This is a genomic window from Rossellomorea sp. RS05, from assembly GCF_039822645.1.
GTDB lineage: Bacteria > Bacillota > Bacilli > Bacillales > Bacillaceae_B > Rossellomorea > Rossellomorea marisflavi_B.
Map to the genome: position 1 here is coordinate 1 of NZ_JBDKWY010000013.1, position 55501 is coordinate 55501.

The following is a 55501-nucleotide window of genomic DNA, read 5'->3' on the forward strand; positions in this document are numbered from 1 at the left end:
AGGCGGGTCGGTCTGACCCGACATGCATAAGACGAGAACCCGGAAAGGCGCTCTTGGCCTTTTTGGGTTCTTGCCTTATGACCTCGAGCCTCAAGCCCCCGGAGCTAGACACCACGAAAACCGCAGGCGGGTCGCTCTGACCCGACAAGCATAAGCCAAGAACCCGGAAAGGCGGTCTTGGCCTTTTTGGGTTCTTGGCTTATGACCTCGAGGGTCAACCCGCCGGAGCTAGACATCACGAAAAGCGGAGGCGGGTCGGTCTGACCCGACATGCATAAGACGAGAACCCGGAAAGGCGCTCTTGGCCTTTTTGGGTTCTTGCCTTATGACCTCGAGCCTCAAGCCCCCGGAGCTAGACATCACGAAAAGCGGAGGGGACTCGCTCTGAGGAGACAAGCAAACGACAAGGAAGGAGATGCTGATCAAAACGAAGGCTCTTCCTCCACAACAAAAAGACCCGATCCCCAGAAGGAGTACGGGTCCCTGCACTATTCCTTTTTATCCGGTGCCTCGGCAAGATAATCCATGATCCCTTCATAAACCGATGCAGCGATCTTTTCCTGGTAGTCCTTCTTGAGAAGATTCGCCCGCTCTCCCGGGTTTGATAGGAAGCCAATTTCCACGAGGGCGCCTGGTTTCTTGGCGTGCTTCAGGATATAGACATTCTGGAGCCCCTTCGCTTCCCTTGTCGTGTTCTCCAGGTTTCGTATCAGTTCTTTTTGGATGGCTTTGGCGAATGCCTCGTTTTCCTTGAACTTCGGGTTGTAGAACGTTTGTGCCCCGCTCCACTGGGCAGACGGAATTGAGTTCAGGTGCACGCTCAGATACAGGTCGGCCTCGGAGTCATTGATACGCCTCAAGCGTTCATGAAGGTCTTCGACTTTCCTCCTGCTGTATCCCTTCGTATCTTCATCTGCCAGATCTACGTCTTCTTCCCTGGTCATGATCACAAGGGCTCCCTGCTCCTGGAGATAGTCCCTGATCATGATGGAGACATCAAGGGCGATATCCTTCTCAAGGGCGTTCTTGTCCCCTGCACCACCGTCAGGACCACCGTGACCGGGATCGATATAGATCACCTTACCGGATAAGGGGAGATTCCAAGACCCCCACGTGTCCTTATCCAGGATCTTGTATTGAATAACAAACAGCACCGCTGCCAGCGCAGCGATCATCCCGATGACTTTGAGCTTTTGACGCATGATCGTCCTCCTGTCCCATTTGCCTTATTAAAAAATATGGGACAAGAAAGACATTTAGAACCCTTTTAGTGAAGCCGGAGCTTAAGACGCTTCATCCCCTGCCCATATCCTTCCTCCCACCATGTGTCGACAAAATGCTCACAGGAGTGGTAGAAGGACTCATCCACAGGCTGGGTGACACCGACTTCGGCCCAGTAGAGCCAGAAGTTATACAGCGTATCGATGAAGTGCTTGAGTTCTGTATGGCAGCGCTGCTTCACGCGCTCTTCCCCTTCACCTTCATGACCGAACTTGCTGACTTTCCCTCCGAGCAGGTAGGCCTCGATTGCCACATCGAAACAGGCTTCATCAAAGCCCTCCTGCATGAAGGTGCCGCCTTGTATCTTTATATAACCGAAATGTTTTCTGACGCTCTCCTGAAGCATCTTGATGGAGATGCCACGTAGGAGGGTCCGTTCGGATTTGATTTCTCTTTCGCGTTGTTTCGTTGTAAAAGTCGTGATGACGTTCAACACTAATCCACCCCTTTGACCCTATTCTCCTTCTCGGGAGACCGGTTCATTCGAGGAACTGTTACCAAGGGAGATTTTTGAAGGCGGCCCTGTCATAAAGTCGTCTCGCCAGGGCAAAATGAAAAAAGACCCAACCAAAAAGGTCGGGTCTTCCATGAAAAAATTAACGTTTTGAGAATTGTGGCGCGCGACGTGCACCTTTAAGACCGTATTTTTTATGCTCATTCAAAAGTAGAATTAATTATCTTTATCCGGAAATAAATAAACTCCTTTAAATCATCACCTTATCCTGGGACCAATTTCCCCAAAAGGTATTCTTGGTATTATGCATTTTACGGAAATTACATGCCCATGCGCCCTGATGAACTTTGATCGATAACCCTTAAACGTATTTTTAAAACGTTTGAAACCTTTTTGTGATAAATGTGGATTCTTTTATCTCCAAAACGCTCCTCAGATAATTGAAATATACAGCAAGGTCGTTGACCGACTATGGTTTGATTTAATTAGTATGAAGTTTCAATTCCTCCAGATTGCTTATAGTAATTCTTGGCTGTATAGTTTGGCCATTCCCAAAAGTTTGAACCCTGTGACACCACAAACCGATCTAAAAACAATTCCAGATTCGAATGTAAGGGTTCCGGTTTTAGCAATGTCCCAGAAATATACAAATAGTCTGGATCATCTCGTTCAAGAGCTGTTCGACTTATTAATAGATTATTTTCAAACACATACCCTATTGGAATATAATCAGACAATGATTTAAGGGCATCGTGTGTCTTCTTTATTTCCTCTAAAGAGTATATTTGCAATCCACCACCAATATTAATCGAGCCCAGTAACATTTCATACATTTTGGCTCCGTTGTGTTTAGATAGAAATTGTTGAACATCTTCAGGTAAAATCCATCCTTTTTCATCTTGAAAGTCCTTCAGCTCTTTACCTGCAATAGGGGGATTAAATGAACAATGAACTGTGTGAATTTCCCCTTGCTCAGCTACAATCTCCATATTCCCTTTTTCATCAAGTCGTTTCTTTAGAGCTTGCAACGTCTTTTTGAGTATCATTGAAACTCCCCCTATTTTCATTTTAGTAGCTTGCCCACCATGGAGATACCGATTGCTGGTGAATGGTTCGCGGTAATGGATACAGATTAGAGAAACTGTTTCCTCCCCCGTACTCTCTTGGATGACGTGGTGTATGTCTACTCCAGACCAATCCCAGTTCGGATTCCCATACGAATCAATATACGAAGCAATATATTGTCCTCGAAGTGTATTGTTCCAAGGTGCGCGTTTTTCTAATGGAACGACGGCCATATCAGCTCTTGTCGGAGTGGGCATATACTGACCGCTATGGTTATTTTTAATCACAGGATAGAAAGTTGCTTTTTTATTTGCTAATACAGGACCTGCTTTTCCGCTTTCCGTTTTAGGATAAGACCCCAACCAACCTACGGATGTGACACTTTATGTCATCCAGAAATTCGTTGACTTTACGGTGTACGTCTTGGAATATGACTTGCCTATATAAATTTGTGATCCTGTCCATTCTACATCAAAACCGGTTACTTTGCTGTACGCGCCTTCAAGTGTTTTACTTCTAAATAAATCGTATCCGGCAATAACAATGACAGGGGGCTTACCAATGATTTTGGTGATGGTTACTTTTTGGTCATTCAGACGTTCAAACCACGATGGATATTTACACTCATGTGACCGATGAAGCTACGGAGAAAACAACGGAGATGTTCCAGCAATACATGGATTTTTAGCTAAAGGTATTCAAGGGGTATTCAATACCCTATTCAGACACAAAAATACCCTCCTTGCCCAGTAAGAGCAAAGAGGGTACGTGTTGATATACCAAGTATATTAACGTTTTGAGAATTGTGGCGCGCGACGTGCACCTTTAAGACCGTATTTTTTACGTTCTTTCATACGGGAGTCACGAGTCAATAGACCAGCGCGTTTTAGAGAACCACGGTACTCAGGGTCAACTTGAAGCAAAGCACGAGCGATACCGTGACGGATAGCTCCAGCTTGGCCAGTGTAACCTCCACCATGTACGTTTACGAGTACATCGTAGTTACCAAGAGTTTCTGTAGCAACTAGAGGTTGCTTGATTACTTCGCGTAGTGCTGCGAATGGGATGTATACTTCTACTTCACGATCGTTGATGATGATGTTTCCGTTACCTGGTACCAAACGTACGCGAGCTACTGAGCTCTTACGACGACCAGTTCCATAATATTGAACTTGAGCCAAGATAATAACCTCCTCTTTTTAATTATCCACGAAGTTCGTAAACTTCAGGTTGTTGTGCTTGGTGCGGATGCTCCGCTCCAGCGTATACGTGCAATTTCTTGAACATTTGACGACCAAGTGAACCTTTAGGAAGCATTCCTTTGATTGTTAGTTCAAGCATTTTTTCTGAGTAGTTTGTACGCATTTCCAATGCAGTACGTTGTTTCAAACCACCTGGGTGTAGGCTGTGACGGTAGTAGATCTTGTCAGTAAGCTTTTTACCAGTCAATTCGATTTTAGAAGCGTTCAAGATGATCACGTGATCACCAGTGTCAACATGTGGTGTGAATGTTGGTTTGTGTTTACCGCGTAGAATAGAAGCAACTTCACTAGCCAAACGACCAAGAGTTTTGCCTTCTGCATCTACAACGAGCCATTTACGTTCGATTTCAGTGGCTTTAGCCATATACGTTGTACGCATGATTTATCCTCCTATTACTCAATCCGTAGTATTTATTCTTAAATCACAATAAGTTTCCGGGGCTTATCGTGGGGTTAATAACATACCATATGCTATATTATCTTGTTCCCAGAAGAATGTCAAGGGTATGTTACACCAGGATTAGTTGTTTTAGTTTTTTATTTTTGATTTGTGGTGCTTTCCTGATTACAAGGGAATGATCCATTCGTATCATCCCCTGCCATTCCGTCTCCGTAGCACACCTTCCACAGATATAAGCCGTGTGCAGGTGCCGTTTTCCCTGCTGCGTCCCGGTCCTTTGCAGCAAGGGTGTCGGGGATGCTGTCAGGTCTCCGTTTGCCGGATCCGACTTCCAGCAAGGTCCCCGTCAGGATCCTCACCATATTATAAAGGAACCCATTCCCCCTGAAGGACAGGACAAGCTCGTTGCCGGTCTCTTCCAAGGTGATGGCATGGATGGTCCTGATCTTATCTTCCACTTCGGTCTTGGCCGAACAGAAGCTTGTGAAGTCATGCTCACCGAGAAGGTGGGCAGCGGCTTCCTCCATCACCCCGACGTCAAGCGGATAAGGGTAATGCAGGGCGAAGTTCCGATGAAACGGACTTCTCTCTGTCCCTTTATAGATCCTATAGCGGTATTCCTTCTCCTTCACGGAGAAACGCGAGTGGAAGTCACTTGAGACGACCTCTGCCTGCAGAATGGTCATTTCGTCCGGTATCCGCGTATTGAGGACGACCGGCCATTTCTCTTCGGGTATGGAGAGCGGGGTGTCAAAATGAAACACTTGCCCCTGTGCGTGGACCCCGGCATCCGTCCGGCCAGAGGCCGTCACCCGGATCGAAGCCCCCTTATGGATGGCACCGAGGACCCGTTCAAGCTCCCCTTGGACCGTCCGTTGACCGGGCTGTACCTGATATCCGTGAAAACCGGTCCCATCATACGCCAGTAAGCATTTAATCCGTTGCATGAGTCATTCCCCCTGTCATCCCCTGAACACGATCAGGAGTCCCGTGAGGACCAGCAGGACGATGATGACCATCGTATCCCTGCCCTTCCAGGAAAGGAGCCGGTATTTCGTCCGGCCCTCCCCTCCCTGATAGCCCCTTGCTTCCATGGCGGTGGCCAAGTCTTCCGCACGCTTGAAGGCACTTACGAATAGTGGGATCAGCAGCGGGACGATGGCCTGTAGCCTGTCCTTGATCGGTCCTGAGGTAAACTCTGCCCCCCGGGCGATCTGAGCCTTCATGATCTTATCCGTCTCTTCCATCAGGGTCGGGATGAACCTTAGGGAGATGGACATCATGAGGGCCAGCTCGTGTACGGGAAACTTGATCTTACGAAGCGGATTCAACAGCGTCTCGAGTCCGTCCGTAATCGTGATCGGTGATGTCGTCAGCGTGAGCAAGGATGTGATCAAGATAAGGTAAAAGAACCGTAAACTGATGAAGATCCCTTGTCTCAGGCCTTCTTCATGGATAGCGAACCATTTCAGATCCACGAGCACATCTCCTTCTTTGGTAAAGAAGATATGCAGCAAGAAGGTAAACAGGATGATCCATAGGATCGGCTTCAATCCGCCCAGGATGAAACGGATCGGCAATCTCGATAGGAAGAGTGCACCGAGTGTGAAGATACCAAGGATTCCATATGTCAGCGCGTTATTCGCCAGGAAGACGATACAGATGAACCCGAAAATAAACAGGAGTTTAGCCCGGGGATCTGCCCGGTGAAGAACGGATTGACCGGGAACGTAACGTCCGATGATCATCTTTTCCATCATGGCCGTCCACCTCCTGACACAGAAATGGCATCTGCCAGCTCTTCGATGGTCAGGCACGTCCGGCCGAGGGATCTCCCTGAGGCCTTTTCGTATTCGTACTGGAAGCGAACGACGTCCGGCACATCCAAGCCCATTTCAAACAGTTCTTCCGCTTGGGAGAAGATCTTCCTTGGAGCGCCTTGCTTCTTTAACCGGCCTTTTTGCATGATGACGATCTCATCGGCATATCGAGCTGCATCCTCCATGCTGTGGGTGACCAGGATCGTCGTGAGACCCTTTTCTTTGTGAAGCTCATAGAACATGTCCATGATCTCTTTTTGCCCCCGCGGGTCCAGGCCTGCCGTCGGCTCATCCAGGACGATGACTTCAGGGTCCATGGCAAGGACGCCGGCGATGGCGACACGGCGCATTTGACCGCCGGAAAGATCAAACGGTGACTTTTCTAAAACCTCTTCCGTCAAACCGACCTTGACGATCAGTTCCCTTGCACGTGATTCCGCCACTTCCCGGCTGATGCCGAAATTCATCGGGCCATAGCAGATGTCCTTCAAGACCGTTTCTTCAAAGAGCTGATGCTCCGGGAATTGAAAGACGATCCCTACCTTTTGGCGGACGGCTTTAAGGCTTTTTGACTTTTGTTTTGCATGGATTGTATGAGACCCCATGGTCACGGTGCCTTCCGTGGGCTTCAACAACCCGTTCAGGTGTTGCAGGAGCGTGGATTTCCCAGAGCCCGTATGTCCGATGACGGATAGGAATCGTCCGGTCGGGATCTCCAGGTTGATGTCCTCGAGCGCCAACTTTTCGAATGGAGTATTGAATGAATACCGGTACTCTACATGTTTAAATGTGATCTGCATAGTTCATTCACCAACTCTTCTTCTGTTAAGTATGTTTTGGATAATGGAATTCCCCGTTCCTTCAATGCACCGGCAAGCTTGATTGTAAACGGTGAATCTAGACCCAGTCCCGTCAGTTCGTCTTCAAGCTTGAAGATCTCTTCCGGGGTTCCCTCTTTGAACACGGTTCCCTGGTTCAGTACGATGATCCGATCGGCCCTTGATGCTTCTTCAAGATCGTGGGTGATGGAGATGACCGTCAGCTCCTCTTCTTCCTTCAGCTTTCGGACCACCTCTAGTACCTCTTTTCGTCCTTTGGGATCGAGCATGGAAGTGGCTTCGTCCAGGATAATGATGGATGGCTGCAGTGCAATGACACCTGCAATGGCTACCCGTTGCTTCTGTCCACCCGATAGATGGTGCGGCTCTTGAGCAAGAAAATCACCCATATGGACGTTCTTCAGTGCTTCCCTCACTCGTTTCACCATCACATCATGAGGCACACCATGGTTTTCCAACCCAAAAGCCACATCATCCTCAACTGTCGCACCGACAAATTGATTGTCAGGGTTTTGAAATACCATCCCCAGCTTGGCGCGGATCTCCCATATCGTTTCTTCCTGAAGACGTGTGCCGTCCACTGTTACGACTCCTTCATTCGGAAAATGAAGACCGTTCAGCATTTTGGCAAGGGTGGATTTCCCTGATCCATTATGCCCGACGATCGCCAGCCATTCCCCCCGGTTGACAGAGAGGTTGATACCCTTCAGCGCTTCATTCCCTTCATCGGAATATCGGAAGCGGACATTCTCTACGTTGATGATCTTATCCAATCCTACTCTACCTCCTCTACACTACTCTCATCTCAGCTTATCAAAAAATGCCCATATACAAAAAAAAGCCTGCACCCCGTCCAAAGAAAAGAAGTCTTTTCTTGTTCAATCCATTGAACAGCTTCTATGCCTATAGAAGTTGGAAGGGGTGCACGAGCTAGACGAGTCAGCCTGAGCTGCTCATCGTAACGCTCTGCTTTTCATCGACATGCACTTATACAAAAAGGGCAAAGAACAGTTAAGGATTAACTGTCCCGCCCTTAATGTTAGTCGTCACGAATTATTAAACTAATTCGATGATTGCCATTGGAGCACCGTCACCGCGACGAGGACCAACCTTCATGATGCGTGTATATCCACCTTGGCGCTCTGTGTAGCGTGGAGCGATGTCAGCGAACAACTTTTGAAGAGCATCTTGGTTAGTTTCAGCGTTAGCAACTTCTTTACGAATGTATGCACCTGCTTGGCGACGAGCATGAAGATCACCGCGTTTACCTAGAGTGATCATTTTCTCCACAACCGAACGAAGTTCTTTCGCACGAGTTTCAGTTGTTTCGATGCGCTCGTTGATGATTAGGTCTGTAGCTAAATCACGTAGCATTGCTTTACGTTGAGCACTTGTACGTCCTAACTTTCTGTAAGCCATTAAGGGTTCCCTCCTTTGTTGAGTCTATCTATAGAAAGAAGTTGATCAGTCGTCTTTACGCAATCCAAGTCCAAGGTCTTCAAGTTTAACTTTGACCTCTTCAAGGGATTTACGTCCAAGATTCCGTACTTTCATCATATCTTCTTCAGTTTTGTTAGCAAGTTCTTGCACAGTGTTGATTCCAGCACGCTTCAAGCAGTTGTAAGAGCGAACGGAAAGATCCAATTCTTCGATAGTCATCTCAAGAACTTTCTCTTTTTGATCCTCTTCTTTTTCAACCATGATTTCAGCGTTCTGCGCCTCATCTGTAAGGCCAACGAAAATATTAAGATGTTCTGTCAGAATCTTAGCTCCCAAAGAAATAGCTTCCTTAGGTCCAATACTTCCATCAGTCCATACATCAAGGGAAAGTTTATCGTAGTTGGTCATTTGACCGACACGCGTATTCTCCACCTGATAGTTAACGCGAGATACTGGAGTGTAAATAGAATCGATTGGGATCACGCCAATTGGAAGATCTTCACGCTTGTTTTGATCTGCAGGTCGGTAACCACGTCCGCGAGCTGCGCTTAGACGCACACGGAAATGACCACTTTTCGATAATGTCGCGATGTGTAAATCGGGGTTTAACACTTCAACATCACTATCGTGAGTAATATCAGCAGCCGTAACGACGCCTTCACCCTGCACATCAATTTCCAACGTCTTCTCTTCATCAGAGTAGATCTTCAACGCCAGCTTTTTGATATTCAAAATGATGGATGTTACATCCTCTACGACGCCTTCAATTGTTGAAAACTCATGCAGTACTCCATCTATTTGAATAGATGTGACAGCGGCACCTGGGAGTGACGATAGTAGGATACGACGTAAGGAGTTACCCAAAGTTGTACCATATCCACGCTCAAGTGGTTCTACGACGAACTTTCCATATGTGGCATCATCGCTGATCTCAACCGTTTCAATTTTTGGCTTTTCAATTTCGATCATTAATATTTACCCTCCTTCAAAACGTCGAACTCCGGTCTAAAGTCCGAAATTCCCCTTGTTTACGTTCCCTATTGTGCACCAACAACTGGTTACTTTTCTGAACATTTTGTATCATAACCCATTATAGACAACGATACAAAATTTATACAGAGAAATTAAACGCGGCGACGTTTTGGCGGACGGCATCCATTATGAGGAACTGGAGTGACGTCTCTTATTGCAGTAACTTCAAGACCTGCAGCTTGAAGCGCACGGATTGCAGCTTCACGACCAGCACCAGGACCTTTAACTGTTACTTCGAGAGTTTTCAAACCGTGTTCCTGAGAAGCTTTAGCAGCTGTTTCAGCAGCCATTTGTGCTGCGAATGGTGTAGATTTACGAGATCCTCTGAATCCTAGTGAACCTGCACTTGACCATGCAACAGCGTTTCCGTGAACATCAGTAATAGTTACGATTGTGTTATTGAATGTAGAACGGATGTGAGCAATACCAGCTTCGATATTCTTTTTCACACGACGTTTACGAGTGTTTTGTTTACGTGCCATACTAAGAAGTAACCTCCTTTACCTATTATTTTTTCTTGTTAGCTACAGTTTTACGAGGACCTTTACGTGTACGTGCATTGTTCTTCGTATGTTGACCACGAACAGGTAGTCCACGACGGTGACGAAGACCGCGATAAGAACCGATTTCCATCAGACGTTTGATGTTGAGTGAGATTTCACGACGAAGGTCACCCTCAACTTTCAATTTGTCGACGATATCACGGATTTTACCAAGTTCGTCCTCAGTAAGATCGCGAACGCGAGTATCTTCTGATACACCGGCTTCAGCCAAGATTTTAGCAGCAGTGTTTTTACCAATTCCATAGATGTATGTTAATGAAATGACAACACGTTTGTCACGTGGAATGTCTACACCAGCAATACGTGCCATAGTGATTCGCACCTCCTTTAAGTTTAGCCTTGTTTTTGTTTGTGTTTAGGGTTTTCACAGATAACCATGACTTTTCCTTTTCTGCGGATGACTTTGCATTTTTCGCAGATAGGTTTTACAGATGGTCTGACTTTCATCTTATTCTAACCTCCTTGATAGTACGGAGTGCAATAGATTATTTGTAACGATAAGTGATTCTACCTTTAGTCAAGTCATATGGTGAAAGTTCGACAGTCACCTTATCACCAGGCAGGATACGGATGAAGTGCATACGGATCTTCCCTGATACATGAGCATGAATGGTATGACCATTTTCTAATTCTACTTTAAAAGTAGCATTCGGCAAAGTTTCTAGTACTTTACCTTCAACTTCAATTACATCATCTTTTGCCATTGAACGCGTCTCCCTTCTTCTCGCTTATTTCTTCTACAAACTTCGAAACTGCATGGCGCAGTTTACCGTTCGTCACTCTGCCTGTTTCCATCATACTGTTATGAACTTCTGGAGAAACATGGTCACACATTTGAAGATGCCGGATGTTCTTCCGTTTTGGGCGGTCGAACCTTCTTTTATCTCCATCTGCGATGAGTACAAAACGTTCATCCAATTGCTGAACAACGATCGAGTAGCTTCCACGTTCATTTCCAGTAAGGACCTGAACGATTTGGCCGATCCTCGGTATCGTTGATTCTGACTCGATCAATCCAATCACCTTCACTCAGGCTTTCGTCAAAATCTCATAGCCTTCTTCAGTAATTGCAATGGTGTGTTCAAAGTGCGCACACATTTTATCATCAACTGTGACAACAGTCCAGTTATCCGAAAGTGTCTTCACATATCGGCTTCCTGCGTTTACCATCGGTTCAATTGCCAGTACCATGCCAGGCTTCAGACGCGGACCTTTGTTTGGCGGTCCATAATGAGGGATTTGCGGGTCCTCATGTAAGTCTTGACCAACACCGTGTCCCACATACTCACGAACGATTGAAAAGCCATTGGCCTCCACAAAAGTTTGTATACTATGAGAGATATTCGACAAACGTTCGCCTGGCTTCGCCTCTTTCAGTCCCAGAAAAAGTGATTCCTCTGTTACATCGAGAAGCTTTTGAGTTTCATCATCTATTGTCCCAACAGGATAAGTCCAAGCTGAATCCCCATGATAGCCTTGATATTTCGCCCCGATATCGAGACTGATAATATCGCCATTCTTAAGGACGCGATCCCCTGGAATCCCGTGAACAAGTTCATTATTCACTGAGGCACAGATGCTGCCACGAAACCCATTATACCCTTTAAAAGATGGAATTGCATCATGTTTACGAATGAATTTCTCAGCGATTGCATCCAATTCCTTCGTCGATATTCCCGGAGAAATATGCTTTTGCAATTCCGCATGAGTCAAAGCCACGATCTTGCCAGCATGGCGCATGATCTCAATCTCCCTCGGAGTTTTGCAGATGATCATTATGAAAGGCCTCCGAGAAGTTCATCGATGTCAGCAAACACCAGATTGATGTCTTGTTGACCGTTGATATTCTTGAGATACCCTTTATCTTCGTAGTATGAAAGCAGTGGTTGAGTTTGCTTGATGTTGACGTCAAGACGGTTTTGAACCGTTTCTTCGTTATCATCGGCACGTTGGTAGAGTTCGCCTCCACAGCGTGTGCAAACACCTTCTTCTTTCGGTGGATTAAAGACAAGATGATACGTAGCGCCGCACTCTCTGCAGATCCTGCGACCTGTCAAACGCTCCATCAGGATGTCTTTATCTACGTCGATGTTAATGACATAATTCATTTTTTTACCAAGATCAGCTAGGATGTTCTCAAGTGCTTCTGCTTGAGCAACCGTTCTAGGAAACCCGTCCAGTAAGAAGCCCTTATTGCAGTCCTCTTTGCTTAAACGTTCACCGACGATGCCGATCGTTACCTCATCAGGTACCAAATCACCATTGTCCATGAAAGATTTAGCCTTCAAACCTAGCTCTGTGCCTCCCTTGATGGCTGCACGGAACATGTCACCGGTAGAAATATGGGGGATACCATACTTTTCTACGATCTTTTCAGCTTGAGTGCCTTTTCCTGCACCTGGTAAGCCCATTAGAACTATATTCACTCGAACTCCCCCTAATTGTCTATAAAACGGCTTCAGGAACAAAATGTTCCCGAAAACCCTCTTATTTGATGAATCCTTTGTAGTGACGCTTCACAAGCTGAGATTCCAGTTGTTTCATCGTCTCAAGCGCAACACCTACTACGATGAGTAAGCTTGTTCCACCGATTTGAGCCGACTGCGGCAATCCTGCAAAATTAATGAAGAATACCGGTAAAACTGCAATGATGGCAAGGAAGGCGGCACCTACAATTGTTAGACGATACAGAACGCGAGTGAGATATTCCTGTGTGTTCTTCCCTGGTCTGATACCCGGGATGTAACCACCCTGCTTCTTCAAGTTCTCGGACATTTGCTCCGGATTGACTTGAATGAAAGCATAGAAATACGTAAATGCGACGATCAACGCCACATAAATGATCATTCCGACTGGTTTCGTATAATCAAAGATGTATTGAATCGTATCTGTCACATTGTTGTTTCCAAAGAAGGATGAGATCGTCTGTGGAGTGATGATAAAGGAAATCGCGAAGATTACCGGAATAACACCCGCAGCATTCACCTTCAATGGGATATGCGTTGACTGTCCACCAACCGGACTACGCCCCACTAAACGTTTTGCATATTGAATCGGAATTTTACGAAGTGCTTGTTGAATGAACACTACTCCAACTACGATTGCAATGACTGCCAAAACAAGAAGTGCAAGAACCACAATGCGAAGGAAGAGCTGTTCACCAGCACCTTCGATTTGTTGTGCATAGATTTGGTTTACAGTGTTCGGGATGGCTGCGACGATACCTGCAAAGATCAGGATCGAAATACCATTTCCAACACCTTTAGCCGTGATTTGTTCACCCAACCACATAAGAAAAGCCGTACCGGCCGTCAATACTAACGCAATAAGAAGGTACGTACTTGGTCCCGGGCTTTGAATGAGCATCCCACCATAGATTCTATTGAAGCCATAGGACATACCGAAAGCTTGAATAAAACCTAAGATGATGGTGAAATATCGTGTGAACTGGGCTAATTTACGACGACCCACTTCGCCTTGCTTCGACCATTCCGTAAACTTCGGAACAACATCCATTTGCAGGAGCTGTACGATGATGGAAGCCGTGATATACGGCATGATCCCCATCGCGAAGATCGAGAAGTTCTGAAGTGCACCGCCACCAAATGTATTCAGGAATCCTAGAAGCCCCGCCTGGTCTTGCATTTTCAATACTTCAGCGTCTACGTTTGGTACCGGGATAAAGGTACCAAGACGAAAGACAATTAACATTAGAAGGGTGAAGATAATTTTATTTCTTATATCACCCACGCGCATAAAATTGGAGACAGTTCGAAACATTAGATCACCTCGGTTGTACCGCCAGCAGCTTCGATAGCTTCTTTAGCAGTGGTTGAGAATTTAGTTGCTTTAACAGTAAGCTTTTTCTCGATTGAACCTTTACCAAGAATCTTGATTCCTGCTTTTTCGTTACTTACCACACCAGTTTCAACTAGTAGGGCTGGAGTAACTTCTGTACCATCTTCGAAGCGATTTAATGCGTCAAGGTTGACGATTGCATACTCTTTACGATTGATGTTCGTGAATCCACGTTTAGGAAGACGTTGGAATAATGGAGTTTGACCACCTTCGAAGCCAGGACGAGTTCCACCGCCTGAACGGGCGTTTTGTCCTTTATGACCTTTACCAGATGTCTTACCATTACCTGAACCAATACCACGTCCTACACGGTTACGGACTTTACGAGAACCTTCTGCAGATTGTAATTCATGTAATTTCATGTCGGCACCTCCTTCTTTATAAACGTTAGGAATTATTTTTCAGTTACAGTCACAAGGTGAGAAACCTTGTTGATCATGCCGCGGATTGCAGCATTATCTTGTTGCTCGACTGTTTGATGCATTTTGCGAAGTCCCAAAGCTTCAACAGTTTTACGTTGATCTTGAGGACGGCCAATGATGCTGCGAGTGAGGGTAATTTCTAGTTTATTAGCCATCGTTATCCCTCCCTTAACCTAAGATCTCTTCTACTGATTTACCACGTAGTTTTGCTACGTCTTCAGCACGCTTAAGTTGTGTAAGACCTTGGATTGTTGCGCGAACCATGTTGATTGGAGTGTTAGATCCCAATGACTTAGAAAGGATATCTTGAACACCAGCCAACTCCAGTACCGCACGGACAGGTCCACCAGCGATGATTCCAGTACCGGCAGAAGCTGGCTTGATCAGGATTTGTCCTGCGCCAAACTGACCAGTAACTTGGTGAGGTGTAGTTCCACCTACCATAGGAACTTCGATTAGATTTTTCTTCGCATCTTCAATCGCTTTACGGATTGCATCTGGTACCTCTTGCGCTTTACCAGTTCCGAAGCCAACATGGCCGTTTTTGTCACCTACTACTACTAGAGCAGCAAAGCGGAAACGACGTCCACCTTTAACAACTTTCGCAACACGATTGATTGTAACTACGCGTTCTTCAAATTCGAGTTTGCTTGAATCAATACGACTCATCTGGATTGTCCCTCCTTTTTATTAAAATTCTAGGCCGTTTTCACGAGCTGCTTCAGCCAAAGCTTTAACGCGGCCATGGTATAGATATCCACCACGGTCGAATACCACTGATTTAAGGCCTTTTTCTACAGCTTTTTTCGCAACTAGTTCTCCAACTTTCGCTGCTGCTTCAACAGTTGCAGTTGCTTCAGTTCCGAAATCTTTATCTTGAGAAGATGCACTCACTAGAGTTACACCATTAGTATCATCGATAAGTTGAGCGTAGATATTTTTATTAGAACGGAAAACGTTCAGACGAGGACGAGTTTCAGTTCCAGTAATTTTTGAACGGACACGGGCATGTCTTTTCTTACGTGTTTTGTTCTTATCTGGCTTAGTAATCACCTACGGTCACTCCTTTCTTTAGCCTACGCGGCATTATTTACCTGTTTTACCTTCTTTACGACGAACATATTCGCCTTCGTAGCGAATACCTTTTCCTTTGTAAGGCTCAGGAGAACGTACTGCACGGATGTTAGCAGCTAATGCGCCAACGCGTTCTTTGTCGATTCCTTTGATGGAAATCTTAGTGTTTGCTGGTACTTCGATCTCGATGCCTTGTTCTGGTTCGATCTCAACTGGGTGAGAGTAACCAACGTTAAGCACAAGTTTCGTACCTTGTTTTTGAGCACGGTAACCAACACCGACTAGCTCTAGGTTGCGTTGGAATCCTTTAGAGACTCCTTCAACCATGTTCGCGATCAAAGCACGAGTTGTACCGTGAAGCGCGCGGTGTTCTTTAGCATCAGAAGGACGGGTAACTGTAGCAGTTGTCCCTTCTACTTCTACTTTAATATCTGAATTGAATGTACGAGAAAGTTCCCCTTTAGGTCCTTTTACAGTGACGAGATTGTTCTCAGCTACTGTAATTGTAACATCAGATGGAATTTCGATTGGTAGTTTACCTACACGTGACATCCTGTTGCACCTCCATTCGTTTAAAAAATATTACCAAACGTAAGCTAGTACTTCTCCGCCAACTTGTTTAGCGCGGGCTTCTTTGTCAGTCAAGACACCTTGAGAAGTTGATACAAGCGCGATACCCAGTCCGTTAAGAACTTTAGGTACTTCTGTAGATTTTGCATATACACGTAAACCAGGTTTAGAGATACGCTTCAATCCAGTGATTACACGTTCGTTGTTGCTTCCGTATTTCAAGAAGATACGGATAAGACCTTGTTTGTTGTCTTCCACGTATTCTACATCACGTACGAAACCTTCACGTTTAAGGATTTCAGCGATTTCTTTCTTGATGTTAGAAGCAGGAACTTCTAGTCTTTCGTGACGAACCATGTTCGCATTACGGATGCGAGTAAGCAAATCTGCAATTGGATCTGTCATTGTCATAATAATTTACCTCCTTCCCAATATAGGGTTTTACCAACTAGCTTTCTTAACGCCAGGAATCTGACCCTTGTATGCAAGTTCACGGAAACAAATACGGCAAAGCTTGAATTTACGGATGACTGAATGAGGACGTCCGCAACGCTCACAACGTGTGTACGCTTGAACATTATGCTTTGGAGTACGTTTTTGTTTCGCAATCATTGATTTTTTAGCCACGATTTCGCCTCCCTTACTTTTGGAATGGCATTCCGATTTGTGTCAATAATTCACGAGCTTCTTCGTCTGTGTTTGCAGTAGTTACGATAACGATATCCATACCGCGTACTTTAGACACTTTATCATAATCGATCTCAGGGAAAATCAATTGCTCTTTAACTCCAAGAGTGTAGTTACCGCGACCGTCGAATGCTTTTTTAGAAACACCACGGAAGTCACGTACACGTGGAAGTGAAACAGAAATCAATTTGTCTAGGAATTGGTACATGCGCTCGCCGCGAAGAGTTACTTTCGCACCGATTGGCATACCTTCACGAAGACGGAAACCTGCGATTGATTTTTTAGCTTTAGTTACAACTGGTTTTTGACCAGTGATTTGCATCAACTCATCAACTGCTACGTCAAGAGATTTTGAGTTTTGTACAGCATCGCCGACACCCATGTTGACAACGATTTTCTCAACTTTAGGCACTTCCATTACTGATTTGTAATTGAATTTGCTTACTAAAGCCGGGCTGATTTCTTTTTGGAATTTTTCTTTTAGGCGGTTCATACAGAATACCTCCCTTCTTAGTTATCTTTATCGTTGTTAAGTGGAAGAACTTCACCTGATTTTTTTGCAACACGTACTTTTTTGCCGTCTTCTGTTTTGTAGCCTACACGAGTCGGTTCGTTCGTCTTAGGATCCAAGATCATAACGTTCGATACGTGAACAGAAGCTTCCTGACTGATGATTCCACCTTGTGGGTTCATCTGTGAAGGTTTCGCGTGTTTTTTCACAACGTTGATTCCTTCAACCAGTACACGGTCTTTTTTAGGGAATGCAGCAAGAACAACACCTGTTTTGCCTTTGTCTTTCCCGGTAATAACCATTACTTTATCGCCTTTTTTTACATGCATTTCATCGCACCTCCTTGAATGGCCCAATGGTAATCTATTAAAGAACTTCTGGAGCTAGAGAAACAATTTTCATGAAGTTGCTGTCGCGTAGTTCACGGGCAACTGGTCCGAAGATACGAGTACCACGTGGTCCTTTGTCGTCACGGATGATCACACATGCGTTCTCATCGAACTTGATGTATGTTCCATCTTGACGGCGCACACCAGACTTAGTACGTACGACAACTGCTTTAACTACTTCACCTTTTTTAACAACGCCACCTGGTGTTGCTTGTTTTACTGTACACACGATAACATCACCGATGTTAGCCGTTTTGCGTCCAGATCCACCAAGCACTTTAATGGTTAGCACTTCACGTGCACCAGAGTTGTCAGCAACTTTCAAACGTGATTCTTGTTGAATCATGTAGGTAACCTCCCTTCGGAATAAAAACTATCCGAACTGTATTAGATAATAACTGCTTTCTCAACAACTTCTACTAAACGGAAACGTTTTGTAGCAGATAGTGGGCGAGTCTCCATGATGCGTACGATGTCGCCGATTTTTGCTTCGTTGTTCTCATCATGAGTTTTGAACTTCTTAGAGTACTTTACGCGCTTGCCGTATAGAGAATGCTTTTTGTAAGTTTCTACCATAACCGTTACTGTTTTGTCCATTTTATCGGAAACAACACGGCCAGTGTAAACCTTACGTTGGTTGCGGTCACTCATTTAAGCAAACCTCCTCTCAAATTAATTGTTAACCCCGATCTCTCTTTCACGGATGACAGTTTTCATACGAGCGATTCCTTTGCGGACTTGGCTGATACGAGCAGTGTTCTCAAGTTGGCCAGTCGCAAGTTGGAAGCGAAGGTTGAATAGCTCTTCTTTAAGGGTCTTTACTTTTTGTTCAATTTCGGCAGTGGTTAGGTCACGAATTTCATTAGTTTTCATTGGATTCACCACCAATTTCTTCTCGTTTTACAAACTTGCATTTGATTGGAAGCTTGTGTGCTGCAAGACGAAGTGCTTCACGAGCAACCTCTTCAGATACACCAGCAATTTCGAACAAGATTTTCCCAGGTTTCACGACTGCTACCCAGCCTTCAGGAGCACCTTTACCGGAACCCATCCGTACTTCTAGAGGTTTTGCAGTGTAAGGCTTATGAGGGAAGATTTTAATCCAAACTTTACCGCCACGTTTCATGTAACGAGTCATAGCGATACGAGCGGATTCGATTTGGCGGTTTGTGATCCATGAAGCTTCAGTAGCTTGAAGACCGTATTCACCGAATGCTACTTCCTGACCGCCTTTTGCGCGACCACGCATTTTACCACGGTGTTCGCGGCGATGTTTAACGCGTTTAGGTAATAACATAATTATTTGCCTCCTTCCTCAGATTTCTTCTTTGTCGGAAGAACTTCTCCACGGTAGATCCATACTTTGACACCAAGTTTACCGTAAGTTGTGTCAGCTTCTGCATGAGCATAGTCGATGTCAGCACGAAGTGTATGAAGTGGAACAGTACCTTCACTGTAGTGTTCAGCACGAGCGATATCAGCTCCGCCAAGACGGCCAGATACTTGAGTTTTGATTCCTTTAGCGCCAGCACGCATTGCACGTTGGATCGTTTGCTTTTGAGCACGACGGAAAGAAACACGGTTTTCAAGTTGACGAGCGATGTTTTCAGCGACTAGTTTCGCATCAACGTCTGCACGTTTGATTTCAACGATATTGATGTGTACACGTTTAGCAGTAAGCTCGTTAAGTGCTTTACGAAGAGCTTCAACTTCAGTACCACCTTTACCGATAACCATACCTGGTTTAGCCGTATGAATTGTAATGTTGATTCGGTTTGCAGCGCGTTCAATTTCTACTTTAGAAACAGAAGCGTCTACTAAGCGTTTAGCAATATATTCACGGACTTTGATGTCTTCGTGTAATAGATTAGCGTAATCTTTATCTGCGTACCATTTAGATTCCCAATCACGAATTACACCGACACGGAGTCCGACCGGATGTACTTTTTGACCCACAGCTTATCCCTCCTTCTTTTCTGATACTACAAGTGTAATGTGACTTGTACGTTTGTTGATTTGGCTTGCACGACCCATCGCACGAGGACGGAAACGTTTAAGCGTTGGTCCTTCATTTACATAAGCCTCAGTTACTACAAGGCTGTTGATGTCCATGTCATAGTTATGCTCTGCGTTTGCGATAGCAGATTTAAGTACTTTCTCGATTACTGGTGAAGCTGCCTTAGGCGTGTGATTAAGAATCGCAACTGCTTCTCCAACTTGCTTACCTCGGATTAGATCAACGACTAAACGTACTTTACGAGGAGCAATACGTACTGTTCTTGCAACAGCTTTTGCTTGCATTAGGATACCCTCCCCTCAATTTTAGCGTCTTGTTTTCTTATCGTCACTACCGTGACCTTTGTAAGTACGTGATGGCGCGAATTCGCCAAGCTTGTGACCTACCATGTCTTCAGTGACGTATACAGGTACATGTTTACGACCATCGTAAACTGCGATAGTGTGACCGATGAATGCTGGGAAAATCGTTGAACGACGAGACCAAGTTTTAACAACTTGTTTGCCTTCAGTTTCGTTCAATTTTTCGATCTTGTTAATCAAATGATCATCAACAAAAGGTCCTTTTTTTAAGCTACGACCCATGGTTGAACCTCCCTTCGTGATTGGTCTACGGCTCTTTGATCGAACCGTAGTACAATCCCGTTATTTTTTGCGGCTACGCACGATAAATTTATCAGATTTATTGTTTTTCTTACGTGTTTTGTATCCAAGAGTCGGTTTGCCCCAAGGAGACATTGGTGATTTACGTCCGATAGGAGCGCGTCCTTCACCACCACCGTGTGGGTGATCATTAGGGTTCATTACAGAACCACGGACAGTTGGGCGCTTGCCTAACCAGCGTGAACGACCGGCTTTACCGATGTTGATCAATTCGTGTTGTTCATTTCCAACTTGACCTACAGTAGCACGACAAGCAGAAAGGATCATGCGAGTTTCACCAGAGTTCAAACGAACAAGTACGTATTTGCCTTCTTTACCAAGAACTTGTGCAGAAGTACCTGCAGAACGTACAAGCTGACCGCCTTTACCAGGTTTAAGCTCGATGTTGTGTACGATTGTACCAACAGGGATGTTGATTAGTGGAAGTGCGTTACCCACTTTGATATCTGCTTCAGATCCAGACATTACTTCCATACCTACAACCAAAGTTTTAGGAGCCAGGATGTAACGCTTTTCACCATCAGCGTAGTTGATTAGTGCAATGTTTGCAGAGCGGTTTGGATCGTATTCGATCGTAGCAACGCGTCCAGGTATACCATCTTTTTCACGTTTGAAGTCGATGATACGGTATTGACGCTTGTGACCGCCGCCTTGATGACGAACTGTTAACTTACCTTGGTTGTTACGACCACCCTTTTTGTGCAGGGGCGCTAGAAGTGATTTTTCGGGAGAATCAGTAGTGATCTCTGCGAAATCAGAGCTAGTCATGCCGCGACGACCATTAGAGGTAGGTTTATACTTTTTAATCGCCATGTTTTTTCCCTCCTCTTCTTAATTGAATGAATTATACTTCAAAGAATTCGATTTCGTTGCTTTGAGTTGTAAGTTTAACGACAGCTTTACGACGCTTGTTAGTGTAACCAGCGTGTTTACCCATACGCTTGAACTTACCTTTGTAGTTCATGATGTTGACTTTATCTACTTTCACATCGAAGATTTCTTCGACAGCGTATTTTACTTGAGTTTTAGTCGCTCTAGTATCTACTTCGAAAGTATATTTTTTTTCAGACATAAGATCAGTTGAAGCCTCTGTAATTACGGGGCGCTTAATGATATCACGTGCATCCATTATGCGAGCACCTCCTCTACTTTTTCAACAGCTGATTTAGTCATCACTAGTTTGTCATGTCCCAATACGTCTAGAACGCTGATTCCAGAAGCAGTAACAACTGTTACTCCAGGGATGTTACGAGCTGAAAGTGCTACGTTTTCGTCAAGACCATCAGTCACTACCAATGTTTTGGCGTTGATTGAAAGACCTTTCAGTACGTTTGCAAATTCTTTCGTTTTTGGTGCATCGAATGACAATGCTTCCAATACTAGGATGTTTTCTTCTACCACTTTAGTAGAAAGAGCAGATTTAATCGCTAAGCGACGAACCTTCTTAGGAAGTTTGTAGCTGTAGCTGCGTGGAACCGGTCCAAATACGGCACCACCACCGCGCCATTGTGGAGAACGGATTGACCCTTGACGAGCACGACCTGTTCCTTTTTGACGCCAAGGCTTACGACCACCGCCACGTACTTCAGAACGATTTTTAACTTTGTGATTACCTTGACGTAAAGAAGCTCTTTGCATCAAGACTGCTTCAAACAATACTTGTTTGTTTGGTTCGATACCAAATACTGATTCGTTAAGTTCGATATCACCAACTTTAGAACCGCTTTGGTTAAATAATGCTACTTTCGGCATTCTTGTTTCCTCCTTTCTTAGAAAGTTCTATTAGTTTGCTTTTACAGCAGATTTTACTTTGATCAATTGTTTCTTAGGTCCAGGTACATTACCTTTCACTAGAAGCAAGTTGCGCTCAGCATCTACTTTTACGATTTCAAGGTTTTGAATCGTGATTTGTTCTCCACCCATACGTCCTGGTAGCAATTTACCTTTGAATACGCGGTTTGGATCAACTGGACCCATTGAACCTGGGCGACGGTGATAACGGCTACCGTGGGACATTGGTCCACGAGATTGGTTATGACGCTTGATCGCACCTTGGAATCCTTTACCTTTTGAAACTCCTGTTACATCCACTACATCTCCTGCAGCGAAAATATCAACTTTGACTTCCTGACCAACTTCGTACTCTTCTACGTTTACACCGCGGATTTCACGGATGAAGCGCTTAGGAGCAGTTTCAGCTTTAGCAACGTGGCCCTTTTCCGGCTTGTTGGAAAGCTTTTCGCGTTTGTCTTCAAAACCTACTTGGATCGCTTCATAGCCATCAACTTCGATAGATTTTTTTTGAAGAACAACGTTTTGAGCTGCCTCGATTACCGTTACAGGGATAAGATCACCGTTCTCAGCGAAAACTTGAGTCATACCGATCTTTCTTCCTAAGATTCCTTTGGTCATTAGTCACACCTCCTGTGATTATGTGTTTTATGTTTTAAAGTTTGATTTCGATATCTACACCAGACGGTAAGTCCAAACGCATAAGCGCATCAACTGTTTGTGGTGTTGGGTTTACAATGTCGATTAAGCGTTTGTGTGTACGCATTTCGAATTGCTCACGAGAGTCCTTGTATTTATGCACAGCACGAAGAATTGTGTAAATAGACTTCTCTGTTGGAAGTGGGATCGGTCCTGAAACCGCCGCACCAGAACGTTTTGCTGTTTCAACAATCTTCTCAGCTGATTGATCAAGAATCCTGTGATCATAAGCCTTCAAACGGATACGAATCTTTTGTTTTGCCATTATTTTCCCTCCTTTTTCGCCTATTTTTAAATAGACATTCTCCACAGAAATTTCCCACACACTCGCCATGGCAAAGCGGCCGGGTGTGTCAGCAACCTTCTGTTTCATCGCAGTCAAAGACCAACATTGTCTATTATAACTAAAATACCCACGGAATGCAAGGGTTTCTTGCAACTTCTATAGGTTTTGCACACTTTCTCTATTATACAAACGATTCATGATGTTTTCAAGTCCGCACGGTATTTTCACAATATTTAAAGTAGAGATCCATCTTCCTTTTATATAGTTGATCCATCCGCATCTAGATCATCCACACTGTTATATAGAAGAAACTCATATGCTGAATGAGCATTCTGCTTAAAGACAAAATAAAAAGCCAGATGGAGGATATCCATCTGGCTTAAAAGTGAATCAATTATTTTTGGATTGAAGCTACAACGCCAGCTCCAACTGTACGTCCACCCTCACGGATAGAGAACTTAGTACCTTCTTCGATCGCGATTGGCGCGATTAGCTCAACAGTCATTTCGATGTTGTCGCCAGGCATAACCATTTCTACGCCTTCAGGAAGATTACAGATACCAGTTACGTCAGTTGTACGGAAGTAGAACTGTGGGCGGTAGTTAGTGAAGAATGGAGTGTGACGTCCACCTTCTTCTTTTGAAAGAACATAAACTTCAGCTTTGAAGTTAGTGTGTGGAGTGATTGTACCTGGTTTAGCAAGTACTTGACCACGTTGGATGTCTTCACGTGCTACACCACGAAGAAGCGCACCGATGTTGTCACCAGCTTCAGCATAGTCAAGAAGCTTACGGAACATTTCAACACCTGTTACAGTAGTCTTTTTGTTCTCTTCAGCAATACCGATGATTTCAACTTCGTCACCGACTTTAACTTGTCCACGCTCAACACGACCAGTAGCAACTGTACCACGACCAGTGATTGAGAATACGTCCTCAACTGGCATCATGAATGGTTTTTCAGTGTCACGCTCTGGAGTTGGGATGTAAGAATCTACAGCTTCCATAAGTTCGAAGATTTTAGCTTCCCACTCAGCATCTCCTTCAAGAGCTTTAAGTGCAGAACCTTTGATTACTGGAATGTCATCACCAGGGAAGTCATACTCAGAAAGAAGGTCACGAACTTCCATTTCAACTAGTTCAAGAAGTTCTTCGTCATCTACCATGTCACATTTGTTCATGAATACAACAAGGTAAGGTACACCTACTTGACGAGAAAGAAGGATGTGCTCACGAGTTTGTGGCATTGGGCCATCAGCAGCAGATACTACTAGGATCCCACCATCCATTTGAGCAGCACCAGTGATCATGTTTTTAACATAGTCAGCATGTCCTGGGCAGTCAACGTGTGCATAGTGACGAGTATCAGTTTCGTACTCAACGTGTGCTGTAGAGATTGTGATTCCACGTTCTCTTTCTTCTGGAGCACCATCGATTTGGTCATAAGCCATTGCAGTTCCACGACCATACTTCTTGTGAAGAGTAGTTGTGATTGCAGCAGTTAGAGTTGTTTTACCATGGTCAACGTGACCGATTGTACCGATATTCGCATGTTGCTTGGAACGATCAAATTTTTCCTTACCCATTTGAAAATCCTCCTTTAATTTGAAAGAAAATTGGTTTATTCATTTAGTCCAGAAGTGGATGACTCCACTTCCGGGACAAGTAAAGCTTACAATTGTATTTATACTTTATTGAAAAGAATAAATCAATTATTCGCCTTTATTTTTTTTGATGATCTCTTCAGAGATTGACTTAGGTACTTCTTCGTAGTGGTCGAAGTGCATAGAGTATGTTCCGCGCCCTTGTGTATTAGAACGTAGGGACGTTGCATAACCAAACATTTCTGATAGAGGTACGAACGCTTTAACGACTTGAGCGTTACCACGTGCTTCCATACCTTCTACGCGTCCACGACGGGAAGTAACGTCACCCATGATATCTCCAAGGTATTCCTCAGGGATAACAACCTCTACCTTCATCATTGGCTCAAGGATGACTGGCTTACATTTAGAAGCCGCATTCTTAAGGGCCATTGAAGCGGCGATTTTGAACGCCATTTCAGAGGAGTCAACGTCATGGTATGATCCGTCGAATAGTTTCGCTTTAACATCAACCAATGGGAATCCAGCAAGTACTCCGTTATCAAGAGCGTCTTCAAGACCAGCTTGAACAGCAGGGATGTATTCACGTGGAACAACACCACCGACGATTCCGTTCTCGAATTCGAAACCTTTACCTTCTTCGTTAGGTGCAAACTCGATCCAAACGTGTCCGAATTGACCGCGTCCACCAGATTGACGTGCGAACTTACCTTCAACGCGCGCTGTATCGCGGAACGTTTCACGGTAAGATACTTGAGGAGCTCCTACGTTTGCTTCTACTTTGAACTCGCGACGCATACGGTCAACGATGATGTCCAAGTGAAGCTCACCCATACCGGCGATGATTACTTGTCCAGTTTCCTGGTCAGTATGCGCACGGAAGGTCGGATCTTCCTCTTGAAGTTTTTGAAGTGCAGTAGTCATCTTATCCTGGTCAGCCTTTGACTTAGGCTCAACAGATAGTGAGATAACCGGTTCTGGGAATACCATGGATTCGAGGATAACAAGGCTCTTCTCATCACATAGTGTGTCACCAGTACTAGTATCTTTAAGACCAACTGCAGCTGCGATATCTCCAGCATATACTTTTGAAATTTCTTCACGGCTGTTCGCATGCATTTGCAGGATACGTCCTACACGCTCACGCTTGCCTTTAGAAGAGTTTCGTACGTATGAACCTGACTCAAGGACACCAGAGTATACGCGGAAGAAAGTAAGCTTACCAACATAAGGGTCGGTTGCTACTTTGAACGCTAGTGCTGAGAATGGTGCTTCGTCGCTTGATGGACGAGTCACTTCTTCTTCAGTATCTGGAACGAAACCTTTGATGTCAGCAACGTCAGTAGGAGCTGGGAGGTAATCGATAACGGCGTCAATCAACAATTGAACACCTTTGTTTTTGAAGGCAGATCCGCAGACAACCGGATAGAATTCAACAGTTAGCGTAGCGTTACGGATCGCTGTTTTCAATTCTTCGTTTGTCAGTTCTTCACCTTCAAGGTATTTCATCATGAGCTCTTCATCAAGTTCAGATACCGCTTCAATCAACTTGGCACGGTATTCGTCAGCTTGATCTTTGTACTCATCAGGAATTTCACGGTCTTCAGCGCGAGTTCCAAGATCATCTTCGTAGTAGTAAGCTTTCATTTCTACTAAGTCGATGATACCTTCAAAGTCATCTTCAGCTCCGATTGGAAGCTGGATAGGATGAGCATTCGCACCAAGGCGATCATGAAGTGTTCCTACAGAGTAAATGAAGTCAGCACCGATTTTATCCATCTTGTTGACGAATACTACACGAGGAACCCCGTAAGTAGTAGCTTGGCGCCAAACTGTTTCAGTTTGAGGCTCAACACCAGATTGAGCATCAAGTACCGCTACAGCACCATCAAGTACACGAAGTGAACGCTCAACTTCAACAGTGAAGTCTACGTGTCCCGGTGTATCGATGATGTTGATACGATGGCCTTTCCATTGAGCTGTTGTCGCAGCAGAGGTGATCGTGATTCCACGCTCTTGCTCCTGCTCCATCCAGTCCATTTGAGAAGCACCTTCGTGAGTTTCTCCAATCTTATGGATACGACCAGTATAGAATAGGATACGCTCAGTAGCAGTTGTTTTACCGGCATCGATGTGAGCCATGATACCGATATTACGAGTGTTTTCTAAGGAGAACTCTCTTGCCATGTGGTCTTTCTCCTTCCTAATATAAAAATTAATGTGTTGGTCGGATTACCAGCGATAGTGAGCAAACGCTTTGTTCGCTTCAGCCATCTTATGTGTATCTTCACGCTTCTTAACAGAAGCACCAGTGTTGTTCGCTGCATCAAGAATTTCGTTAGCTAGACGCTCTTCCATCGTTTTCTCACCGCGAGAACGGGAATAGTTTACTAACCAGCGAAGTCCTAGAGTCGTACGACGCTCCGGACGAACCTCAACAGGAACTTGGTAGTTTGAACCACCTACACGACGAGCTTTCACTTCCAATACCGGCATGATATTTTTCAAAGCTGCATCGAATACTTCCATTGCATCTTTACCGCTGCGTTCTGCGATTAGATCAAACGCTGCGTATAGTTTCTTTTGTGCTTTACCGCGCTTACCGTCGATCATGATTTTGTTGATCAGACGAGTAACCAATTTAGAATTGTAAATCGGATCAGGTAAAACGTCTCTTTTTGCTACAGGGCCTTTACGTGGCATGGGATTTCCTCCTTTCAACGAGAAATGAATATGGTAGTTTTATTATTTTTTAGCTTTAGGGCGCTTAGTTCCGTATTTAGAACGTCCTTGCATACGACCGTCAACACCAGCTGTATCAAGAGCACCACGTACGATGTGATAACGTACCCCTGGTAAATCTTTTACACGTCCTCCACGGATAAGCACGACACTGTGCTCTTGAAGGTTGTGTCCGATACCAGGAATGTAAGCAGTAACCTCGATTCCGTTAGTCAAGCGAACACGTGCATATTTACGCAATGCGGAGTTCGGTTTTTTCGGAGTCATTGTACCAACACGAGTACATACACCACGTTTTTGTGGAGAAGACAAGTTAGTGTGCACTTTTTTGAAGCTGTTGTAGCCTTTGTTAAGTGCTGGTGATTTTGATTTTGTTGATTTAGACTGACGAGGTTTGCGAACTAATTGGTTAATAGTAGGCATTATGTTTTCCTCCCTTCTTATTTGGTAAGCCCACACATCCAGGTGGATCATTTTTGGGTAAAAGTAAAGCCTTTGCAGATCATCTCTACAAAAACTATTTTACTGTATTATCGCAACAGCTGCCGCCCCGACATCTATCCCGCACGATTTACCGAGTTTCTTCATCGAATCAACTTTGGTATAGGGTACGTTCAGATCGATTGCGGTCTGCAAAACGTTCGCGGTCACTTTCGGATCAGCATCTTCCGCTATGACTACTTCGGTTACCTGACCGGCTTTCAGAGCTTTCACTGCTTGCTTTGTTCCTACAATAACGTCTTTCGCCTGCGATACTTTTTCATAAGACATATCATATCCTCCAAAGTACAGGTTATTAATAGGAGCAACCTTGAATATATTATCATCTTCATATTCTAATGTCAACATCAGAACAAAAGATTTATAAAAGCCGACTCCCGGACGATGCGTCCGGGAGTCAGCTCCAAATCAATTAGTCGACAGTGACCGTCTCTTCAGAGATTTCTTCAGATAGGACCTGTTCGGCTCTGCGGTAACGCTGCATGCCTGTTCCGGCTGGAACCAACTTACCGATGATGACATTTTCCTTCAATCCAAGGAGCTCATCGCGCTTACCTTTGATTGCGGCGTCTGTCAACACGCGGGTTGTTTCCTGGAACGAAGCTGCTGACAAGAAGGAATCCGTTTCAAGGGAAGCCTTCGTGATTCCAAGTAGGACAGGGCGTCCGGTCGCAGGTGTATCGCCTTTAAGCAATGCACTTTCGTTCGCGTCCCTGAACTGATGGATGTCCATGAGTGTTCCCGGAAGTACTTCCGTTTCACCGGCATCGATGACACGTACTTTACGGAGCATTTGTCGCACCATGACTTCAACGTGCTTATCTCCGATTTCAACCCCTTGCATACGGTAAACTTTCTGTACCTCACGCAATAGGTATTCCTGTACGGCACCGACGTCGCGCACTTTGAGAAGTTCCTTCGGATCGATGGAACCTTCTGTGATCTCTTGACCACGCAGCACCCGGTCATTCACTGCGAATTTCAGGCGGGCCGTGTAAGGAGCTGTGTAGTTCCTTGACTCGACATCACCTTGTACAGTGATTTCATATTGACGATCTTTTCCTTCTGTAATGGACGTGATGACACCGTCCATTTCAGAAATGACCGCTTGACCTTTAGGGTTACGCGCTTCGAAGATTTCCTGGATACGTGGAAGACCTTGTGTGATATCGTCTCCTGCAACCCCACCGGTATGGAATGTACGCATTGTAAGCTGCGTTCCTGGTTCCCCGATGGATTGAGCGGCGATGATACCGACTGCTTCCCCGACTTCAACTTTTTGACCGGTTGCAAGGTTCGTACCGTAACATTTTTCACATACACCGTGACGGGTGTTACATGTGAAGGCAGAACGGATGGACACATGCTCGATACCTGCATCAACAATGGTTTTAGCCAGATCTTCGGTGATCAATTGATTTTCGTTCACAAGGATTTCATCTGTCTCAGGATGACGAAGTGTCTTACGTGAGTAACGACCGAGCAGACGCTCTTCAAGAGGTTCGATGATCTCTGTACCCTCTTTGATGGAGCCGACAAGGAGTCCCCTGTCTGTGCCACAGTCTTCTTCACGTACGATGACATCTTGTGCCACGTCAACCAGACGACGGGTCAGGTAACCTGAGTCGGCTGTTTTCAGGGCTGTATCGGCAAGACCTTTACGCGCACCGTGAGTGGAGATGAAGTATTCAAGTACCGTCAGACCTTCACGGAAACTTGATTTGATCGGCAATTCGATGATACGTCCAGCCGGGTTGGCCATGAGTCCGCGCATACCGGCAAGCTGAGTGAAGTTAGATGCGTTACCACGGGCACCAGAGTCACTCATCATGAAGATCGGGTTGCGTTTGTCCAACGTAGCCATCAATTTACCTTGAATGGTATCTTTAGCGGCACTCCAGATGGAGATGACGCGATCATATCTTTCCTCTTCGGTAATGAGACCGCGTTTGAATTGTTTCAAGACGTTATCCACTTTACCTTGAGCTTCAATCAGGATTTCCTCTTTTTCAGCAAGTACGACGATATCGGCGATACCGACCGTGATCCCTGCTTTAGTAGAGAATTTGAATCCGAGGTCCTTCATCTTATCAAGCATGCGTGAAGTTTCAGTGATGGCAAACTTCTTGAATACTTCAGCGATGATGTTTCCAAGGAATCCTTTTTTGAATGGATTGATCAATTCGCGCTCTTTGAACAGTGCTGGCACATCAGTTCCTGGGTTGACGAAGTATTTCTCCGGTGTTGCCACCTCGAGGTTCGTTTTCGTCGGTTCATTGATGAACGGGAATGTGTCAGGCAGGATTTCATTGAAGATTACCTTACCGACTGTTGTAACGAGCAGCTGTTTATTTTGTTGATCTGTGAACGTTTGGTTGTTGAGAGTTCCAGCATGGATCGCGATACGGGTATGAAGATGAGCAAAACCATTTTGGTATGCTAGCAATACTTCATTGGCATCATTGAAGATCATACCTTCACCTACAGCATCTTCACGCTCCAGGGTTAGATAATAGTTACCTAGTACCATATCCTGTGATGGTGTAACGACTGGCTTACCATCTTTCGGGTTCAGGATGTTCTGGGCAGCAAGCATGAGCATGCGCGCTTCTGCTTGTGCTTCAGAAGATAGTGGTACGTGGACCGCCATTTGGTCACCATCGAAGTCGGCGTTGTACGCAGTACATACGAGTGGGTGAAGACGGATCGCTCTACCTTCGACAAGGGTCGGTTCGAACGCTTGGATACCAAGTCGGTGAAGGGTAGGTGCACGGTTCAGAAGGACCGGATGCTCCTTGATGACGCCTTCTAGTACATCCCATACTTCAGGTTGTACGCGTTCGATCTTGCGTTTCGCACTCTTGATGTTGTGAGCAAGTCCACGCTCGACGAGTTCTTTCATGACGAAAGGCTTGAAGAGTTCAAGGGCCATCTCTTTCGGGAGACCACATTGGTACATTTTCAAGTTCGGTCCTACGACGATTACGGAACGGCCAGAGTAGTCAACACGCTTACCAAGAAGGTTTTGACGGAAACGTCCTTGCTTCCCTTTCAACATGTGAGAGAGGGATTTCAATGGACGGTTACCTGGTCCTGTTACCGGACGTCCGCGACGACCATTATCGATCAATGCATCGACTGCTTCTTGAAGCATACGCTTTTCGTTTTGAACGATGATGCTTGGAGCACCAAGGTCCAACAAGCGCTTCAGACGGTTGTTCCGGTTGATGACACGACGGTATAGATCATTGAGGTCGGATGTCGCAAAACGTCCACCGTCAAGCTGTACCATCGGGCGAAGTTCCGGTGGGATGACAGGAAGGACATCAAGGATCATCCAATCCGGATCATTCCCAGAACTCCTGAAGGATTCAACCACTTCAAGGCGTTTGATCGCACGTGTGCGGCGTTGCCCTTGTGCAGTCTTCAGTTCTTCTTTAAGGAAATCGGCTTCTTTATCAAGATCAAGATCTTGAAGAAGTTTTTTGATTGCTTCGGCACCCATGGCTGCATGGAATTTGACGCCGTATTTTTCACGGTATGCACGGTACTCTTTTTCAGAAAGCAATTGCTTCTTCTCAAGAGCCGTATCTCCCGGTTCTGTTACAACATAGGAAGCGAAGTAAATAACTTCTTCCAACGCCCTTGGGGACATGTCGAGGACAAGACCCATACGGCTTGGGATTCCTTTGAAGTACCAGATGTGTGATACAGGGGCAGCTAGTTCAATGTGACCCATGCGCTCACGGCGCACTTTCGCTTTAGTGACTTCGACGCCACAGCGGTCACATACTACACCTTTATAACGGACGCGCTTGTATTTTCCGCAGTGACATTCCCAGTCCTTTGTAGGACCGAAGATACGCTCACAGAACAAACCGTCTTTTTCTGGTTTAAGTGTACGATAGTTGATCGTTTCAGGTTTTTTAACCTCCCCGAAAGACCACGAACGGATCTTATCGGGGGAAGCTAAACCAATCTTCATATATTCGAAATTATTCACATCTAGCAAGGGGCCTACCTCCCTTTTAATCTACAGGCTCTAACCCTTATTGCTCAAAATTTATTCTTTGGACCCTACTGTCTCGGACTGTTTTTCATTGGAGATGTTGAGTGTATCGGCTTGCTGGCCTTCCTCTTCATCTTCAAGATCGCGCATTTCGATCTCTTCTTCTGTGCTTGATAGCATTTTGACATCCATGCCCAGACTTTGAAGCTCTTTGATCAGAACCTTGAATGATTCTGGAACTCCCGGTTCAGGGACATTTTCACCTTTGACGATGGCTTCATATGTTTTCACACGACCGACCACGTCATCCGATTTAACGGTAAGGATTTCTTGTAGCGTGTATGCAGCACCGTAAGCTTCAAGTGCCCATACCTCCATCTCACCGAAACGTTGCCCACCGAATTGTGCTTTACCACCAAGCGGTTGCTGGGTAACAAGTGAGTAAGGACCAGTTGAACGGGCATGCAGTTTATCGTCGACCATGTGAGCCAGCTTGATCATATACATGATTCCGACTGATACACGGTTATCGAACGGTTCACCTGTGCGGCCGTCGTAGAGGACCGTCTTGGCATCACGTGCCATTCCGGCTTCTTCGATTGTAGCCCACACATCTTCCTCGCGTGCTCCATCGAATACTGGAGAAGCAACGTGGATGCCCAGGTATCTTGCTGCCATACCAAGGTGAAGCTCAAGCACCTGTCCGATATTCATACGTGATGGTACCCCTAGAGGGTTAAGCATGATATCGATCGGAGTTCCGTCAGGCAGGAACGGCATATCTTCTTCCGGAAGGATCCGGGAGATAACCCCTTTGTTACCGTGACGACCGGCCATTTTATCCCCTTCAGAAATCTTACGTTTCTGAACGATGTAAACGCGGACCAGCTGGTTCACTCCTGGTGGCAGTTCGTCTCCATCTTCACGATTGAAGACTTTCACGTCAAGGATGATTCCGCCACCGCCGTGTGGTACACGGAGGGAAGTATCACGGACTTCACGTGCCTTCTCACCGAAGATGGCATGTAGAAGACGTTCTTCTGCTGTAAGCTCGGTCACACCTTTAGGCGTTACCTTACCGACTAGTAGGTCCCCGTCTTTCACTTCAGCACCGATACGGATGATTCCGCGCTCGTCAAGGTTGCGCAGTGCATCTTCCCCGACGTTCGGGATATCGCGTGTAATTTCTTCAGGTCCCAATTTCGTATCACGGGACTCTGATTCATATTCCTCGATATGAATGGATGTATACACATCGTCTTTTACAAGACGTTCGCTCATGATGATGGCATCTTCATAGTTGTAACCATCCCAAGTCATGAAGCCGACCATAACGTTTCGTCCAAGGGCCAATTCACCCTTCTCCATGGAAGGTCCATCAGCAAGGATTTCTCCTTTGACTACGCGGTCCCCTTCAGAGACGATCGGACGTTGGTTATAACAAGTTCCTTGATTGGAACGGATGAATTTTTGCATGCGGTACTTATCGAGGTCACCTTGTACTTCTTGACCGTCGATTTCTTTCACGCGGCGAACCCAAACCTGTTTCGCCTCGACTTTCTCTACGATCCCTTCATGCTTACAGATCACGGCAGCACCTGAGTCTTTGGCAGATACGTGTTCCATACCTGTTCCGACGATCGGTGATTCCGGATTCATAAGAGGTACCGCTTGACGCTGCATGTTCGCTCCCATCAGGGCACGGTTGGAGTCATCGTTCTCAAGGAACGGGATACATGCTGTCGCCGCTGAAACAACCTGTTTCGGAGATACGTCCATGTAGTCAAGACGTTCACGCTTGATGACCGTATTCTCACCGCGGAAACGGGAGATGACTTCTTCATCAAGGAATGAACCATCTTCGTCAAGGCGCGCATTGGCCTGTGCGACTACATAGTTATCTTCCTCATCGGCAGTCAAGTAATCGATGCGATCGGTCACTTTGCCTGTTTCAGGGTCGACACGACGGTAAGGTGTTTCGATAAAGCCGAATTTATTCACTTTCGCAAATGATGAAAGTGAGTTGATCAGTCCGATATTCGGACCCTCCGGCGTTTCGATCGGACACATACGCCCATAGTGGGAATAGTGAACGTCACGTACTTCAAAGCCTGCACGTTCACGGGTCAAACCACCAGGCCCGAGGGCAGAAAGACGACGTTTATGCGTCAATTCACCAAGAGGGTTCGTTTGGTCCATGAACTGGGAAAGCTGAGAGCTACCGAAGAACTCTTTAATGGATGCAATAACAGGGCGGATGTTGATCAGCTGTTGAGGCGTGATCGTATTCGTATCCTGGATTGACATCCTTTCGCGAACCACACGCTCCATACGGGAAAGACCGATACGGAACTGGTTCTGAAGCAATTCACCAACTGAACGAAGGCGACGGTTACCGAGGTGATCGATATCATCCGTCAATCCCACTCCGTGAAGAAGGTTGAAGAAATACGAGATGGAAGAAATGATATCTGCCGGTGTGATGTATTTAATCTCTTCTTCTACGTAAGCGTTACTCGTTACAGTGATTTCGTGCTCCCCTTCATCGTTCGGAGAATAAATCTTCACCGATTGAAGAAGGATATCATCATCAAGCACACCGCCATTTTGCTGGTACGTCTTGAAACCGATGCCTTCTTCAAGATAAGGAATGATCTTATCAAGGGCACGGCGGTCAAGGACTGTTCCTTTTTCAGCCAGGATTTCACCTGTTTCCGGATCTGCAAGAGTTTCGGCCAGGGTCTGGTTGAACAAACGGTTTTTGATATGAAGCTTTTTATTCATTTTATAGCGCCCAACGTTCGCTAAGTCATAGCGCTTAGGATCGAAGAAACGTGAAACGAGAAGGCTTTTCGCATTCTCTACTGTTGGCGGCTCTCCAGGACGGAGGCGCTCATAGATTTCGAGCAATGCTTTGTCGATGCCTTCTGTATTGTCTTTTTCAAGCGTGTTACGGATGTACTCGTTGTCACCGATCAGATCGATGATTTCTTGATCAGAGCCAAACCCAAGGGCACGTAAAAGAACCGTTACCGGCAGTTTGCGAGTTCTGTCAATTCGCACATATACTACATCTTTCGCATCTGTCTCATACTCAAGCCAAGCTCCGCGGTTTGGTATAACGGTAGCAGTGAACCCTTTCTTCCCGTTCTTATCTACTTTTCCACTGAAGTAGACACTAGGAGAACGGACGAGCTGAGAAACGATAACACGTTCCGCACCATTGATGACGAATGTACCTGTGTCGGTCATCAGTGGGAAATCACCCATAAATACGTCTTGATCCTTTACTTCTCCAGTTTCCTTATTAACAAGACGGACTTTCACCCTTAACGGAGCAGAGTATGTTACATCCCTCTCCTTTGATTCTTCCACCGAGTACTTTGGATCTCCAAGGCTGTAATCAATGAATTCCAAAGAAAGATTACCAGTAAAGTCCTCAATCGGAGAAATGTCGCGGAACATCTCTCTTAACCCCTCATCAAGAAACCATTGATACGAGGAAGTTTGAATTTCGATTAGATTCGGTAATTCTAAAACTTCACTGATACGCGCAAAACTTCTGCGTTGGCGGTGTCGTCCATACTGAACTAGTTGACCTGTCAACTGATTCACCCCTCAAATCAAGCGTTTTGGTTGTTCTATATGTCTTTGTGCAGTCATGCAAGTCTGCATAAGACAAAAAGAAAAAGGGTTTTAATGATAAAACCTCATTTTCATATGACGAACTATTATTTTATAATCTTTTCCAAATTATGCTCCAAGTATACATATAGGCATAATACCGGAAAATAATATTTTTGCATTTTATAATGTTATCATAGCAGAAATGCTACGTCAACGAATTTCTTTCACAGATCTCAGGATGTAGTACCCCTTCTTCTTCACGACCACTTCCACATTGGAAAATAACTCTTCCATTTTCTCCATGGCCGATGGCGCGCCCTGCTTCTTCTGGATCACGACCCATAGCTCGCCGTTTTCCGTCAGATGCTCTGCACTTTCTGTGAAAATCGCATGAACCGTTTCTTTACCTGCCCTTATCGGGGGATTGGTCAAGATCGCAGAGAACTTCTTCTCTTCTACTTGGTCAAATCGATCACTTCGGTAGATTTCCACATTTCCGATTCCATTGGCCTTGGCATTTTCAGATGCAAGAGAAAGCGCCCTTTCATTTACATCGATCATATGGACTTTCCTTTCGGGGAACTCTTTTGCAAGAGACAGCCCGATCGGACCATAGCCGCAACCCACATCAAGGACAGGACCTTCTACTCCGGCCGGTTCGAATGCATCGATCAGCACGCGGGAGCCGAAATCGACTTCTTTCTTCGAAAAGACACCATGGTCGGTTTTGAACCGGAATGAGTGACCGCGAAGATCGAAGGTGAAGTGCTGGGGATCACTCCCGACTTCAGGATTTTGTGAATAATAGTGGTTTGTCACTGAAATCATCTCCTCTGATCTGCCTGACATATCGGGTCATGCAGGAATCCACCTGTGAGCACACGCCACACAGGTAAAAGCAAGAAAAAAGCCCGCCATGATAGCGAGCTTTTCTTCTATAAGTTGAATTACTTAACTTCTACGCCAGCTCCAACTTCTTCAAGTTTAGCTTTAAGTTCTTCAGCTTCCTCTTTAGAAATACCTTCTTTAAGTGGTTTTGGAGTGTTATCAACAACTTCTTTCGCTTCTTTAAGGCCAAGACCTGTGATTTCGCGAACGACTTTGATGACTTTGATTTTTTGAGCTCCAGCGCTCTCAAGGATAACGTCGAATTCAGTTTTTTCAGCAGCAGCTTCTCCGCCACCAGCAGCTACAGCTACAGGTGCAGCAGCAGTTACTCCGAATTCTTCTTCGATTGCTTTAACTAGGTCGTTTAGTTCAAGAACTGACATTTCTTTGATCGCGTCAATGATTTGCTCTTTACTCATTTTATATTTCCTCCTTGTTATGGTTCGTTATTGGTTTGGTTAAACGGCTTGCTTTAACTTACGCGCCTTGCTCTTCTTTTTGATCGGCAACGGCTTTTGTAGCCAACGCGAAGTTGCGCATTGGTGCTTGAAGCACGCTGAGTAGCATAGAAAGAAGTCCTTCGCGGCTTGGAAGTTCAGCGATTGCTTTAACATCCTCAACGGAAGTGATTTGACCTTCGATGACACCCGCTTTGATTTCAAGGTTTTCGTGATCTTTCGCGAATGCGTTAAGGATCTTGGCAGGAGCTACAACTTCTTCCGTGCTGAACGCGATTGCGTTTGGACCAGTTAGGAATTCGTTAAGACCTTCAAGACCTGCTTCAGCAGCTGCACGACGTGTCATTGTGTTTTTGTACACTTTGAAGTCGATTCCAGCTTCGCGAAGTTGTTTACGAAGTTCAGTTACTTCGGAAACATCAAGTCCACGATAGTCAACAATGATTGTTGACACACTGTTTTTTAGTTTGTCAGAGATTTCTCCGACGATGTGTTGCTTTTGCTCTAGAATGCTGCTCATCATTACACCTCCTGTAGATTTACTGATGAACATTCATACCGTCATCCAATAAAAGATGCCCTTGCATCGGGTAGACACAAGGGCATTGCAAACACGCCGGAAGCATGTATTTTATCGCAATTACCTCGGTAGGGGATTAAGCCGTTGAAGGCTCCTACTGTCTACGGTACAAATGTATTCATTTTTCACAACAGGACTAATTATAACCATTAGCCTGCGGCAAGTCAATGCCAAATATTACTTAACAGCGAAAGTTGAAGGATCGACTTTAACGCCAGGTCCCATTGTAGAAGTTACGGAAACGTTCTTCACGTAAGTTCCTTTTGCTGCAGCAGGTTTAGCTTTAAGCATTGTGTCATACATCGTAGCAAAGTTTTCAACAAGCTTTTCGTTGTCGAAAGATACTTTACCAACCGGTACGTGTACGTTACCAGCTTTGTCAGCACGGTACTCAACTTTACCAGCTTTGATTTCGTTGACAGCTTTTTCAACGTCGAATGTAACAGTTCCAGTTTTAGGGTTTGGCATAAGGCCTTTTGGTCCCAATACGCGACCAAGCTTACCAACTTCACCCATCATGTCTGGAGTTGCAACGATTACGTCGAACTCGAACCAACCTTGGTTGATTTTGTTGATAAGGTCTGCATCACCTACGAAGTCAGCGCCAGCAGCTTCTGCTTCTTTTGCTTTTTCGCCTTTAGCGAATACAAGAACCTTTTGAGTTTTACCAGTACCGTGTGGAAGCACGACTGCTCCACGGATCTGCTGGTCGTTTTTACGAGTATCTACACCTAAGCGGAACGCTACTTCAACAGTTGCGTCAAACTTAGCGAAGTTTGTTTTCTTAACTAGTTCGATTGCTTCTTCAACTGAATAAGCAGTAGTACGATCTACTAGCTTTTGAGTTTCAAGAAACTTCTTGCCTTTTTTAGCCATTTTGAATATCCTCCTCATTGTGGTTTTAGCGGAATAACCTCCCACGAAATAAGGTTGCGAGAGTGAAACGTACATTTCATCATCGCAACCTCAGTCAACAGGAATCTGTTCGGTAGCAGGGATTAGTCTTCGATGACGATTCCCATGCTGCGTGCAGTTCCTTCTACCATGCGCATAGCTGATTCAACGCTAGCTGCATTCAGGTCAGGCATTTTTGATTCAGCAATTTCACGTACTTTATCGCGTTTAAGTGTTGCCACTTTTTTGCTGTTCGGTTCGCCTGAACCAGACTCGATACCAGCTGCTTTCTTAAGCAATACAGCAGCAGGTGGAGTTTTAGTGATGAATGTAAATGAACGGTCTTCAAAAACCGTGATTTCAACAGGAATGATTAAGCCAGCTTGATCGGCTGTGCGAGCATTGAATTCCTTACAGAATCCCATGATGTTAACACCTGCTTGACCTAGTGCAGGACCAACTGGTGGAGCTGGATTAGCTTTACCGGCAGGAATCTGCAATTTAACCATTTTGATAACTTTTTTAGCCACGAGACACACCTCCTTAAGTCCGTGATGTGGTTATTGGGTTGTACACCCTCCCACTCATGTAAAAAATGTCTTTATCAACATAAAGAACGTCTATTAGGTTCAGTGGCTCTCGTCGAGACGCACTGACTTATGAAATAGTATCATTTTTTCAGAGTGATTTCAAGTTCTTTTCCATTATAATTTATCGACTTGAGAGAAATCAAGTTCAACCGGCGTATCGCGGCCAAACATATTGACGTGCACTTTGAGCTTCGTTTTGGAAGAATCGATCTCTTCGATCGTCCCGGTGAAGTTTGCGAATGGACCTTCGTTGACCTTGACTGTTTCGCCAAGCTCGTAGTCCACTTCCACTTTCTTCTCGCTCATGCCCATCTGTTTCAACAGATTGGTCACTTCTTCCGGAAGAAGAGCTGTCGGCTTGGAGCCGGATCCCGATGAACCGACGAAGCCGGTCACACCCGGAGTATTCCGCACGACATACCATGAATCATCCGTCATGACGATCTCGACGATGACATAGCCTGGGAATACCTTCTTTTTGATTACTTTTTTCTTGCCGTTCTTGATGTCTGTCTCTTCCTCTTCAGGCACGATGACACGGAAGATCTTATCTTGCATCCCCATGGTTTCTACGCGCTTTTCCAGGTTGGCTTTGACTTTGTTCTCATATCCTGAATACGTGTGGACCACATACCAATTCTTTTCCATATGTTAGGACTCTCCAGTCCGTCCCTCCTCGCTTTGTAAGAATACACTTCCATCATCTCTTTCAGACAATGTAAAAAACCCGTAAAAGATAACGGGCTCAAAGGTCAGTACTCTATTATCGTCCATTATACCATGCTTTGACGGTATATATACAGGTAAATCTCTGTTTCTTTATTTTGAATCGATGAGGACTCGCATGAGTTCTGATATACCAAGGTCGATCACCGTGAAGAACAGGGCAAATACGACAACGGTCGTGATGACCGTGATGGTATAGCGCGTCAGCTCTTTGCGGGACGGCCAGCTAACCTTCCTCATTTCCGATGCTACGTTGCGAAAGAATTTAAACATCCGTTAGTAACCTCCAACTAGTATCAATGCTGTAGAGTTCCGTCCCCATCATTTTGTTTCCTTGTGAAGGGTGTGGGAATTGCACGTATTACAGAACTTCTTTAATTCTAATCGAACGGACTGATTCTGCTTGCCGGGAACGCTGTAGTTCCGCGATCCGCAAACGGTACAGGCCAGTATTAATTTCTTTGTCATCCTATCACCCGGTCCGGACCCTGTTCGGTCCATATTAAGTCCTATCAAAAATAACACGGTCACCAAATTGTGTCAATACGGTTACATGGTTATTTCCCGGACTTCCAAGTAGCGTTCAAGCTTCCGCTTCACGCGCTGCAATGCGTTGTCGATGGACTTCACATGACGGTTCAACTCTTCTGAGATTTCCTGGTAGGATTGCCCGTCAAGATACAATGCGAGCACCTTCCGTTCAAGATCACTCAGGAGCTCGGCCATCTTATCTTCCATATTATCGAATTCTTCACGGTTGATGATGAGAGCTTCAGGATCCATGACTTTTGCACCTGAGATGACATCGAGCAGCGTTCTGTCCGATTCGTCATCATAAATCGGCTTGTCCAATGACACGTAGGAATTGAGCGGTATGTGTTTCTGTCTAGTGGCTGTCTTGATGGCTGTTATGATCTGTCGGGTGATGCACAGTTCCGCAAACGCCTTGAAAGAGGTTAGCTTGTCCTCCCTGTAGTCGCGGATGGCCTTATAAAGGCCGATCATCCCCTCCTGCACGATATCTTCTTTATCTGCACCGATCAGGAAGTAGGAACGTGCTTTCGCCCTAACGAAATTGCGATATTTCTTAATCAAATAATCCAGCGCTTCGCTATGACCCTGATGAACCGCTTCTATGATTGCTTCGTCATCCATTGTCACCAATTTCTCGTCAAATGCTTCTGTCCTGGTGATATTGCTCACAGACATCCCCCCGCGCGTAGCAATAGATAGAAATATTATACATGACAGAAAATTCAATCGTCAACAGGTCATCGTTCCCCGCGCCGCCATTTCTCAAAGATTTCAGCGACTTCATTCGACAACGGTATCTTCGTAGGGGGCTTTCGGTCTGTCGAATTTCGTACTTTTTTTTCGATTTTCTTTTCGATGGCATTTACTTCGTTCAGAAGTTCCCTGGCCGATTTCCGCAGGGCTCCCTGACCGAATATCGCCCACTGCTCCGTGAAGTCAGACGTCGCTACATGGATCTGCGTCTTGATGTTGTTGAGCTCGATGGCGAGTTTCTCGATCCGCTCATCTGCCGTCTCATTCTCTTTGGTGAAGATTACTTCCACCTTGTAGTTGTTGTATTTCCTTGCGATTCCCTGCACGTAATAGGCGTCAAAAATGACGATCACCCGATAGCCGGTATACCCTTGGTATTCAGCCATCTGTTCCACCAGGCGGTCCCTGGCAGCCGACAAGTCCTTCTTCTTCAGCTCGTTCAGCTCGTGCCAGGCACCGATGATGTTATATCCGTCCACTAGGAGAATGTCCATGGCTATTCTCCCAGCGGGTGGCGAGTACGGTGAACCTCATACATTAAAATACTGGCTGCCACCGAGGCATTCAATGATGTCACATGTCCGACCATCGGCAGTTGGACAAGGAAGTCGCATTTATCCCTCAGGATCCTGCTCATCCCCTTGCCTTCGCTCCCGATGATCAAACCGATGGGAAGCGTACCGTCGAGCCTGCGGTAGTCCTGACTGCCCTTGGCATCCGTACCGGCGATCCATACACCGCGGTCCTTCAGTTCCTCGACTGCACGTGACAGGTTGGTGACCCGTGCCACGGGGATATGTTCAATGGCCCCGGTGGACGCTTTGGCCACCGTCGACGTTAAACCGACTGCGCGCCGCTTCGGAATGATGATCCCGTGTGCACCTGAAGCATCGGCGGTTCGCATGATGGAGCCAAGATTATGTGGATCTTCAAGCTCGTCCAAGATCAGGAAGAAAGGATCCTCCCCCTTTTCCTGTGCCTTCTTGAAGAGATCATCGATTTCTGCATACTGATAAGCTGCAACCGATGCAACGACACCCTGATGATTCTCGGGAACCATTTGTTCAATTTTCTTCTTCGGTACGAACTGGACCAGGATATTGGAGTCCTTCGCCAGACCGATGACCTGCTGCATCGATCCCTTCTGCGACCCCTCCTGGATCCAAATCTTGTTGATATCCCGCCCCGACTTCAATGCTTCAATGACGGGGTTACGTCCTCCAATAAAATCTAATTCGTTACTCATGCTCTTTCCTCCTTTCCTTTTTGTTCAAAGATCAACGTGATCAGTTCCTCCAGCCGCTCGATGCGATTCTGAAGGAAAAGAAATCCGAGCAGCGCTTCAAAAGCGGTACTATGCTTATACGTCTGCACATCTGTATTCTTGGGGGTGGTGCCGGATTTCGCATTCCTTCCCCGTTTGACGACCAGGACTTCCTCTTCAGAGAGGAGCTCTTCCTCGAACATCCACTTGAGGATTGCCGCCTGTGATTTTGCCGACACATAGCTCGTGGCGGCCCGGTGAAGCTGATTGGGCTTGACCCTTCCTTTGGTGAGGAGGAGCTGCCGCACATACGTTTCATACACGGCATCCCCCATATAGGCCAAGGCCAATGGATTCATTTGTTTCGCATCGATGTGCTCATTCGTTTCGTACAGCATCCTCAACCTCTTTTCCAGCGTGTGCCTTGAGGAGTGTCTTCGAGGATGATATTCCGCGCTTTCAACGTATCACGGATTTCATCTGCCAATTGGAAGTCACGGTCTTTACGTGCTTGAAGCCGCTTCTCGATCAGCTCATCGATCTCTTCATCTACAAGTTCTTCACTGGCAGCAAGGGAGAGCCCGAGTACGCTGAAGAACTCTTGGAACTGGGCGAGGAATGAATCAATGACGGCTGTCGAGGTGTTCTTTTCCATGAGGTAGTAGTTCGCCTGCCGGGAAAGTTCGAACAGGGAGGAGATTCCATTCGCCGTATTGAAGTCATCGTCCATCGCTTCGATGAATTGGTTCTTGAGAGCCGAGACCTTGCCGAACCATTCTAGATCGTGATCTGCAAGATTGGCACTCGTTTCCTTGCGATGCTGGAGATTATCATACGAGGTGCGGATACGGTCAAGGGCCGTCTTCGCGTTCTCCAGCAGCTCCAAGTTATAGTTGATCGGATGGCGGTAATGGACCGACAGCATGAAGAAACGCAGCACTTGCGGGTCGTGTTCCTTGATGATGTCGTGGACCAATACAAAGTTCCCCAAGGACTTCGACATTTTTTCGTTATCGATATTGATATATCCGTTATGAAGCCAGTATTTCGCGAAAGGCTTTCCGGTCAGGGCCTCTGATTGAGCAATCTCATTTTCGTGATGGGGGAATGTAAGATCCTGTCCGCCTGCGTGGATATCGATCGTATCCCCGAGGTAGCGCTTCGCCATGGCCGAGCACTCGATATGCCAGCCCGGACGCCCATGTCCCCAAGGGCTCTCCCAGGAGATTTCCCCTTCTTTCGCTGATTTCCACAGAACAAAGTCGAGTTCGTCTTCTTTTTTATCGCCCACGTCGATACGCGCTCCGACTTTCAACTCATCGACGGACTGATGGGACAGCTTCCCGTATCCGTCAAACTTCCTTGTGCGGTAGTATACATCTCCTTGGGATTCATAGGCGAACCCTTTATCAACAAGCGCCGAGATGAATTCAATGATGGTATCGATGTTATCCGTCACGGTCGGATGGATATCGGCTTTCTGGCATCCGAGAGCCCCGGTGTCTTCAAAGTATGCGTCGATGAAGCGCTTGGCGATCGTCGGTACCTCTTCACCAAGCTCGTTGGCCGCCTTGATGAGCTTATCGTCGACATCAGTGAAGTTAGAGACGAATTTCACATCATAGTCCCGATACTCCAAGTAGCGGCGTACTGTATCGAATACGATGGCCGGCCGGGCATTCCCGATGTGGATGTAGTTGTAGACCGTTGGTCCGCACACGTACATCTTGACCTTCCCTTCTTCAAGGGGCTTGAATTCTTCCTTCTGTCTAGTAAGTGTATTATATAAACGGATCGTCAAGACGATCGACTCCTTCCATGTTCCTCTTGTAATAGACTCCTGAGTTCTTCGATTTCTGATTGCAGCTGTTTGATGCGGTCGTTGATCGGATCCGGCAGGTCACAGTGGTTCAGGTCCTTCTGGATCTTCACCCCGTCCTGTATCACGACTTTCCCCGGGATGCCCACGACAGTGGAGTTCGGTGGGACATCCTTCAAGACGACCGATCCTGCCCCTACTTTAGAATTTTCCCCAACTACGATGGAACCTAATACTTTTGCTCCTGTCGCAATAAGGGCATTGTCCCTTATCGTAGGGTGCCGCTTCCCTTTCTCTTTACCCGTACCCCCTAGTGTGACGCCTTGGAAAAGGGTGACGTTGTCCCCGATCTCACACGTCTCTCCGATGACCACACCCATCCCGTGGTCGATGAAGAAACGGCGTCCAATCTTCGCACCGGGGTGGATCTCCACTCCGGTGAAGAAGCGGCTGATCTGAGAAATCACACGGGCGAGGAAAAAGAATCTCCGTTTGAAAAATGCGTGGGCGACCCTGTGGGCCCAGATGGCATGCAGTCCCGAGTACGTAAGGACCACTTCGAAATAATTCCTCGCGGCCGGATCCTGATCGAACACGACATCGATGTCTTCTTTGAATGTCTTGAACATTCCATCCCCCTCCTTTCATTCGCTCAATAAAAAAACGCCCCTGTCAAATGACAGAGACGCTGTAGGCAAGCGCGGTTCCACTCTGATTGGGATCACTCCCCAACTCGGATCCTGTTAACGGTGGAAGCCGCCATCACCTACTTATATGTTCAGCAACGGACTCAGAGGTGCATTTCAGGAACGGAGGGGCTCAGACCACTTTCAGCCGGTGATGGTCCTCTCTAATCAGCTTCCGTATCCCTACTTCTCCTCTTCAACGCGATTTATCCAATTCGTGATACTCTTACTATATTACATTCCCTGCGAAATGTTAACCTAAAAGTCCTTGAAGGCGAAGTTTCACTTTTTCTTTCCCCAACAACTCAATGGCATTCGGAAGTTCCGGACCGTGTGTCTGACCGGTAACGGCCACGCGGATCGGCATGAATAGCTTCTTGCCTTTGTGTCCCGTCGACTTCTGGACATTTTTGATGGATTTTTTTATTTCTGCCGCTTCGTAGTTCTCAAGTGCTTCGATCTCCTCAAGGAATGCACGGAGCACTTCAGGAACCTCTTCCTCGTCCAATACGGCTTTTGCTTCTGCGTCGTATTCCAGATCATCCTTGAAGAACATTTCTGAAAGCTCGACGATTTCAGCCCCGAAGCTCATTTGCTCTTGATATAGACCTACCACGCGACGCACCCACTCATGCTCTTCTGCAGTCGGGTTCTCGCTGATCTTGCCTGCTTTGATCAGATGCGGTTCAGCAAGGCCCACCACCTGGTCAAGGTCGAGGGCTTTCATATACTGGTTGTTCATCCACGTCAGCTTCTGATTATCGAACAGGGCAGACGATGTGGAAAGGCGCTCAGGGTCAAAAATCTTGATGAATTCTTCCCTTGAGAACAACTCGTCTTCCCCTTTTGGCGACCAGCCTAGAAGGGCGATGAAGTTGAAGAGCGCTTCCGGCAGATAGCCGAGGGCCTCATACTGCTCGATGAATTGGATGATGCTTTCATCACGCTTACTCAGCTTCTTGCGGCTTTCATTCACGATCAGGGTCATATGACCAAATACCGGAGGCTCCCAGCCGAGAGCGTCAAAGATCATGAGCTGCTTCGGTGTATTGGAGATATGATCTTCTCCGCGGAGCACATGGGAAATCTTCATAAGGTAATCATCGACTGCCACGGCAAAGTTATACGTCGGTGTACCGTCTTTTTTAGCGATGACAAAATCACCGATACCGTCAGATTCAAATGATACTTCGTCTTTTACGATATCGTTGAAAGAAAATACGCGGCCTTCAGGCACACGGAAACGGATGCTAGGCTGGCGTCCTTCCGCAGCAAGCTTCTCCTGCTCTTCCGCTGTCAGGTTGCGGCATTTACCGGAGTAGCGAGGCATCTGACCAGATGCACTTTGCGCTTCCCGTTCAGCTTCCAGCTCTTCCTCCGTACAGTAGCATTTATAAGCTTTTCCGCTTTCAAGAAGCTCATTCAAATACTGTTCGTAAATATGGTTCCGCTCGGATTGACGATAAGGGCCGTATTCCCCTCCCTTATCTACACTTTCATCCCAGTCGATCCCAAGCCACTGAAGATACTTAAGCTGGCTTTCTTCTCCGCCTTCAATGTTCCGCTTCTTATCCGTATCCTCGATACGGATGATGAATTTCCCGCGCACACTGCGTGCGTATAGATAGTTGAATAGGGCCGTACGGGCATTCCCGATATGTAAATGACCCGTTGGACTCGGGGCATAGCGTACGCGTACTTCGTTTGACATATTCGTTCCTCCTCAATGATTCTGCTTGTATTAGTTTACCACCGTTCGAAAACGGAATAAAGGGTCTTACTTTTGCTTCACCAGAACCGTCGTCTGAGCCGCGATCCCTTCTCCGCGACCGGTGAAACCAAGTTTTTCGGATGTTGTGGCTTTTACATTCACCTGGGATGGATCCGCTTCGAGGAGCTCGGCGATCCTTGCTCTCATCTCATCGATATACGGGGCCATCTTCGGCTTTTGGGCGATGATGGTGCAATCGATATTCCCCAGTTCATAGCCTTCCTCTTTGACCATTGCCCATACGTGTTGAAGCAACTTGGCCGAGTCTGCGTCCTTGAACTCTTCGTCCGTATCCGGGAAATGCTTCCCGATGTCACCGGCAGCAATGGCACCGAGGCAGCCATCCGCCACGGCATGGAGAAGGACGTCGGCATCAGAATGCCCCAGAAGCCCTTTCTCATATGGGATCGTGATGCCGCCCATGATCAATGGACGATCCTCCACTAGTTGATGCACATCGAAGCCTTGTCCGATTCTAAACATGATGTTTTCCTCCTTCTGTTCTCTTCTTCAATATCGCCTCGGCAAAAAACATATCCTCCGGCGTTGTCAATTTGATATTGTCATAATCACTTTCCACGATGGACACGTCTTCCCCCAGACGCTCCACAAGTGAAGCGTCATCGGTGCCTAGGAACCCTTCCTCCATTGCTGCATCGTGGGCTTTTTTTAAAGATGAAACGCGAAAAGCCTGTGGGGTCTGCACCATCCACAAGCTTGAGCGCTCGATCGTTTCTTCGACTTTCCCATCCATGACTTTCTTGATGGTATCCTTCACCGGAACCGCGGCAATCGCCCCGCCTGTCTCCCCGGCCCGCTCAGCGAGCTCGTGGATGACCGACCGGGAAATGAACGGCCTGGCACCATCATGAACGAGTACGACTTCATGATCGACCTCAAGCAATGCCTGATACACGCTATCCTGTCTTTCTTTCCCCCCGTCGACGAGACGGATATCCTTGCCGATATCATGACGATCGATCAGAGCTTCGAACTCTTCCCGTTCATCGGGATGGATAGCAACAAAGATCCCCTGGCACAGGGGATCCCGGTCGAACACTTGAAGGGTATGGACAATGATGGGTGCCCCGTCCAACTCAAGAAGCAGCTTATTCCGATCCGCTTTCATCCTTTTGCCCCTTCCGGCAGCCGGGATGACCACTTGATACTCCATATGATTAACTCCTTTGACTTCCTCTAGTATTCATCCATTATACCTTACCGGGTCAAAGGAGTCAGGCTTAGAGCGCTTTTTCCAATTGTTTCGGCTTTGCAAAGATCATCCGCCCCGCGGAGGTCTGCAGCACCGAAGTGACTAGGACATCGATATATTTGCCGATGTAATTGCGCCCTTCCTCCACAACGATCATCGTTCCGTCATCGAGGTAGGCAATGCCCTGATTATGCTCTTTACCATCTTTGATCACCTGTACCTTCAGTTCTTCACCAGGAAGGACGACAGGCTTAACGGCGTTGGCCAGGTCATTGATATTCAATACTTGTACCCCTTGAAGGTCGCATACCTTATTCAGGTTGAAATCATTGGTCACAACGATTCCGTTCGTGAGTTTCGCAAGCTTCACAAGCTTCGAATCCACCTCTTGTATCTCTTCGAAGTCGCCCTCGTAGATCTGGACCTCAACCGGCAATTCCTTTTGGATGCGGTTCAAAATATCAAGTCCTCGACGTCCGCGATTCCGCTTCAATACGTCGGATGAATCCGCGATATGCTGGAGCTCTTCGAGGACGAACTGAGGAATGACGACGATGCCTTCGAGGAATCCCGTTTGACAGATGTCTGCAATACGTCCGTCGATGATCACGCTTGTATCGAGAATTTTTAGGGTCTTCACGGCGTTCGCTTCATCATCCTCGTCGGAATCTTTCTTCTTGGAACGAGAATTGCCGAAGAGACCTACCATTTCATCCCGCTTCTTGAAGCCGACCTGGAAACCAAGATACCCAAGCAGCAAGGTCAAGAGCACCGGTACGACCGCATTCAAAATCGGGAATTCAAGCTGATTGACGGCAATTCCCAACAGGTACGCAACGATCAATCCGATAATCAGACCAAGACTTCCAAAGAGCAAATCCGTCACCGGGGCCTTTACCAAACTATCTTCAAACCATTTGACAAAGTTCACCACATACTCGACTGCCCAGAACGAAATAATATAAAAAATAATGGCACCTAATATAGCAGTCATATATGCATTATTGATTAATGAAATATCCGCCATGTTGATGACCGACAATAACTCCGGAATCAATAGGATCCCTAGTGTACCACCTACGATAAGGAAGCATGCCTGAACGATTCTTTTTAACATACCTTCACCTCCTCCTATCCATTATAAACAATTTATGATTTTTAAAACGTGAGATTCTTGACTAATTTTCTTCAATTTCACAAACGATGATAGAGGCCCTCATGAAAAGGCTAACACTCGGAGATTACACTGTCAATTTTTTGGAAACAGGGCATATTTCCCTTTTATCAAACCGGGACTTGGGTGCTATAATTGCCGGTCAGCGAACGTTTGTTCTTTTATGAGTTTGAGACCTTCTTTAATCTTGCGCGCCCTCACTTCCCCGATCCCTTCCACTTCATCAAGGTCTTCGACCGTCGCTTTCACGATATGATGAAGAGCATCATACTCGTTGATCACATTCTCGATGATGACGATCGGCAGGCGCGGGATCTTATTCAATACACGGTATCCGCGCGGGAACATCGCCTCGTCGTGGTGGGGATAGCCCTGATAACCCAGAAGCTTCAGGAGCACATTGTCTTCAAGGACTTCTGAGCGCACAAGCTCCTGGAACTTATATAGAAGCTCGAATGCTTTCACGTTGCGGTCCATGGCGTAATCCCGGAAGATCAACATGGCCTCGCTCTCGATGTCTGAAAGCAGTTCATTCATCTGCAGGCGGATCAGTCTTCCCTCCGTGCCGAGTTCACTCAGATACGTCAGAAGCTCATTTTTGATCCTGAGAACCATTTCGAATCGATGGAGAACCTGGAGCAGATCGCTCTGGGTCACCAATTCTTCGAACTCCAAAACCGATAGATTGGAGATGCTCTGATCGAGGACGACTTTGTATTTCTCCAATGTCTGCACAGCCTGATTGGCTTTGGTCAGGATGACGGAAATGTCCTTCAGGGCGTATCGGAAATTGCCCTGGTACAGGGTGATGACGTTCCGGCGCTGCGAGATGGCAATGACAAGGGCATTCGTCTGCCTTGCCACCCTTTCTGCCGTACGATGCCTCATCCCTGTCTCTGTAGAAGGAACATACACATCGGGGGCAAGCTGGGCATTGGCCAGGATGATCTTCGTCCCGGATTCGTTCAGGACGATCGCCCCGTCCATTTTCGCCAGCTCATACAGATAGCTCGGTGAAAATGGACAATTGATATGAAAGCCTCCGTCCAGAACGGACTTGACCTTGTCATTGTATCCGACGACGATAAGTCCGCCGGTATTGGCCCGGAGCACATTATCGATCCCATCCCGGATAGGCGCACCGGGCGCAACGAATTGTAAAATATCCGATATGGATTTATCCTTTGCCTTTTTATCTTCCATTTTGTTATCCTCCTAAAATCATACCCAACGCTTGGTGGATATCGGATACACCGACCACTTCGATGCCGCCCGGTGCCTGCCATCCCCCGATATTGTTCTGCGGGATGATGACCCGCTGGAAGCCGAGCTTCGCCGCTTCCTGCACCCTCTGCTCAATCCGTGAAACGCGCCGGATCTCCCCGGTCAGTCCCACTTCCCCGATGATGCAATCCTGTGCGCGTGAAGCTTTGTCCCGGAAGCTTGAAGCAATGCTCGCCGCCACGGCCAAATCGATAGCCGGCTCATCTAGCTTCACTCCGCCTGCGACCTTGAGGTAGGCATCCTGTTGCTGAAGGAGCATCCCTGCCCGCTTCTCAAGCACTGCCATGATGAGGGAGACCCTGCTATGGTCGATTCCTGTTGCCATACGTCTCGGATTATTGAAGCTCGTCGGAGTGACAAGGGCTTGAATTTCCACAAGCACCGGCCTTGTTCCTTCCATGGATGCAACAACCGTCGACCCGGCAGATCCCTGTGAACGTTCTTCGAGGAAGATCTCTGAAGGATTGGCGACTTCTTCAAGACCCAGCTCCTTCATTTCAAAGATTCCCATTTCATTCGTAGAACCGAAACGGTTTTTCACCGCCCTCAAGATCCTGTAAGAATGGTGGCGCTCCCCTTCAAAATAGAGAACAGTGTCCACCATATGCTCCAGTAGACGGGGACCGGCGATGGATCCTTCCTTGGTTACATGTCCGACGATGAAAATGGCAATTCCTTTCGTCTTACCGATCCGCATCAATTCAGCCGTACATTCCCGGACCTGTGATACGCTCCCGGGTGCCGAAGTGACCTCCGGATGATAAATGGTTTGAATGGAGTCGATGATGACAAAGTCGGGTGAAAGCTGATCGATGGTCTGGTGAATCGACTGCAGGTTGGTTTCTGCATATATGTATAGGTCATCAGCTGTGATATTCAGCCGGTCCGCACGCAGTTTGGTCTGCTTGATGGACTCTTCACCTGATATATAAAGGACTTTTTGCTTTTGTTCGGCAAGCTGTGAAGATACTTGCAGCAGCAGGGTGGATTTCCCTATCCCTGGGTCTCCCCCTATCAACACAAGCGATCCCGGCACCACTCCTCCTCCAAGTACCCGGTTGAGTTCTTTGGAATCAGTAAGGACACGGGGCTCTTGCATCGTTTCGATGGATGTCAGTTTTTCAGCCTTCGATGGCCCTTCGCTATGTTGGAATGCACCACGGGGCTGCTTCCCCGTAATGGCCACTTCTTCCACCATCGTGTTCCACTCATTACACCCGGGACATTTCCCCATCCATTTTGCTGATTCATACCCACAGGATGAACATACGAATTTTGTCTTCTTTTTTGCCAAAACGATCCTACTCCTCTTCCTAGTCTTATTACTATACCGAGAGTGCCCCGGCTATACATACCTCTCACTTCTTATGGAAAAAAAGAGGCACAGGTTCATGACCGTGTACCTCTTCCTTTTCACATCAAGGAGTTGAATTGGTTGCTTCTTCTTTCAATTTGACGACGAACTCTTCCCCTTCGACATCGATGAGGATGTCTTGACCCGTCAAGACCTTCCCTCTCAGGAGCTCTTCAGAAAGTTTATCTTCGACATATTTCTGAATGGCCCTGCGGAGCGGTCTTGCACCGTATTCAGGATCGAATCCTTCATCCGCGATCTTCTCCTTGGCAGCCGCAGAAAGTTCAAGATGGATATCCTGCTCTTTGAGGCGCTTCGTGAGTTGATTGGACATAAGGGTGACGATCTCTTTCAGGTGGTCTTTCTCCAATGAGTGGAAGACGATGATTTCATCGATACGGTTCAGGAATTCAGGGCGGAAGGCACGTTTCAGTTCCTCCATCACTTTCCCTTTCATATCTTTGTAATCCTGCTTCCCATCCTGGATATTGAAGCCCATATGCTTATTGGCTTTAAGGGACTGTGCACCGACGTTCGATGTCATGATCAGAACCGTGTTCCTGAAGTCGACAGTCCTTCCTTTGGAATCAGTCAAACGACCATCTTCCAAGACTTGCAGAAGGATATTGAAGACATCGGGATGTGCTTTTTCGATTTCATCGAGGAGCACGACGGAATATGGTTTGCGACGGACTTTCTCAGTCAGCTGACCGCCTTCCTCGTACCCGACATATCCCGGAGGAGATCCGACGAGACGGGAGGTGGAATGCTTCTCCATGTACTCCGACATATCGATCCGGATCATCGCTTCTTCATCACCGAACATGGATTCTGCGAGAGCCCTAGCCAATTCGGTTTTACCGACACCGGTAGGACCGAGGAAGATGAATGAACCGATAGGACGCTTCGGATCCTTCAGTCCTGCACGGGCACGGCGTACCGCTTTCGATACAGCGACAACTGCTTCGGATTGCCCGATGACACGGGAGTGCAGGATCTCTTCCAATTTCAAGAGACGATCTGTTTCTGTTTGAGCAAGCTTGGATACAGGTACTCCTGTCCAGTTGGACACGACCTTCGCGATATCTTCCACTGTGACTTCGGTATTTTCCTGCCCCTGCTTTTCTTTCCATGTATTCTTCGTTTCTTCCAGCTCTTCACGAAGCTTCTGCTCGGAATCGCGTAGGGAAGCGGCTTTTTCAAACTCCTGGCTCTGAACGGCAGCATCCTTCTCTTTGCGGATCTCTTCCAGCTTCGCTTCAAGCTCCTTCAGGTTCGGCGGAGTCGTATATGAGCGGAGTCGGACCTTCGAACCGGCTTCATCGATCAAATCGATTGCCTTATCCGGAAGGAATCGGTCTGAGATATAGCGGTCAGAGAGTTTCACAGCGGCATCGATGGCAGCATCCGTGATGGATACGCGGTGATGCGCTTCATAGCGGTCACGAAGACCTTTAAGGATCTGGATGGACTCATCTGCAGTCGGCTCATTTACCTGGATCGGCTGGAAACGGCGCTCAAGGGCTGCATCCTTCTCAATGTACTTCCGATATTCATCAAGGGTCGTCGCCCCGATACATTGCAGTTCTCCACGTGCAAGGGAAGGCTTGAGGATGTTGGAAGCATCGATTGCCCCTTCAGCCCCTCCTGCCCCGATCAGCGTGTGAAGCTCATCGATGAAGAGGATGATATTTCCTGCCTGACGGATCTCATCCATCACTTTCTTCAGGCGGTCCTCGAACTCACCGCGGTATTTCGTTCCGGCAACGACCGTACCCATATCAAGGGTCATGACACGCTTATCACGGAGGATCTCCGGTACTTCATTCGCGATGATTTGCTGGGCAAGGCCTTCAGCAATTGCCGTCTTACCCACACCCGGTTCACCGATAAGGACCGGATTGTTCTTCGTACGGCGGCTTAGCACTTCGATGACACGCTGGATTTCCTTGCTTCGCCCGATGACCGGATCAAGGCTTCCTTCACGGGCAATGGCCGTCAAGTCACGCGCAAGACTATCAAGTGTCGGCGTATTGGCATTCGCACTGCCGCCTCCTTGGTGTCCGCCAGAATCGTTGTTGCCGAGGAGCTGGAGAACCTGCTGCCTTGCTTTGTTCAAGCTTACGCCAAGGTTTCCGAGTACCCGTGCTGCCACGCCTTCCCCTTCACGGATCAGACCGAGAAGGATATGCTCTGTCCCTACGTAAGAGTGACCGAGCTTCCTTGCTTCATCCATGGAAAGTTCGATGACTTTCTTCGCGCGGGGTGTATAGTGGATCGTTTGGGACTTTTCCGTTCCTTTTCCGATCAGACCCTCCACTTCCTTCTGGATCTTCTCAGGGCTTAGTCCAAGGGCAGTCAGTGCCTTGGCTGCAATCCCCTCTCCTTCACGAACAAGGCCAAGCAGGATATGTTCAGTGCCGATGTTATTATGGGCTAGTCGGATGGCTTCTTCCTGGGCTAATGCCAATACTTTTTGAGCTCTTTCTGTAAATCGACCAAACATCATGATTCTTCCTCCTCACATGTATCTTTATCCAATCTAATTCGCTCCCTGATCAAGGAAGACCTTCTTATGTCCCGTTCATTCGGTCGCAATGGACCTCCGGAATATTGTTGTAAAAAACCCGGTTGGGTCAAAATCATCAATTCATTCAAAATATTTTTGGAGAGACTGTGGATCATGCCCAGATCGATGCCCAGACGAACATCGGACAGGCATTTGGCCGCTTCCTTCGATTCAATGATGCGGCTATGCTCCAGCACCCCCAGCGATCTGAAGACCCTATCTTCTAATTGTATGTTGGAGGTCTGAACTAATGCCTCCCTCGCCGTCAGTTCCTTGGCAATGATCTGATTCACCACGCTGATGAGATCTTCCACGATATCCCCTTCCGACTTACCTAGGGTCGTCTGGTTGGAGATTTGAAAGATATTCCCCAGTGCTTCACTGCCTTCGCCGTAGATACCCCTCACGACGAGCCCAAGCTGGTTGATCGCCGGTATGATCCGGTTCATCTGCTGGGTGAGGACCAAGCCAGGAAGATGTACCATGACCGATGCCCTGAGTCCCGTTCCTACATTCGTAGGACAGGTGGTCAGATACCCGTGCTTCTCGTCGAATGCAAAGTCCAGTTCGCTCTCAAACCAATCATCGAGCTCATTGGCACGGGAGAGGGCCTGCTTCAGTTGAAGACCTGGATACAGACACTGTATCCGGATATGATCCTCTTCATTTACCATTATGCTTATATCTTCATCTGGTGATAGAAGGACGGCCCCGACATTCTTATCTTCTGCCAGATTGGGACTGATCAGGTGTTTCTCCATCAATACCCTTTTTTCCAACGGCTGAATCTCACTCGTAGGTAAAAATTCGAGTTCCCCCAGCTCTTTTGGAAAAGAAGACATTTTCTCTTTCACCCGTTCTACGATCTGCCCTGCTTCCTCAGGTGAATATAGGGTTGAAAAACGGAAGTCCGTCAGATTCCGTGCCAAACGCACGCGGGAACTCAGGACAATATCCGATTGGGGACCTTCTTCATTCATCCACGAACTGACGGTATTGCTTAAAAATCGCTCCAGACTCATTCTGCACCTCCCCCTTCCTGCTTCATCTCACGTTCAAGGGAACGAATGCGATCTCTCGTTTCAGCTGCTCTCTCAAACTCTTCCTCTTCGATGAGGGCCTGAAGTTCCGTTCTCAACTTCTTGATCTGCTTCTTGATCTGGATGGTACCGCCCATTCGTTCCGGTACCTTTCCATGATGCTCCATATTCCCGCTGTGCACCCTCTTCAGAATCGGATCGAGTTCGCTATTGAATGTCTTATAACACTCCGAACATCCAAACCGGCCGATGCTCGTAAACTGTTGGAATGTCAATTTGCACTTCGGACACTGGAGAACT

71 protein-coding genes and 2 other annotated features (1 of these 73 cut by a window edge) are annotated in these 55501 nt (G+C 46.6%); all 71 genes read right to left on the bottom strand.

From position 1 onward, the window contains the following. Positions 1-488: 488 nt before the first annotated feature. Positions 489-1202 carry an N-acetylmuramoyl-L-alanine amidase CwlD gene (cwlD, locus tag ABJ225_RS20855; RefSeq protein WP_056541805.1) on the bottom strand — a complete coding sequence of 238 codons (714 nt, stop codon included), beginning with the start codon at positions 1200-1202 and terminating at the stop codon, positions 489-491. Positions 1203-1267: 65 nt separating this feature from the next. Continuing rightward, positions 1268-1714 (bottom strand): DUF2521 family protein, encoded by a 447-nt coding sequence (locus ABJ225_RS20860; RefSeq protein ID WP_148986174.1) that lies wholly within the window; start codon positions 1712-1714, stop codon positions 1268-1270. Positions 1715-1877: 163 nt separating this feature from the next. Further along, the gene (gene rpsI / locus ABJ225_RS22425; protein WP_481900645.1) at positions 1878-1943 is read right to left on the bottom strand and encodes a 30S ribosomal protein S9; all 66 of its coding nucleotides are present in this window, start codon (positions 1941-1943) and stop codon (positions 1878-1880) included. A 277-nt stretch (positions 1944-2220) separates the two neighbouring features. Beyond that, a complete protein-coding gene (locus tag ABJ225_RS20865; protein WP_238283402.1) occupies positions 2221-3162 on the bottom strand; it encodes an SMI1/KNR4 family protein in 942 nt (313 codons plus the stop codon). 426 nt (positions 3163-3588) lie between these two features. Then, complete coding sequence (rpsI, locus tag ABJ225_RS20870; RefSeq protein WP_048007637.1) at positions 3589-3981, bottom strand: 30S ribosomal protein S9; 393 nt, start codon at positions 3979-3981, stop codon at positions 3589-3591. A 22-nt stretch (positions 3982-4003) separates the two neighbouring features. After that, positions 4004-4441 carry a 50S ribosomal protein L13 gene (gene rplM / locus ABJ225_RS20875; protein WP_048007636.1) on the bottom strand — a complete coding sequence of 146 codons (438 nt, stop codon included), beginning with the start codon at positions 4439-4441 and terminating at the stop codon, positions 4004-4006. A 158-nt stretch (positions 4442-4599) separates the two neighbouring features. Beyond that, positions 4600-5409: a tRNA pseudouridine(38-40) synthase TruA gene (truA, locus tag ABJ225_RS20880; protein WP_148986172.1), complete on the bottom strand. Its 810-nt coding sequence runs from the start codon at positions 5407-5409 to the stop codon at positions 4600-4602. Between the two features lie 15 nt (positions 5410-5424). Beyond that, positions 5425-6222 carry an energy-coupling factor transporter transmembrane component T family protein gene (locus ABJ225_RS20885; protein WP_056541801.1) on the bottom strand — a complete coding sequence of 266 codons (798 nt, stop codon included), beginning with the start codon at positions 6220-6222 and terminating at the stop codon, positions 5425-5427. After that, positions 6219-7082 (bottom strand): energy-coupling factor ABC transporter ATP-binding protein, encoded by an 864-nt coding sequence (locus ABJ225_RS20890; RefSeq protein ID WP_347321528.1) that lies wholly within the window; start codon positions 7080-7082, stop codon positions 6219-6221. Before ABJ225_RS20890 ends, ABJ225_RS20885 begins: the two co-directional genes overlap by 4 nt. Further along, positions 7058-7894 carry an energy-coupling factor ABC transporter ATP-binding protein gene (locus tag ABJ225_RS20895; RefSeq protein ID WP_053429944.1) on the bottom strand — a complete coding sequence of 279 codons (837 nt, stop codon included), beginning with the start codon at positions 7892-7894 and terminating at the stop codon, positions 7058-7060. Before ABJ225_RS20895 ends, ABJ225_RS20890 begins: the two co-directional genes overlap by 25 nt. A gap of 283 nt (positions 7895-8177) precedes the next feature. After that, the gene (rplQ, locus tag ABJ225_RS20900; protein ID WP_048007632.1) at positions 8178-8540 is read right to left on the bottom strand and encodes a 50S ribosomal protein L17; all 363 of its coding nucleotides are present in this window, start codon (positions 8538-8540) and stop codon (positions 8178-8180) included. A gap of 45 nt (positions 8541-8585) precedes the next feature. After that, positions 8586-9530: a DNA-directed RNA polymerase subunit alpha gene (locus tag ABJ225_RS20905; RefSeq protein ID WP_048007631.1), complete on the bottom strand. Its 945-nt coding sequence runs from the start codon at positions 9528-9530 to the stop codon at positions 8586-8588. Positions 9531-9685: 155 nt separating this feature from the next. Then, the gene (gene rpsK, locus ABJ225_RS20910) at positions 9686-10075 is read right to left on the bottom strand and encodes a 30S ribosomal protein S11 (RefSeq protein WP_048007630.1); all 390 of its coding nucleotides are present in this window, start codon (positions 10073-10075) and stop codon (positions 9686-9688) included. Between the two features lie 25 nt (positions 10076-10100). Further along, complete coding sequence (gene rpsM / locus ABJ225_RS20915) at positions 10101-10466, bottom strand: 30S ribosomal protein S13 (RefSeq protein ID WP_048007629.1); 366 nt, start codon at positions 10464-10466, stop codon at positions 10101-10103. Positions 10467-10489: 23 nt separating this feature from the next. After that, positions 10490-10603 carry a 50S ribosomal protein L36 gene (rpmJ, locus tag ABJ225_RS20920; protein WP_003156543.1) on the bottom strand — a complete coding sequence of 38 codons (114 nt, stop codon included), beginning with the start codon at positions 10601-10603 and terminating at the stop codon, positions 10490-10492. A 38-nt stretch (positions 10604-10641) separates the two neighbouring features. Beyond that, complete coding sequence (infA, locus tag ABJ225_RS20925) at positions 10642-10860, bottom strand: translation initiation factor IF-1 (RefSeq protein ID WP_048007628.1); 219 nt, start codon at positions 10858-10860, stop codon at positions 10642-10644. Next, positions 10847-11170 (bottom strand): KOW domain-containing RNA-binding protein, encoded by a 324-nt coding sequence (locus ABJ225_RS20930; RefSeq protein WP_218247767.1) that lies wholly within the window; start codon positions 11168-11170, stop codon positions 10847-10849. Before ABJ225_RS20930 ends, infA begins: the two co-directional genes overlap by 14 nt. Before the next feature lie 15 nt (positions 11171-11185). Continuing rightward, positions 11186-11932 (bottom strand): type I methionyl aminopeptidase, encoded by a 747-nt coding sequence (gene map / locus ABJ225_RS20935; RefSeq protein ID WP_053429945.1) that lies wholly within the window; start codon positions 11930-11932, stop codon positions 11186-11188. Next, complete coding sequence (locus tag ABJ225_RS20940; protein ID WP_056541791.1) at positions 11932-12582, bottom strand: adenylate kinase; 651 nt, start codon at positions 12580-12582, stop codon at positions 11932-11934. Before ABJ225_RS20940 ends, map begins: the two co-directional genes overlap by 1 nt. 61 nt (positions 12583-12643) lie before the next feature. After that, complete coding sequence (secY, locus tag ABJ225_RS20945; RefSeq protein ID WP_048007625.1) at positions 12644-13936, bottom strand: preprotein translocase subunit SecY; 1293 nt, start codon at positions 13934-13936, stop codon at positions 12644-12646. Next, complete coding sequence (rplO, locus tag ABJ225_RS20950; protein WP_048007624.1) at positions 13936-14376, bottom strand: 50S ribosomal protein L15; 441 nt, start codon at positions 14374-14376, stop codon at positions 13936-13938. Before rplO ends, secY begins: the two co-directional genes overlap by 1 nt. A gap of 32 nt (positions 14377-14408) precedes the next feature. After that, a complete protein-coding gene (gene rpmD / locus ABJ225_RS20955) occupies positions 14409-14591 on the bottom strand; it encodes a 50S ribosomal protein L30 (RefSeq protein ID WP_048007623.1) in 183 nt (60 codons plus the stop codon). A 13-nt stretch (positions 14592-14604) separates the two neighbouring features. Beyond that, on the bottom strand, positions 14605-15105 hold the full coding sequence (rpsE, locus tag ABJ225_RS20960; protein WP_048007622.1) for a 30S ribosomal protein S5: 501 nt from the start codon (positions 15103-15105) through the stop codon (positions 14605-14607). A gap of 21 nt (positions 15106-15126) precedes the next feature. Further along, on the bottom strand, positions 15127-15489 hold the full coding sequence (rplR, locus tag ABJ225_RS20965) for a 50S ribosomal protein L18 (protein WP_048007621.1): 363 nt from the start codon (positions 15487-15489) through the stop codon (positions 15127-15129). Positions 15490-15522: 33 nt separating this feature from the next. Next, the gene (rplF, locus tag ABJ225_RS20970) at positions 15523-16062 is read right to left on the bottom strand and encodes a 50S ribosomal protein L6 (protein WP_048007620.1); all 540 of its coding nucleotides are present in this window, start codon (positions 16060-16062) and stop codon (positions 15523-15525) included. Between the two features lie 30 nt (positions 16063-16092). Continuing rightward, the gene (rpsH, locus tag ABJ225_RS20975; RefSeq protein ID WP_048007619.1) at positions 16093-16491 is read right to left on the bottom strand and encodes a 30S ribosomal protein S8; all 399 of its coding nucleotides are present in this window, start codon (positions 16489-16491) and stop codon (positions 16093-16095) included. 30 nt (positions 16492-16521) lie between these two features. Next, positions 16522-16707 carry a type Z 30S ribosomal protein S14 gene (locus ABJ225_RS20980; RefSeq protein WP_010191505.1) on the bottom strand — a complete coding sequence of 62 codons (186 nt, stop codon included), beginning with the start codon at positions 16705-16707 and terminating at the stop codon, positions 16522-16524. A 13-nt stretch (positions 16708-16720) separates the two neighbouring features. Further along, positions 16721-17260, bottom strand: coding sequence for a 50S ribosomal protein L5 (rplE, locus tag ABJ225_RS20985; protein WP_048007618.1), 540 nt, complete (start codon positions 17258-17260; stop codon positions 16721-16723). A gap of 17 nt (positions 17261-17277) precedes the next feature. Then, complete coding sequence (rplX, locus tag ABJ225_RS20990; RefSeq protein WP_048007617.1) at positions 17278-17607, bottom strand: 50S ribosomal protein L24; 330 nt, start codon at positions 17605-17607, stop codon at positions 17278-17280. Positions 17608-17644: 37 nt separating this feature from the next. Further along, complete coding sequence (gene rplN / locus ABJ225_RS20995) at positions 17645-18013, bottom strand: 50S ribosomal protein L14 (RefSeq protein ID WP_053429947.1); 369 nt, start codon at positions 18011-18013, stop codon at positions 17645-17647. Positions 18014-18054: 41 nt separating this feature from the next. After that, positions 18055-18318, bottom strand: coding sequence for a 30S ribosomal protein S17 (rpsQ, locus tag ABJ225_RS21000; RefSeq protein WP_053429948.1), 264 nt, complete (start codon positions 18316-18318; stop codon positions 18055-18057). 21 nt (positions 18319-18339) lie between these two features. Then, positions 18340-18540, bottom strand: coding sequence for a 50S ribosomal protein L29 (rpmC, locus tag ABJ225_RS21005; protein ID WP_048007616.1), 201 nt, complete (start codon positions 18538-18540; stop codon positions 18340-18342). Further along, on the bottom strand, positions 18530-18964 hold the full coding sequence (gene rplP / locus ABJ225_RS21010; RefSeq protein ID WP_053429949.1) for a 50S ribosomal protein L16: 435 nt from the start codon (positions 18962-18964) through the stop codon (positions 18530-18532). Before rplP ends, rpmC begins: the two co-directional genes overlap by 11 nt. A 2-nt stretch (positions 18965-18966) precedes the next feature. After that, positions 18967-19623, bottom strand: a complete 657-nt coding sequence (gene rpsC / locus ABJ225_RS21015; protein ID WP_048007614.1) for a 30S ribosomal protein S3 — start codon at positions 19621-19623, stop codon at positions 18967-18969. Between the two features lie 3 nt (positions 19624-19626). Next, positions 19627-19968 (bottom strand): 50S ribosomal protein L22, encoded by a 342-nt coding sequence (rplV, locus tag ABJ225_RS21020; RefSeq protein WP_048007613.1) that lies wholly within the window; start codon positions 19966-19968, stop codon positions 19627-19629. Positions 19969-19989: 21 nt separating this feature from the next. Next, complete coding sequence (gene rpsS, locus ABJ225_RS21025) at positions 19990-20268, bottom strand: 30S ribosomal protein S19 (protein WP_048007612.1); 279 nt, start codon at positions 20266-20268, stop codon at positions 19990-19992. 60 nt (positions 20269-20328) lie between these two features. Further along, positions 20329-21159, bottom strand: coding sequence for a 50S ribosomal protein L2 (gene rplB / locus ABJ225_RS21030; RefSeq protein ID WP_053429950.1), 831 nt, complete (start codon positions 21157-21159; stop codon positions 20329-20331). Between the two features lie 31 nt (positions 21160-21190). Continuing rightward, entirely contained in the window at positions 21191-21475 is a 285-nt protein-coding gene (gene rplW / locus ABJ225_RS21035) for a 50S ribosomal protein L23 (protein ID WP_347321529.1), read from the bottom strand. Further along, a complete protein-coding gene (gene rplD / locus ABJ225_RS21040; RefSeq protein WP_053429951.1) occupies positions 21475-22098 on the bottom strand; it encodes a 50S ribosomal protein L4 in 624 nt (207 codons plus the stop codon). Before rplD ends, rplW begins: the two co-directional genes overlap by 1 nt. A gap of 30 nt (positions 22099-22128) precedes the next feature. Next, positions 22129-22758, bottom strand: coding sequence for a 50S ribosomal protein L3 (gene rplC, locus ABJ225_RS21045; RefSeq protein WP_048007608.1), 630 nt, complete (start codon positions 22756-22758; stop codon positions 22129-22131). A 34-nt stretch (positions 22759-22792) separates the two neighbouring features. Continuing rightward, positions 22793-23101, bottom strand: a complete 309-nt coding sequence (gene rpsJ, locus ABJ225_RS21050; protein ID WP_034676072.1) for a 30S ribosomal protein S10 — start codon at positions 23099-23101, stop codon at positions 22793-22795. A 415-nt stretch (positions 23102-23516) separates the two neighbouring features. Beyond that, positions 23517-24707, bottom strand: a complete 1191-nt coding sequence (gene tuf / locus ABJ225_RS21055) for an elongation factor Tu (RefSeq protein ID WP_053429952.1) — start codon at positions 24705-24707, stop codon at positions 23517-23519. Between the two features lie 126 nt (positions 24708-24833). Beyond that, a complete protein-coding gene (fusA, locus tag ABJ225_RS21060; protein WP_053429953.1) occupies positions 24834-26912 on the bottom strand; it encodes an elongation factor G in 2079 nt (692 codons plus the stop codon). A gap of 45 nt (positions 26913-26957) precedes the next feature. After that, entirely contained in the window at positions 26958-27428 is a 471-nt protein-coding gene (gene rpsG, locus ABJ225_RS21065) for a 30S ribosomal protein S7 (RefSeq protein ID WP_048007605.1), read from the bottom strand. 42 nt (positions 27429-27470) lie between these two features. Next, a complete protein-coding gene (rpsL, locus tag ABJ225_RS21070) occupies positions 27471-27890 on the bottom strand; it encodes a 30S ribosomal protein S12 (RefSeq protein ID WP_048007604.1) in 420 nt (139 codons plus the stop codon). Positions 27891-27989: 99 nt separating this feature from the next. Beyond that, on the bottom strand, positions 27990-28238 hold the full coding sequence (locus ABJ225_RS21075; RefSeq protein ID WP_053429954.1) for a 50S ribosomal protein L7ae-like protein: 249 nt from the start codon (positions 28236-28238) through the stop codon (positions 27990-27992). Between the two features lie 142 nt (positions 28239-28380). Next, positions 28381-31980 carry a DNA-directed RNA polymerase subunit beta' gene (gene rpoC / locus ABJ225_RS21080; protein WP_053429955.1) on the bottom strand — a complete coding sequence of 1200 codons (3600 nt, stop codon included), beginning with the start codon at positions 31978-31980 and terminating at the stop codon, positions 28381-28383. A gap of 51 nt (positions 31981-32031) precedes the next feature. Beyond that, complete coding sequence (rpoB, locus tag ABJ225_RS21085) at positions 32032-35583, bottom strand: DNA-directed RNA polymerase subunit beta (RefSeq protein ID WP_053429956.1); 3552 nt, start codon at positions 35581-35583, stop codon at positions 32032-32034. A gap of 231 nt (positions 35584-35814) precedes the next feature. Further along, entirely contained in the window at positions 35815-36423 is a 609-nt protein-coding gene (locus ABJ225_RS21090) for a class I SAM-dependent methyltransferase (RefSeq protein ID WP_053429957.1), read from the bottom strand. A gap of 128 nt (positions 36424-36551) precedes the next feature. Next, the gene (gene rplL / locus ABJ225_RS21095) at positions 36552-36911 is read right to left on the bottom strand and encodes a 50S ribosomal protein L7/L12 (RefSeq protein ID WP_048007601.1); all 360 of its coding nucleotides are present in this window, start codon (positions 36909-36911) and stop codon (positions 36552-36554) included. 58 nt (positions 36912-36969) lie between these two features. Beyond that, positions 36970-37470 carry a 50S ribosomal protein L10 gene (gene rplJ, locus ABJ225_RS21100; protein ID WP_048007600.1) on the bottom strand — a complete coding sequence of 167 codons (501 nt, stop codon included), beginning with the start codon at positions 37468-37470 and terminating at the stop codon, positions 36970-36972. Positions 37471-37512: 42 nt separating this feature from the next. Next, positions 37513-37655, bottom strand: a sequence feature (ribosomal protein L10 leader region). 52 nt (positions 37656-37707) lie between these two features. After that, positions 37708-38406 carry a 50S ribosomal protein L1 gene (rplA, locus tag ABJ225_RS21105; protein ID WP_347321530.1) on the bottom strand — a complete coding sequence of 233 codons (699 nt, stop codon included), beginning with the start codon at positions 38404-38406 and terminating at the stop codon, positions 37708-37710. Between the two features lie 122 nt (positions 38407-38528). Continuing rightward, positions 38529-38954, bottom strand: coding sequence for a 50S ribosomal protein L11 (gene rplK / locus ABJ225_RS21110; protein ID WP_048007598.1), 426 nt, complete (start codon positions 38952-38954; stop codon positions 38529-38531). 174 nt (positions 38955-39128) lie between these two features. Next, positions 39129-39662 (bottom strand): transcription termination/antitermination protein NusG, encoded by a 534-nt coding sequence (gene nusG, locus ABJ225_RS21115; protein ID WP_048007597.1) that lies wholly within the window; start codon positions 39660-39662, stop codon positions 39129-39131. A gap of 171 nt (positions 39663-39833) precedes the next feature. Next, positions 39834-40013 (bottom strand): preprotein translocase subunit SecE, encoded by a 180-nt coding sequence (gene secE / locus ABJ225_RS21120; RefSeq protein ID WP_053429958.1) that lies wholly within the window; start codon positions 40011-40013, stop codon positions 39834-39836. A gap of 48 nt (positions 40014-40061) precedes the next feature. Next, positions 40062-40208: a 50S ribosomal protein L33 gene (gene rpmG, locus ABJ225_RS21125; RefSeq protein WP_079513658.1), complete on the bottom strand. Its 147-nt coding sequence runs from the start codon at positions 40206-40208 to the stop codon at positions 40062-40064. Positions 40209-40289: 81 nt separating this feature from the next. Beyond that, positions 40290-40895: an RNA polymerase sporulation sigma factor SigH gene (gene sigH / locus ABJ225_RS21130; RefSeq protein WP_370294868.1), complete on the bottom strand. Its 606-nt coding sequence runs from the start codon at positions 40893-40895 to the stop codon at positions 40290-40292. Positions 40896-41011: 116 nt separating this feature from the next. After that, positions 41012-41521, bottom strand: a complete 510-nt coding sequence (locus tag ABJ225_RS21135; RefSeq protein ID WP_048007594.1) for an NYN domain-containing protein — start codon at positions 41519-41521, stop codon at positions 41012-41014. Between the two features lie 2 nt (positions 41522-41523). Next, positions 41524-42273 carry a 23S rRNA (guanosine(2251)-2'-O)-methyltransferase RlmB gene (rlmB, locus tag ABJ225_RS21140; protein ID WP_056541779.1) on the bottom strand — a complete coding sequence of 250 codons (750 nt, stop codon included), beginning with the start codon at positions 42271-42273 and terminating at the stop codon, positions 41524-41526. Beyond that, positions 42270-42689 carry a Mini-ribonuclease 3 gene (locus ABJ225_RS21145; protein ID WP_218247760.1) on the bottom strand — a complete coding sequence of 140 codons (420 nt, stop codon included), beginning with the start codon at positions 42687-42689 and terminating at the stop codon, positions 42270-42272. The genes rlmB and ABJ225_RS21145 overlap by 4 nt, the downstream gene beginning before the upstream one ends. A gap of 2 nt (positions 42690-42691) precedes the next feature. Beyond that, positions 42692-44092 carry a cysteine--tRNA ligase gene (gene cysS, locus ABJ225_RS21150; RefSeq protein WP_347321531.1) on the bottom strand — a complete coding sequence of 467 codons (1401 nt, stop codon included), beginning with the start codon at positions 44090-44092 and terminating at the stop codon, positions 42692-42694. Next, positions 44089-44739 carry a serine O-acetyltransferase gene (cysE, locus tag ABJ225_RS21155; protein ID WP_053429962.1) on the bottom strand — a complete coding sequence of 217 codons (651 nt, stop codon included), beginning with the start codon at positions 44737-44739 and terminating at the stop codon, positions 44089-44091. Before cysE ends, cysS begins: the two co-directional genes overlap by 4 nt. 49 nt (positions 44740-44788) lie before the next feature. Continuing rightward, positions 44789-45005 (bottom strand) — a binding site (T-box leader). A 44-nt stretch (positions 45006-45049) separates the two neighbouring features. After that, positions 45050-46507, bottom strand: coding sequence for a glutamate--tRNA ligase (gltX, locus tag ABJ225_RS21160; protein WP_347321532.1), 1458 nt, complete (start codon positions 46505-46507; stop codon positions 45050-45052). A 66-nt stretch (positions 46508-46573) separates the two neighbouring features. Next, on the bottom strand, positions 46574-47050 hold the full coding sequence (gene ispF, locus ABJ225_RS21165) for a 2-C-methyl-D-erythritol 2,4-cyclodiphosphate synthase (protein ID WP_347321533.1): 477 nt from the start codon (positions 47048-47050) through the stop codon (positions 46574-46576). After that, positions 47043-47741: a 2-C-methyl-D-erythritol 4-phosphate cytidylyltransferase gene (gene ispD, locus ABJ225_RS21170; protein ID WP_056541770.1), complete on the bottom strand. Its 699-nt coding sequence runs from the start codon at positions 47739-47741 to the stop codon at positions 47043-47045. Before ispD ends, ispF begins: the two co-directional genes overlap by 8 nt. Positions 47742-47808: 67 nt before the next feature. Continuing rightward, positions 47809-48897 carry a PIN/TRAM domain-containing protein gene (locus ABJ225_RS21175; protein WP_056541767.1) on the bottom strand — a complete coding sequence of 363 codons (1089 nt, stop codon included), beginning with the start codon at positions 48895-48897 and terminating at the stop codon, positions 47809-47811. 186 nt (positions 48898-49083) lie between these two features. Further along, complete coding sequence (gene disA / locus ABJ225_RS21180) at positions 49084-50157, bottom strand: DNA integrity scanning diadenylate cyclase DisA (protein WP_048007585.1); 1074 nt, start codon at positions 50155-50157, stop codon at positions 49084-49086. A gap of 4 nt (positions 50158-50161) precedes the next feature. Next, the gene (gene radA / locus ABJ225_RS21185; RefSeq protein ID WP_048007584.1) at positions 50162-51532 is read right to left on the bottom strand and encodes a DNA repair protein RadA; all 1371 of its coding nucleotides are present in this window, start codon (positions 51530-51532) and stop codon (positions 50162-50164) included. A gap of 124 nt (positions 51533-51656) precedes the next feature. Beyond that, positions 51657-54101 carry an ATP-dependent protease ATP-binding subunit ClpC gene (clpC, locus tag ABJ225_RS21190; RefSeq protein WP_056541764.1) on the bottom strand — a complete coding sequence of 815 codons (2445 nt, stop codon included), beginning with the start codon at positions 54099-54101 and terminating at the stop codon, positions 51657-51659. Then, a complete protein-coding gene (gene mcsB, locus ABJ225_RS21195; protein ID WP_079513655.1) occupies positions 54098-55183 on the bottom strand; it encodes a protein-arginine kinase McsB in 1086 nt (361 codons plus the stop codon). Before mcsB ends, clpC begins: the two co-directional genes overlap by 4 nt. Further along, positions 55180-55501: the 3' portion of a protein-arginine kinase activator protein McsA gene (gene mcsA, locus ABJ225_RS21200; RefSeq protein WP_053429969.1), read on the bottom strand. The gene runs 221 nt beyond the window's last position; only the last 322 of its 543 coding nucleotides appear in the window; its start codon lies beyond the right edge, outside the window — the gene reads right to left on this strand; its stop codon occupies positions 55180-55182. The genes mcsB and mcsA overlap by 4 nt, the downstream gene beginning before the upstream one ends.

Excerpts from the sequence above, each read along its gene's own strand:
- clpC (WP_056541764.1), bottom strand. The coding sequence starts at position 54,101 with ATGATGTTTGGTCGATTTACAGAAAGAGCTCAAAAAGTATTGGCATTA.
- sigH (WP_370294868.1), bottom strand. The coding sequence starts at position 40,895 with ATGGATGACGAAGCAATCATAGAAGCGGTTCATCAGGGTCATAGCGAA.
- ABJ225_RS20890 (WP_347321528.1), bottom strand. The coding sequence starts at position 7,082 with ATGCAGATCACATTTAAACATGTAGAGTACCGGTATTCATTCAATACT.
- rpmJ (WP_003156543.1), bottom strand. The coding sequence starts at position 10,603 with ATGAAAGTCAGACCATCTGTAAAACCTATCTGCGAAAAATGCAAAGTC.
- rplD (WP_053429951.1), bottom strand. The coding sequence starts at position 22,098 with ATGCCGAAAGTAGCATTATTTAACCAAAGCGGTTCTAAAGTTGGTGAT.
- rplB (WP_053429950.1), bottom strand. The coding sequence starts at position 21,159 with ATGGCGATTAAAAAGTATAAACCTACCTCTAATGGTCGTCGCGGCATG.
- disA (WP_048007585.1), bottom strand. The coding sequence starts at position 50,157 with ATGGAAGATAAAAAGGCAAAGGATAAATCCATATCGGATATTTTACAA.
- rpsL (WP_048007604.1), bottom strand. The coding sequence starts at position 27,890 with ATGCCTACTATTAACCAATTAGTTCGCAAACCTCGTCAGTCTAAATCA.
- rplQ (WP_048007632.1), bottom strand. The coding sequence starts at position 8,540 with ATGGCTTACAGAAAGTTAGGACGTACAAGTGCTCAACGTAAAGCAATG.
- rpsE (WP_048007622.1), bottom strand. The coding sequence starts at position 15,105 with ATGAGTCGTATTGATTCAAGCAAACTCGAATTTGAAGAACGCGTAGTT.
- rplJ (WP_048007600.1), bottom strand. The coding sequence starts at position 37,470 with ATGAGCAGCATTCTAGAGCAAAAGCAACACATCGTCGGAGAAATCTCT.
- mcsB (WP_079513655.1), bottom strand. The coding sequence starts at position 55,183 with ATGAGTCTGGAGCGATTTTTAAGCAATACCGTCAGTTCGTGGATGAAT.
- truA (WP_148986172.1), bottom strand. The coding sequence starts at position 5,409 with ATGCAACGGATTAAATGCTTACTGGCGTATGATGGGACCGGTTTTCAC.
- ispF (WP_347321533.1), bottom strand. The coding sequence starts at position 47,050 with ATGTTTAGAATCGGACAAGGCTTCGATGTGCATCAACTAGTGGAGGAT.
- rplM (WP_048007636.1), bottom strand. The coding sequence starts at position 4,441 with ATGCGTACAACGTATATGGCTAAAGCCACTGAAATCGAACGTAAATGG.
- rpmD (WP_048007623.1), bottom strand. The coding sequence starts at position 14,591 with ATGGCTAATAAACTAGAAATTACCCTCACTCGCAGCATCATTGGCCGT.
- rplO (WP_048007624.1), bottom strand. The coding sequence starts at position 14,376 with ATGAAATTACATGAATTACAATCTGCAGAAGGTTCTCGTAAAGTCCGT.
- rplL (WP_048007601.1), bottom strand. The coding sequence starts at position 36,911 with ATGAGTAAAGAGCAAATCATTGACGCGATCAAAGAAATGTCAGTTCTT.
- rpsJ (WP_034676072.1), bottom strand. The coding sequence starts at position 23,101 with ATGGCAAAACAAAAGATTCGTATCCGTTTGAAGGCTTATGATCACAGG.
- rplC (WP_048007608.1), bottom strand. The coding sequence starts at position 22,758 with ATGACCAAAGGAATCTTAGGAAGAAAGATCGGTATGACTCAAGTTTTC.
- rplF (WP_048007620.1), bottom strand. The coding sequence starts at position 16,062 with ATGTCACGTGTAGGTAAACTACCAATCGAAATTCCATCTGATGTTACA.
- rpmG (WP_079513658.1), bottom strand. The coding sequence starts at position 40,208 with ATGACAAAGAAATTAATACTGGCCTGTACCGTTTGCGGATCGCGGAAC.
- rplP (WP_053429949.1), bottom strand. The coding sequence starts at position 18,964 with ATGTTATTACCTAAACGCGTTAAACATCGCCGCGAACACCGTGGTAAA.
- map (WP_053429945.1), bottom strand. The coding sequence starts at position 11,932 with ATGATCATCTGCAAAACTCCGAGGGAGATTGAGATCATGCGCCATGCT.
- ABJ225_RS21175 (WP_056541767.1), bottom strand. The coding sequence starts at position 48,897 with ATGTTAAAAAGAATCGTTCAGGCATGCTTCCTTATCGTAGGTGGTACA.
- ABJ225_RS21075 (WP_053429954.1), bottom strand. The coding sequence starts at position 28,238 with ATGTCTTATGAAAAAGTATCGCAGGCGAAAGACGTTATTGTAGGAACA.
- ABJ225_RS21135 (WP_048007594.1), bottom strand. The coding sequence starts at position 41,521 with ATGGACATTCTCCTAGTGGACGGATATAACATCATCGGTGCCTGGCAC.
- gltX (WP_347321532.1), bottom strand. The coding sequence starts at position 46,507 with ATGTCAAACGAAGTACGCGTACGCTATGCCCCGAGTCCAACGGGTCAT.
- ABJ225_RS21145 (WP_218247760.1), bottom strand. The coding sequence starts at position 42,689 with ATGCTGTACGAAACGAATGAGCACATCGATGCGAAACAAATGAATCCA.
- ispD (WP_056541770.1), bottom strand. The coding sequence starts at position 47,741 with ATGGAGTATCAAGTGGTCATCCCGGCTGCCGGAAGGGGCAAAAGGATG.
- rpmC (WP_048007616.1), bottom strand. The coding sequence starts at position 18,540 with ATGAAAACTAATGAAATTCGTGACCTAACCACTGCCGAAATTGAACAA.
- cwlD (WP_056541805.1), bottom strand. The coding sequence starts at position 1,202 with ATGCGTCAAAAGCTCAAAGTCATCGGGATGATCGCTGCGCTGGCAGCG.
- infA (WP_048007628.1), bottom strand. The coding sequence starts at position 10,860 with ATGGCAAAAGATGATGTAATTGAAGTTGAAGGTAAAGTACTAGAAACT.
- rplA (WP_347321530.1), bottom strand. The coding sequence starts at position 38,406 with ATGGCTAAAAAAGGCAAGAAGTTTCTTGAAACTCAAAAGCTAGTAGAT.
- rlmB (WP_056541779.1), bottom strand. The coding sequence starts at position 42,273 with ATGAGTAACGAATTAGATTTTATTGGAGGACGTAACCCCGTCATTGAA.
- nusG (WP_048007597.1), bottom strand. The coding sequence starts at position 39,662 with ATGGAAAAGAATTGGTATGTGGTCCACACGTATTCAGGATATGAGAAC.
- tuf (WP_053429952.1), bottom strand. The coding sequence starts at position 24,707 with ATGGGTAAGGAAAAATTTGATCGTTCCAAGCAACATGCGAATATCGGT.
- secE (WP_053429958.1), bottom strand. The coding sequence starts at position 40,013 with ATGTTTAAATTCTTTCGCAACGTAGCATCGGAAATGAGGAAGGTTAGC.
- secY (WP_048007625.1), bottom strand. The coding sequence starts at position 13,936 with ATGTTTCGAACTGTCTCCAATTTTATGCGCGTGGGTGATATAAGAAAT.
- rplW (WP_347321529.1), bottom strand. The coding sequence starts at position 21,475 with ATGGATGCACGTGATATCATTAAGCGCCCCGTAATTACAGAGGCTTCA.
- rpsK (WP_048007630.1), bottom strand. The coding sequence starts at position 10,075 with ATGGCACGTAAACAAAACACTCGTAAACGTCGTGTGAAAAAGAATATC.
- cysE (WP_053429962.1), bottom strand. The coding sequence starts at position 44,739 with ATGTTCAAGACATTCAAAGAAGACATCGATGTCGTGTTCGATCAGGAT.
- fusA (WP_053429953.1), bottom strand. The coding sequence starts at position 26,912 with ATGGCAAGAGAGTTCTCCTTAGAAAACACTCGTAATATCGGTATCATG.
- ABJ225_RS20905 (WP_048007631.1), bottom strand. The coding sequence starts at position 9,530 with ATGATCGAAATTGAAAAGCCAAAAATTGAAACGGTTGAGATCAGCGAT.
- rpsQ (WP_053429948.1), bottom strand. The coding sequence starts at position 18,318 with ATGAGTGACCGCAACCAACGTAAGGTTTACACTGGCCGTGTTGTTTCC.
- rplX (WP_048007617.1), bottom strand. The coding sequence starts at position 17,607 with ATGCATGTAAAAAAAGGCGATAAAGTAATGGTTATTACCGGGAAAGAC.
- rplE (WP_048007618.1), bottom strand. The coding sequence starts at position 17,260 with ATGAACCGCCTAAAAGAAAAATTCCAAAAAGAAATCAGCCCGGCTTTA.
- rpsS (WP_048007612.1), bottom strand. The coding sequence starts at position 20,268 with ATGGGTCGTAGCTTAAAAAAAGGACCTTTTGTTGATGATCATTTGATT.
- ABJ225_RS20885 (WP_056541801.1), bottom strand. The coding sequence starts at position 6,222 with ATGATGGAAAAGATGATCATCGGACGTTACGTTCCCGGTCAATCCGTT.
- rpsG (WP_048007605.1), bottom strand. The coding sequence starts at position 27,428 with ATGCCACGTAAAGGCCCTGTAGCAAAAAGAGACGTTTTACCTGATCCG.
- rpsM (WP_048007629.1), bottom strand. The coding sequence starts at position 10,466 with ATGGCACGTATTGCTGGTGTAGACATTCCACGTGACAAACGTGTTGTC.
- rpsH (WP_048007619.1), bottom strand. The coding sequence starts at position 16,491 with ATGACAATGACAGATCCAATTGCAGATTTGCTTACTCGCATCCGTAAT.
- rplV (WP_048007613.1), bottom strand. The coding sequence starts at position 19,968 with ATGCAAGCAAAAGCTGTTGCAAGAACAGTACGTATTGCTCCTCGTAAA.
- rplN (WP_053429947.1), bottom strand. The coding sequence starts at position 18,013 with ATGATTCAACAAGAATCACGTTTGAAAGTTGCTGACAACTCTGGTGCA.